At 65.2% G+C, this 57,671-nt stretch carries 40 protein-coding genes and 1 pseudogene (2 of these 41 running past the window's edge); 19 read left to right on the forward strand and 22 right to left on the reverse strand.

Going from position 1 to position 57,671, the window contains the following annotated elements; all coding sequences use genetic code 11:
• The 3 genes from CFB43_RS33820 to CFB43_RS33830 all read left to right on the forward strand — a co-directional run.
• Nucleotides 1-1,691, forward strand: partial view of an efflux RND transporter permease subunit gene (locus CFB43_RS33820; RefSeq protein WP_089498477.1) — the 3' portion only. 1,450 nt of this gene lie to the left of the window's left edge; the window shows 1,691 of its 3,141 coding nt (coding positions 1,451-3,141); its start codon lies off the left edge, out of view; the stop codon is at nt 1,689-1,691.
• 138 nt (nt 1,692-1,829) lie between these two features.
• Complete coding sequence (locus CFB43_RS33825; RefSeq protein ID WP_089498478.1) at nt 1,830-2,957, forward strand: porin; 1,128 nt, start codon at nt 1,830-1,832, stop codon at nt 2,955-2,957.
• A gap of 490 nt (nt 2,958-3,447) precedes the next feature.
• On the forward strand, nt 3,448-5,070 hold the full coding sequence (locus CFB43_RS33830) for a long-chain-fatty-acid--CoA ligase (RefSeq protein WP_089498479.1): 1,623 nt from the start codon (nt 3,448-3,450) through the stop codon (nt 5,068-5,070).
• Between the two features lie 229 nt (nt 5,071-5,299).
• On the opposite strand, the gene CFB43_RS33835 is transcribed toward CFB43_RS33830, so the two are convergent.
• The 3 genes from CFB43_RS33835 to CFB43_RS33845 form a co-directional block, all read right to left on the reverse strand.
• Complete coding sequence (locus CFB43_RS33835) at nt 5,300-6,484, reverse strand: acetyl-CoA C-acyltransferase (protein WP_089498480.1); 1,185 nt, start codon at nt 6,482-6,484, stop codon at nt 5,300-5,302.
• 54 nt (nt 6,485-6,538) lie between these two features.
• Nucleotides 6,539-8,362, reverse strand: a complete 1,824-nt coding sequence (locus CFB43_RS33840; RefSeq protein ID WP_089498481.1) for an acyl-CoA dehydrogenase — start codon at nt 8,360-8,362, stop codon at nt 6,539-6,541.
• Between the two features lie 542 nt (nt 8,363-8,904).
• Nucleotides 8,905-12,096, reverse strand: coding sequence for a bifunctional cytochrome P450/NADPH--P450 reductase (locus CFB43_RS33845; RefSeq protein ID WP_089498482.1), 3,192 nt, complete (start codon nt 12,094-12,096; stop codon nt 8,905-8,907).
• Nucleotides 12,097-12,259: 163 nt separating this feature from the next.
• Here CFB43_RS33845 and CFB43_RS33850 point away from each other — a divergent pair, with 163 nt between their 5' ends.
• Nucleotides 12,260-12,817, forward strand: coding sequence for a TetR/AcrR family transcriptional regulator (locus CFB43_RS33850; protein ID WP_256990178.1), 558 nt, complete (start codon nt 12,260-12,262; stop codon nt 12,815-12,817).
• 972 nt (nt 12,818-13,789) lie between these two features.
• Here the strand turns inward: CFB43_RS33850 and CFB43_RS33855 are convergent.
• Nucleotides 13,790-15,292: an efflux transporter outer membrane subunit gene (locus tag CFB43_RS33855; RefSeq protein ID WP_179254962.1), complete on the reverse strand. Its 1,503-nt coding sequence runs from the start codon at nt 15,290-15,292 to the stop codon at nt 13,790-13,792.
• 112 nt (nt 15,293-15,404) lie between these two features.
• Between CFB43_RS33855 and CFB43_RS33860 the strand changes: the two genes are divergently transcribed.
• From CFB43_RS33860 to CFB43_RS33870, 3 genes are read left to right on the forward strand one after another with little or no spacing between them, the layout of a single operon-like run.
• Nucleotides 15,405-16,001 (forward strand): TetR/AcrR family transcriptional regulator, encoded by a 597-nt coding sequence (locus tag CFB43_RS33860; protein WP_089499046.1) that lies wholly within the window; start codon nt 15,405-15,407, stop codon nt 15,999-16,001.
• Nucleotides 16,002-16,047: 46 nt separating this feature from the next.
• Nucleotides 16,048-17,256 carry an efflux RND transporter periplasmic adaptor subunit gene (locus CFB43_RS33865; protein ID WP_089498485.1) on the forward strand — a complete coding sequence of 403 codons (1,209 nt, stop codon included), beginning with the start codon at nt 16,048-16,050 and terminating at the stop codon, nt 17,254-17,256.
• Nucleotides 17,253-20,369 (forward strand): efflux RND transporter permease subunit, encoded by a 3,117-nt coding sequence (locus tag CFB43_RS33870; protein WP_089498486.1) that lies wholly within the window; start codon nt 17,253-17,255, stop codon nt 20,367-20,369. The genes CFB43_RS33865 and CFB43_RS33870 overlap by 4 nt, the downstream gene beginning before the upstream one ends.
• A 257-nt stretch (nt 20,370-20,626) precedes the next feature.
• On the opposite strand, the gene CFB43_RS33875 is transcribed toward CFB43_RS33870, so the two are convergent.
• Together CFB43_RS33875 and CFB43_RS38170 are read right to left on the reverse strand one after the other, a co-directional pair.
• Nucleotides 20,627-22,333 carry a DUF1302 domain-containing protein gene (locus tag CFB43_RS33875; protein ID WP_089498487.1) on the reverse strand — a complete coding sequence of 569 codons (1,707 nt, stop codon included), beginning with the start codon at nt 22,331-22,333 and terminating at the stop codon, nt 20,627-20,629.
• 17 nt (nt 22,334-22,350) lie between these two features.
• Nucleotides 22,351-22,623: a hypothetical protein gene (locus tag CFB43_RS38170; protein ID WP_144023160.1), complete on the reverse strand. Its 273-nt coding sequence runs from the start codon at nt 22,621-22,623 to the stop codon at nt 22,351-22,353.
• Between the two features lie 517 nt (nt 22,624-23,140).
• Between CFB43_RS38170 and CFB43_RS39240 the strand changes: the two genes are divergently transcribed.
• The 4 genes and pseudogenes from CFB43_RS39240 (at nt 23,141) to CFB43_RS33890 (ending at nt 26,459) form a co-directional block, all read left to right on the forward strand.
• Entirely contained in the window at nt 23,141-23,425 is a 285-nt protein-coding gene (locus CFB43_RS39240; protein WP_179254963.1) for a hypothetical protein, read from the forward strand.
• Nucleotides 23,426-23,529: 104 nt separating this feature from the next.
• Nucleotides 23,530-23,652 (forward strand): annotated as a pseudogene (locus CFB43_RS39260) (integrase core domain-containing protein); the annotation flags it as partial.
• A gap of 582 nt (nt 23,653-24,234) precedes the next feature.
• Nucleotides 24,235-24,954, forward strand: a complete 720-nt coding sequence (locus tag CFB43_RS33885) for a response regulator transcription factor (RefSeq protein ID WP_039353478.1) — start codon at nt 24,235-24,237, stop codon at nt 24,952-24,954.
• Complete coding sequence (locus CFB43_RS33890) at nt 24,954-26,459, forward strand: HAMP domain-containing sensor histidine kinase (protein WP_089498489.1); 1,506 nt, start codon at nt 24,954-24,956, stop codon at nt 26,457-26,459. The genes CFB43_RS33885 and CFB43_RS33890 overlap by 1 nt, the downstream gene beginning before the upstream one ends.
• Nucleotides 26,460-26,483: 24 nt before the next feature.
• Here the strand turns inward: CFB43_RS33890 and CFB43_RS33895 are convergent, their stop codons facing one another.
• On the reverse strand, nt 26,484-27,584 hold the full coding sequence (locus CFB43_RS33895; protein WP_089498490.1) for an AraC family transcriptional regulator: 1,101 nt from the start codon (nt 27,582-27,584) through the stop codon (nt 26,484-26,486).
• A gap of 368 nt (nt 27,585-27,952) precedes the next feature.
• Here CFB43_RS33895 and CFB43_RS33900 point away from each other — a divergent pair, with 368 nt between their 5' ends.
• Both CFB43_RS33900 and CFB43_RS33905 read left to right on the forward strand, forming a co-directional pair.
• Nucleotides 27,953-29,587: an AMP-binding protein gene (locus tag CFB43_RS33900; protein ID WP_089498491.1), complete on the forward strand. Its 1,635-nt coding sequence runs from the start codon at nt 27,953-27,955 to the stop codon at nt 29,585-29,587.
• Nucleotides 29,587-30,747 carry an AraC family transcriptional regulator gene (locus tag CFB43_RS33905; protein ID WP_089498492.1) on the forward strand — a complete coding sequence of 387 codons (1,161 nt, stop codon included), beginning with the start codon at nt 29,587-29,589 and terminating at the stop codon, nt 30,745-30,747. Before CFB43_RS33900 ends, CFB43_RS33905 begins: the two co-directional genes overlap by 1 nt.
• A 93-nt stretch (nt 30,748-30,840) precedes the next feature.
• Here CFB43_RS33905 and CFB43_RS33910 read toward each other — a convergent pair whose 3' ends face one another.
• The 12 genes from CFB43_RS33910 to CFB43_RS33965 all read right to left on the reverse strand — a co-directional run bounded on the left by CFB43_RS33910 (nt 30,841) and on the right by CFB43_RS33965 (nt 45,349).
• A complete protein-coding gene (locus CFB43_RS33910) occupies nt 30,841-31,500 on the reverse strand; it encodes a PqiC family protein (RefSeq protein ID WP_089498493.1) in 660 nt (219 codons plus the stop codon).
• Nucleotides 31,497-33,167, reverse strand: coding sequence for a PqiB family protein (locus CFB43_RS33915; protein WP_089498494.1), 1,671 nt, complete (start codon nt 33,165-33,167; stop codon nt 31,497-31,499). The genes CFB43_RS33910 and CFB43_RS33915 overlap by 4 nt, the downstream gene beginning before the upstream one ends.
• Nucleotides 33,164-33,811: a paraquat-inducible protein A gene (locus CFB43_RS33920; RefSeq protein ID WP_089498495.1), complete on the reverse strand. Its 648-nt coding sequence runs from the start codon at nt 33,809-33,811 to the stop codon at nt 33,164-33,166. The genes CFB43_RS33915 and CFB43_RS33920 overlap by 4 nt, the downstream gene beginning before the upstream one ends.
• Nucleotides 33,808-34,455 carry a paraquat-inducible protein A gene (locus CFB43_RS33925; protein WP_089498496.1) on the reverse strand — a complete coding sequence of 216 codons (648 nt, stop codon included), beginning with the start codon at nt 34,453-34,455 and terminating at the stop codon, nt 33,808-33,810. Before CFB43_RS33925 ends, CFB43_RS33920 begins: the two co-directional genes overlap by 4 nt.
• Before the next feature lie 124 nt (nt 34,456-34,579).
• On the reverse strand, nt 34,580-36,154 hold the full coding sequence (locus CFB43_RS33930; protein ID WP_089498497.1) for a Na+/H+ antiporter: 1,575 nt from the start codon (nt 36,152-36,154) through the stop codon (nt 34,580-34,582).
• A gap of 154 nt (nt 36,155-36,308) precedes the next feature.
• A complete protein-coding gene (locus CFB43_RS33935) occupies nt 36,309-36,821 on the reverse strand; it encodes a DUF3331 domain-containing protein (RefSeq protein WP_179254965.1) in 513 nt (170 codons plus the stop codon).
• Between the two features lie 123 nt (nt 36,822-36,944).
• The gene (locus CFB43_RS33940) at nt 36,945-37,151 is read right to left on the reverse strand and encodes a hypothetical protein (RefSeq protein WP_089498499.1); all 207 of its coding nucleotides are present in this window, start codon (nt 37,149-37,151) and stop codon (nt 36,945-36,947) included.
• 50 nt (nt 37,152-37,201) lie between these two features.
• A complete protein-coding gene (locus CFB43_RS33945; protein ID WP_089463835.1) occupies nt 37,202-37,891 on the reverse strand; it encodes a response regulator in 690 nt (229 codons plus the stop codon).
• Between the two features lie 112 nt (nt 37,892-38,003).
• Complete coding sequence (locus tag CFB43_RS33950) at nt 38,004-39,446, reverse strand: efflux transporter outer membrane subunit (RefSeq protein WP_089498500.1); 1,443 nt, start codon at nt 39,444-39,446, stop codon at nt 38,004-38,006.
• A 4-nt stretch (nt 39,447-39,450) separates the two neighbouring features.
• Nucleotides 39,451-42,594: a multidrug efflux RND transporter permease subunit gene (locus tag CFB43_RS33955; RefSeq protein WP_089498501.1), complete on the reverse strand. Its 3,144-nt coding sequence runs from the start codon at nt 42,592-42,594 to the stop codon at nt 39,451-39,453.
• A gap of 20 nt (nt 42,595-42,614) precedes the next feature.
• Entirely contained in the window at nt 42,615-43,772 is a 1,158-nt protein-coding gene (locus tag CFB43_RS33960) for an efflux RND transporter periplasmic adaptor subunit (protein WP_089498502.1), read from the reverse strand.
• A gap of 437 nt (nt 43,773-44,209) precedes the next feature.
• Nucleotides 44,210-45,349 carry an ATP-binding protein gene (locus CFB43_RS33965; RefSeq protein ID WP_089498503.1) on the reverse strand — a complete coding sequence of 380 codons (1,140 nt, stop codon included), beginning with the start codon at nt 45,347-45,349 and terminating at the stop codon, nt 44,210-44,212.
• A gap of 560 nt (nt 45,350-45,909) precedes the next feature.
• Here CFB43_RS33965 and CFB43_RS33970 point away from each other — a divergent pair.
• Complete coding sequence (locus CFB43_RS33970) at nt 45,910-46,824, forward strand: alpha/beta hydrolase family protein (protein ID WP_179254966.1); 915 nt, start codon at nt 45,910-45,912, stop codon at nt 46,822-46,824.
• 357 nt (nt 46,825-47,181) lie between these two features.
• Here CFB43_RS33970 and CFB43_RS38180 read toward each other — a convergent pair whose 3' ends face one another.
• Nucleotides 47,182-47,751: a hypothetical protein gene (locus tag CFB43_RS38180; protein WP_144023161.1), complete on the reverse strand. Its 570-nt coding sequence runs from the start codon at nt 47,749-47,751 to the stop codon at nt 47,182-47,184.
• Nucleotides 47,748-48,224 carry a hypothetical protein gene (locus CFB43_RS38185; RefSeq protein ID WP_144023162.1) on the reverse strand — a complete coding sequence of 159 codons (477 nt, stop codon included), beginning with the start codon at nt 48,222-48,224 and terminating at the stop codon, nt 47,748-47,750. The genes CFB43_RS38180 and CFB43_RS38185 overlap by 4 nt, the downstream gene beginning before the upstream one ends.
• A gap of 588 nt (nt 48,225-48,812) precedes the next feature.
• Here CFB43_RS38185 and CFB43_RS33985 point away from each other — a divergent pair.
• From CFB43_RS33985 to CFB43_RS34005, 5 genes are all read left to right on the forward strand, one after another.
• Entirely contained in the window at nt 48,813-50,603 is a 1,791-nt protein-coding gene (locus tag CFB43_RS33985) for an acyl-CoA dehydrogenase (RefSeq protein ID WP_089498507.1), read from the forward strand.
• Nucleotides 50,604-50,684: 81 nt separating this feature from the next.
• Nucleotides 50,685-52,313 (forward strand): electron transfer flavoprotein-ubiquinone oxidoreductase, encoded by a 1,629-nt coding sequence (locus CFB43_RS33990; RefSeq protein ID WP_373452577.1) that lies wholly within the window; start codon nt 50,685-50,687, stop codon nt 52,311-52,313.
• Between the two features lie 48 nt (nt 52,314-52,361).
• Nucleotides 52,362-53,555, forward strand: a complete 1,194-nt coding sequence (gene bktB, locus CFB43_RS33995) for a beta-ketothiolase BktB (RefSeq protein ID WP_089498509.1) — start codon at nt 52,362-52,364, stop codon at nt 53,553-53,555.
• Nucleotides 53,556-53,593: 38 nt separating this feature from the next.
• Complete coding sequence (locus tag CFB43_RS34000; protein WP_089498510.1) at nt 53,594-54,448, forward strand: 3-hydroxybutyryl-CoA dehydrogenase; 855 nt, start codon at nt 53,594-53,596, stop codon at nt 54,446-54,448.
• A 267-nt stretch (nt 54,449-54,715) separates the two neighbouring features.
• Nucleotides 54,716-56,653 carry a collagenase gene (locus CFB43_RS34005; RefSeq protein ID WP_089499047.1) on the forward strand — a complete coding sequence of 646 codons (1,938 nt, stop codon included), beginning with the start codon at nt 54,716-54,718 and terminating at the stop codon, nt 56,651-56,653.
• 137 nt (nt 56,654-56,790) lie between these two features.
• On the opposite strand, the gene CFB43_RS34010 is transcribed toward CFB43_RS34005, so the two are convergent.
• A protein-coding gene (locus CFB43_RS34010) for a LysR family transcriptional regulator (protein WP_089498511.1) crosses the window boundary here: on the reverse strand, nt 56,791-57,671 show its 3' portion. 31 nt of this gene lie beyond the right edge of the window; 881 of the gene's 912 nt are visible here — the last part of the coding sequence; the start codon falls outside the window, past its right edge; it ends in the stop codon at nt 56,791-56,793.

A 57,671-nucleotide genomic window follows, 5' to 3' on the forward strand; every position in this document is an offset into this window, starting at 1 on the left:
GTCTGACGGTGACGCCGCTGCTCTGCTATTTCTTCCTGAAATCCGGCCATCACGGCGGAGGCGATGCGCACGAGCACGATGCCGACGCGACGGTCAAGCAAAGCCGCTTCTACGGTGCCTATGCGCGCCTGATTCGCCGCGTCCTCGACCACAAGGGGCGGTTCCTGGTCGTGATGACTGCGTTGCTGGTCGGTGCGCTCGCGATCCTGGCCACGCGTCCGGCCGGGTTCCTGCCGGCTTCCGACCGGCCGCAGTTCCAGGTCGAAATCGAGCTGCAGCCCGGGAGCGATGCACGGCTCACGCGCGACGTGGTCCGCGACCTGAGCCGTTGGCTCGACGATCGCAAGCGCAATCCCGAGGTGACGACCAGCATCGGCTATGTCGCCGACGGCGGCCCGCGTGTCGTCCTGGTGCTCAATCCGCCGCTGCCTGCGTCGCATATCGGCTACGTCACGGTCAGCGTCGCGAAGCCGCAGGATCTCGACGCCGTGATCGCGCGAACCCAGGCGTGGATGACGCAACACCATCCCGAAGTGCGAACCGATGCGAAACGCTTCTCGCGCAGCGCCCACGACGCCGGCACGGTGGCGTATCGCGTGTCGGGTCCCGACGAAGCCGTGCTGCGCGAGATCGGCCGCAAGATCCAGGCGGCGTTGCATACCGAGCCGGGCATCGTGCAGATCCACGACGACTGGGGGCCGCGCGTGCCGCGTGTCGACGTCGAGATCGACCAGAACAAGGCACGGCGCCTGGGCGTCAGCAGCGAGGACATCACCACGGCGCTGGCCACGCGCTATACCGGCGTCAACGTGTCGGTGTTGCGCGACGGCGATACGCTGGTGCCGCTGGTCGTGCGCGGCGCGCAAGCCGAGCGCACGCGGCCCGAAGATCTCGCCAATACGCTGATCCATCCGGCGGCGGGCGGCGCGCCGGTTCCGCTGTCCGCGGTCGCGACGGTCACGTTGAATACCGAGCCGTCGACGATTCGACGCCGCGACCTGATGCGCACGCTCACCGTGAAGGGCCGCAATGCCCACGGCACCGCGCAGCAGGCGGTCGATCAGCTCGCGCCGACCATCGGCCGGATCGCGTTGCCGCCGGGGTACCGGATCGAGCTGGGCGCCGAAATCGAGGAGTCCGCCGAGGCCAACGTGGCGCTCAGCGAGTATCTGCCGCACGCGGTGGTCGCGATGCTGGTGCTGTTCATCTGGCAGTTCGGCTCGTTCCGCAAGCTGCTGCTGATCGTCGGGATCATTCCGTTCGCGATGATCGGCGTCGGGCCCGCGCTGATCATCGCCGGCGAACCGTTGGGCTTCATGGCGAACTTCGGCCTGCTGTCGCTGGCCGGGATCATCGTCAACAACGCGGTGCTGCTGCTGGAGCGTATCGAGGTCGAGCTGGCGGCCGGCAAATCGCGCCGCGAAGCGGTCGTCGCCGCGGCCGTGGCGCGCCTGCGGCCGATCGTGATGACCAAGCTGACCTGCATCGCCGGCTTGATTCCGCTGCTGCTGTTCGCCGGCACGCTATGGACCGGCATGGCCGTCACCATCATGGGTGGGCTGCTGCTCGGGACGCTGATCACGCTCGGCATGGTGCCGGTGCTGTACGAACTGCTGTTCAGCGACAGGCTGTCCGGCTGGAGCCGGAAGTTCTTCGGTTCCGGCGCCGTCGATGCGCCCGGGAAATGTTGAAACGGATCGCCTGACCCTATGGCGCCCGTCGATGCGGGCGCATTGGAACCCGGGGGTGACCAACAGGACAAGGTCCTCCCGATTTTTTATGAACGAGGTCGCGAGACCTGCCTCTTTTTTTTGAATGGAGCTTCACGAATGAACAAGACGCTGATCGCTGCAGCAGCTGCAGTATCGTTCTCCACCGTCGCACACGCGCAAAGCAGCGTCTCGCTGTACGGCGTGCTGGACGCGGGCCTGACCTATCAAAGCAACGTCCAGACCGCATCAGGCCAAGGCAAGTCGCGCTTCTCGATGGGCTCGGGCATTGACCAGAGCCGTTTCGGCCTGCGTGGCTCGGAAGATATCGGTGGCGGCCTGAAGGCAATCTTCACGCTGGAAAGCGGTTTCAACCTCGGTAACGGCAAGTTCGCGAACGGCAACGGCGGCATGTTCAACCGCCAGGCTTTCGTCGGCCTGGCGAGCCAGTACGGCACGGTCACGCTGGGCAAGCAATACGACGCGACGCAAGACTACCTGGCACCGCTGACGGCAACGGGCTCGTGGGGCGGCACGTACTTCGCGCACCCGCTGAACAATGACCGCCTGAGCACGAACGGCGACGTCGCGCTGAACAACACGATCAAGTACACGAGCGTGAACTATGCCGGTCTGCAGTTCGGCGGCACGTACTCGTTCTCGAACAGCACGAACTTTGCGAACAACCGCGCATACAGCGCCGGCGTGTCGTACCAGTTTGAAGGTCTGAAGCTGGGTGCGGCGTACTCGCAAGCGAACAACGCCGGTCTGTCCGCGACGGGCGCGGTGAACCCGTCGGTCGATTCGATCAATGGCACTGCATACGGAATCCAGGGCCGCAGCCGCACGTATGGCATCGCGGCAACGTATGCATTTGGCCCGGCACTGGTTGGCGCGGCATGGACGCAATCGCGCCTCGATAACCAGACGAACGGTGCCGGTACGCTGCGCGCCGACAACTACGAAGTCAACGCGAAGTACAACCTCACGGCGGCTCTCGGCCTGGGCGCAGCCTATACGTATACGAATGCGAAACTGAACGGTAACAGCACGCACTGGAATCAGTTCGGCGTGCAAGCCGACTACTTCCTGTCGAAGCGTACGGACGTCTACGCTCAGATGGTGTATCAGCGTGGTACGAAGGGTGCCGGTTTGGGTTCGTCGATCTACAACGGCGATATCAACGCGTTCCCGAGCTCGAAGGTCAGCCAGACTGCGGCAACGGTTGGCCTGCGTCACCGCTTCTAAGCGTCACGGCGGTCGTTCCGCATGGGCGGAACAAACGGGCACGATTCGCGTTTTAATGGACGCCTCGCGCAACCTCGACGAACTTCGACACCGACGATCCGTGTTTCGGTTCGAGTATGGCGTCGACAGATCCCGCGTCGCAGCCTCGTGCAACTACCAAGTTGCCGCAAGTTTCCCTGTATGGTCAAATGACCATATCATTTGACCAGTTTTGGTGTAGCCCCCTGATTCGGAAGTCGCGTCTCGGGGGGCAAGAATTTGCCTGCCAAGCAGGGTGCGATGAAGGCGAAACAAACGGATGGTGGCCGTCGCCCGTCAACTGTCTGCCGACAACGTGATCCACGGCGCCGCTGACTGTCGGCCGACCACGCAGCCCTATCGTTGCGACGAGGGATGTGTCTCGCGTGTTCGAGGCGTCCCGGCATATTCACGCGCGTGATGAGGAGATTGGCGTCGCGCAATTATTCAAACGGGACAGAGGAGATTGGGTATGGAAAAGATCTGGCTTGATGCCTATCCGCCGGGGGTTCCGGCAGACCTTGATTCAAGCGCGTATCGAAACATCACTGCGTTGATCGAACAAAGCTTCAGCAGGTTTCACGCGAAGCCGGCGTTTGCGTGCGATGGCAAGCAGATCACCTATGGTGAGCTCGACAGGATGTCCGGCGCACTGGCCGCGTGGCTGCAGTCACGCGGCCTCGAGCGGGGTGCGCGGGTCGCCATCATGATGCCGAATGTGTTGCAGTACCCGATCTCGATTTGTGCGGTGTTGCGCGCCGGCTACGTTGTCGTCAACGTCAACCCGCTCTATACGCCCCGCGAGCTGCAACACCAACTGAATGACAGCGGCGCGGAGGCGATCGTCATTCTCGACGGCTGCACGGCAACGCTGGATGCCATCCTTGCGCACACGCAGGTGAAGCATGCGCTGGTTGTCGCGCAGGGCAACGCTTCCGGCGCGGAACAGAAGCCGAGCCCGTATACGACATTTGACGACGCGATCGAGGAGGGACGTCGGGGCACATTCGTACCGGCTTCCCAGTCGCCGGACGATATCGCTTTTCTCCAATATACGGGCGGGACAACCGGGGTGTCGAAAGGCGCGACGCTGTTGCATCGGAACATCGTCGCGAATGTGTTGCAGTCGGACGTCTGGCTCAAACCGGCTCGCGATTTGCGCCCTGACGTGACGCAGCTCATCACGGTGGCTGCACTTCCGCTCTATCACATCTTTGCGCTCAATGTTTGCTGCCTGTTGACGATTCACATGGGTGCGCTTTCCATACTGGTGCCGAATCCGCGGGACATCGGCGGGATGATCGAGTCGCTCGCCGGATACAAGATCACGAATTTTCCGGGCGTCAACACGCTCTTCAACGCGATGCTCCATCATCCTGAATTCCCGCGCCTCGATTTCTCCAATCTGCTGCTGGCCAGCGGTGGCGGGATGGCCACGCAGGAAGCCGTCGCCAGGCGCTGGAAGGAGATGACCGGCGCGCCGATCATCGACGGATACGGGCTGTCCGAGACATCACCTTGCGTCGCGGTCAATCCCGTGACCGGGAGTGAGTTCAACGGCACCATCGGCCTGCCGTTGCCCTCCACGGAAGTGTCGATCCGGGACGACGACGGCAACGAAGTGCCGCCCGGCGCAGCCGGAGAGCTGTGCATTCGTGGCCCGCAGGTGATGGCGGGTTACTGGCAGCGGCCGGACGAGACCGCGAAGGTGATGACCGCGGACGGCTTCTTCAGATCGGGTGATATTGCGTCGATCTCGGAAGCGGGCTTCGTGCGAATCGTCGACCGCAAGAAGGACATGATTCTCGTATCCGGTTTCAACGTCTACCCGAACGAGATCGAAGAGGTCGTCGCCAACCACCCCGGCGTATACGAGGTCGCGGCGATCGGCGTGCCCGACGAGCATTCCGGAGAGGCCGTCAAGCTGTTCGTGGTCAGGAAGGATCCGGCGTTGACGTTCGAAGACCTGATGGCGTTCTGTAAAGGCCAGCTGACGGGTTACAAGCGCCCGAAAAGCATCGAGTTTCGCGACAGCCTGCCAAAGAGCAACGTCGGGAAGATCCTCCGGCGCGAGTTGCGGGTGTTGAACAATTGACGTGGTGACCGAGGTGATGCCGGGAGATTGAGTGGCCGGCATCACCCGTCTCCTAACCGGCACGTGAATGGCAGCGCGGAAAAAGTCCGGCGCGCGTCGGCGCCTGGTGCGAGGGCGCATCAGGCGCGCTGGCGACACAAGGTCCGCTCAAGCATCCGCGGAAACGTAGGCAAGGCCCGCAAGAGCGGGGCTGCCGCCCCATTCGTGCTGCGGGTAAAGGCGCGTTCCGTCAGACGACTTCGAACAAGCCGGCTGCCCCCATGCCGCCCCCCACGCACATCGATACGACGACGTAGCGCGCGCCGCGTCGTTTGCCTTCGATCAGTGCGTGTCCAACCAGGCGGGCGCCCGTCATCCCGTACGGATGGCCGATCGAAATGCTGCCGCCGTTGACGTTGTATCGGGCCGGATCGATTCCCAGCTTGTCGCGGCAGTACAGCACCTGGCAGGCAAATGCCTCGTTGAGCTCCCACAGTCCGATGTCGTCGACTGTCAGGCCATGAAGCTTCAGGAGCTTGGGGATCGCGTAGAGGGGGCCGATGCCCATCTCCTCGGGCGCATTGCCGACGACGGTCATGCCGCGATAGATGCCGAGGGGCGTTGCGCCGATCTGTTCGGCGGTCTTGCCGTTCATCAGCACGCAGGCGCTTGCACCGTCCGACAGCTGGCTGGCGTTCCCGGCGGTCACCACGCCACCGTCAATCACCGGTGCGAGCGCTGCGAGCGATTCGAGCGTCGTGCCGGGACGATTCCCCTCATCCTGCGAGAGCGTGACCTCCCTCCGCCACGTTTCGCCGGTCGCCTTGTCGACGACCAGCATCTGTGTCGTGATCGGGACGATTTCGTCCGAGAAGCGGCCTTCCTTTTGTGCGGCGGCAGTGCGCAGCTGGGAATCGAGCGCGTACTGATCCTGCACGTCCCGCGCGATCCCGTATTTGCGGGAAACGAACTCGGCGGTCTCGAGCATCGGCATGTAGGCGGCGGGCTGCACGGCCAGCACGTTGGGATCCTGGTCGGCGCGCGTCCACTCGAAGTAGCGCGTCTGTACCGCCGAGATGTTTTCCTGGCCGCCCGCGACCACCACCTGCATCCCGTCGCACATGATCTGTTTGGCGGCCGTGGCGATCGCCATCAGGCCCGATGCACATTGGCGGTCAAGCGTTTGCGCGCCGACCGAAGCAGGCAGCCCGGCCGCCAGCGCACCTTGTCGGGCGACATTGTTGCCGGCGGTACCCGCGTTGAGCACCGAACCGATGACGGCGTCCTCGATGCGATCCGGTTCGATCCCGGCGCGCAGCACGGCATGCCTGATTGCGTGACCGAGCAGGGTGGGCGAGTGCGTGAGGTTGAATGCGCCACGATAGGCCTTGCCGATCGGCGTGCGCGCGGTGGAAACGATGACGGCATCAATCATATGACATCCTCATGAATTAAACGAAAGCAACGAAATGGAGGCTGCGCGCACGGGTCAGAACCAATGCTCCGGCATCGTCAGGGGCGTGGTTTCCACGGGATTGAGCACCGCCAGCCACGCGGCCACCTTGGGCATTTCCCACCCGAAGAAGTAGTCGCACGCGGCGAGCTTGCCGCGATGGAAGTCGCTGCCGGTGGGGCCGCTCTCGAGCGTGTTGGCCACGATCGCCTGATCGAGCCAAAGCCAGCCGACGACGACATGGCCAAATGCTTCGAGGTAGGCCGCCGCATTCGCCAGCTGGAGCTCCGGGTCGTCGAGCCGGTGCAGCGCGTGGGTGACGAGTCGGATGCGCTCCCACGCGCATTCGAGCGTGTCGGCATGGCCATGGAGCGGACGGACCGACCGTGCCTTGAACACCGTCGCGGCGATTTTCCGGTCGAGCGCCTTCATCGCGGCGCCGCCGTTTGCACGTGTCTTTCGACCCAGCAGGTCGAGCGCCTGGATACCGAATGTGCCTTCGTGTATCGGGTTGAGCCGATTGTCGCGATAGAACTGTTCGACGTTGTATTCGCGCGTGTAACCGTAGCCGCCATGAACCTGAATGGCGAGATCGTTGGCGACGAGACCCCATTGGGACGACCAGCTCTTGACGACGGGCGTGAGCAGGTCAAGCAGGCCATGCGCGTCCTCGCGGTCGCGGGCGTCTTCCTGCGAATGGATATCGTCGCTCAGTCGAGCCGCATACAGGCACAACGCGAGTGCCCCCGACACATAGGCCTTTTGCGCGAGCAGCATGCGCCGGACATCGGCATGACGAATGATGGGGACCTGTCCCGACGCGGGCGATCGGTCTCCGCGTGTCCGGCCCTGCAGGCGCGTCTTCGCATAATCTAGCGAGTGAAGGTAGCCGGTATAGCCGATCGCGGCGGCGCCGAGGCCGACCGAGATACGCGCCTCGTTCATCATGTGGAACATGTAGGCCAGGCCTTTGCCGGGCTCGCCGACGATCTCGCCGATGGCGCCCGCTTCGCCTTCCGGGCGGTAGCGACCCTCACCAAAGTTCAGCAGGCAATTGACGGTGCCGCGGTACCCCATCTTGTGATTGATGCCGGCGAGTACGACATCGTTTCGCTCGCCGGGCAGCCCGTCGGCGTCGATCAACTTGCGCGGGACGGTGAAGAGCGATATCCCTTGAATGCCCGGAGGAAGCTGGCCGTTTTCGTCGGGAATCTTGGCCAGTACCAGGTGGACGATGTTCTCGGCAATCTCGTGATCGCCGCCGGAGATCCACATCTTGTTGCCGAACAGGCGGTAGCGGCCGTCCCGGCTCGGAACCGCGCGCGTGCGGATATCGGCAAGACTCGACCCGGCTTGCGGCTCCGACAGGCACATCGTGCCAAAACATCGCCCTTCCGCCATGGCCTTGACGTAGGGCTCGACCCGGTCGCGCTCGCCGTGGGCCATCAGCAAATTGGCGTTGGCGATCGTGAGAAAGGCGTAGCCCGCGGTTCCCGGATTGGCTGCCAGCAAATACGCCATGCCGGCCCGCTCCACGGTGCTCGGCAGGCTCATGCCGTTCCACTCGTTCGGGAACGACGCGCTGATCAGGCCGGCGGCCGCAAATGCGCGCAATGCGACCCCCACTTCCGGGTTGATGGTGACGCGTTCTCCGTCGAATGCGGGTTCGTTGCTGTCGTTCTTCTTGTTGTGCGGTTTGAAGAGATCCGTGGCAAGCGATTCGTACACATCCAGCACGGAGGTGTAGTCGAAGCGGTCCTGCCCGGCAAATCGTGGCCGATGGGTAAGCGATTCGACCTGCAGCCAGTCGAAAAGAATGAACTCCACGTCGCGGCGGGAGAGAGTGAGTTCGCTAGTCATGGCATCGGATGAGTGTGTATCTGGTGTCTTGGCGCGATTTCGAATCGCTTCAATAAATTCCGGAATGCGAAATTATGGGTTCGAAGCGATCGAGATGGGAGACGCTGGAGGACATCATGGGGTGATCGGCATCGTCCATCCCGCCACGACATCGGGGTGATCGATCACGCATATCCGGAGGCGGCATGCATGGAGCGATTCACGTGGTTTCCAGGGGGACGGCATATCCATACCAATGTTGATCAAATGACCAAGTCATGTGGCCGATGAAATTAGCATGGTGTTCATCGACGGTCGATCGTGGTTAACCCGTCGCTTTCCGAACCGTCCGTCATTGAAAGAGGTGCGGTCGATTCGACGCAGTCATGCGGTGTGTGATCAATCCCTGGTTCCGGTCGGAACTCGACCGGAACCAGGGTGAAGGACGCAAGGAAAACAGGGCACGGGCCGGGATCGAAGCACGTGTCGCATCCGTTCCGGAAAGCGGTGGCGGGGCAGCTCAGATGTCTGAAGCAACCGGACGTGGCAGGATCACGTCACCGTCATGCAAACACGTCGGCAACATATCTGCCATGCTCCCGCTCCATCGTGTCGATCCACGCGCTGGCGATTTCATCGTTCGCTCCCGTTGCCTCCTGATAAATGCGGGCAAGCGTGGCGCGTACGGCAGGCGCCATATTCTTTCCATCCCCGCAGACGAAGACGGTGGCGCCTTGCGCAAACAGTGCGGCGATCTTCTCGCGCTCCAGCCAGACTTTGTCCTGAACGAACCGGGCACCTTCCTCCGGTCGGTTCGAGTAAGCCGGCATCACTTCGACCACACCGCATCGAGCCCATTCGTCGAGTTCGTCGCGATAAAGAAAGTCGACGTCGGGGTCATCGATGCCGAAGAAGAGCAACGACTTGCCGACGTTTTCCCCCTGCTGCTTCTGTAGTGCACGCTCTTGCAGGAAGCCGCGGAATGGGGCGATACCGGAACCGGCACAGATCAGGATCATCGGAAGGCCGGTCTCGGCGGGCGGCCGAAAGTGTGCATTCGATGGCCTGACTGCAACGGACAGGCTGTCCCCGGTGTCGAGTCGCGCGAGAAACGACGACGCCACCCCTTCATGGCGACCATGGCCGGAGAGCGCCGGTGCATCGACCACGGCTACCGTCAGCGTGACATGGTCTGCTTTCCAAAGCGGGGAAGACGAGATCGAATACTGGCGTGCTTTCAGCGCGGGCAGCATATCGAGGAACTTTTCGAGCGACAGATCGACGGATCCGAAGCGTTCGAGCAGATCCATGACGGTGGTCCGTTTCCCCAGGATCTCGCCTTCGAAATCGTCGGCGCTCAGGCGCTCGAGCTCGACCTTCTCGGGAGGACAACGCGTGGCGGCGGCCAGGGTGGATACTTGTGATCGCGTAGCAGGAACGGCGAGTTCGACGTAGCTCGAGAACAGGTCACCGCAGCTGATTGGCTGGCCGAGCGGAAGGCGCGGATTACTTGACGTTCCTTCGATCACCACCTGCGTGTCCCAGCTCACGCGAAACCGGCGCAAGACGCGATCGACGTTGTTTTTCGAGTTGCGCGGCAGAACGGCCAGGTAATCTCCCGATTGATAAGTCATCGCTTCCGGCAGTTTCAGTTCGATATGCTTTTTGGAGCGGCTGCCGGCCACGCTGATATCGACCAGTTCCCTGTTGTCGACGATGGACGCATGCGCCATGTCACCGAAATTCAACAATTTTTCGCGGGTATTCTCGGCGAAACTGACTTTCAGTGCGGTATCGACATGTTGCACGGTCGAGATTTCCTTCCCGGCGCTGATGGCAAAGCGACTCCACATTTCGGTGTACCAACGGTCGAATTCACCAAAGAAGTCGCCGCCGGAATCGAGTTCGCCCCTGAAGTGCACTCTCGTGGCGCCGGCCTTCTCGAGCGCTTCATCGACTCGCTTGGGAATCGCCTGGTAGGTCCGTGCCCATTGCTTGTTGCCGCACCCGAGCACCGAAAAATGGACACCGTCCAGCGCGCCTTCGCCGAGTGCTTCGACATACGGGACGAATGATCTGGCGTTGTCCGGCGGTTGTCCTTCGTAGGAAGCGGTGACGATCACGATGGCAGGATATCCGTCGAGTTTTCCCGTGAAATCGTCGAGGGGCGCGCACGTCGCGTGAAATCCGTGACGACTCGCGTCCCCTGCAATGCGTCTTGCAAAGGATTCGGCGGAGCCCGTATTTCCCCCGAAGAGGACGAGCATGGTCGACACGTCTTCGCCGGAAGGAGCCGACTGAACCGGAGCGACACTCGGGCTTTGAGCGCTCGAGCGGGCGCGAACGGCCGTATCGGGCACTTTGAGCGCACCCCGGGCCCGCGGTTTCACGTTGATCCGTAAGCCGGTCGGCTTCAGCGTAAGCGTTTCGGCGACCTCCAGCTCGTAGTCCGGATCGGCGAACGAGAAATCGAATCGCTGAAGCAGCATGATCAGGACGAGATGCGCTTCCTGCATTGCAAAAGGGCGACCGATACAGGCACGGGCACCATTGCCGAAGGGCTTCCATGAATTGGGCGGGAGTTGCTCCGCATTCTCCGGGGCAAATCGCTCCGGGCGGAACGCCTCGACGTCCTCGCCCCAGACGCTCACATCCCGATGCAACATGGGCGTCAGGATCATGATGATGTCGTCGGGAGAAACGGCATATTTCCCGCCGAACGTGGTGTCGGCGAGCGGCGACACGGCGAATGCCGGCGCGGTCGGCCAGATTCGCAACGTCTCCATGAGGATGTGTTCGATGTAACGCAGTCGTGCGAGATGCTCGATCCGCGGCGTCTCGCTGCCCACCACCTCGTCGACCATGTCCCGTGCCTTTTGCAGGATGTCCGGGTTCTTGAGGAGGAAATAGGTGGCAAAGGACAGGAGCCCGCTGGTCGTTTCATGTCCGGCGATGAGAAAGGTAATCATCTGGAAGACGATGTTCTCGTCATCGAGTTTTTCTCCCGTCACCGGATCGACGCCGTTCAGCATTCGGTCGAGCAGGTCCATCGACTCTTCGTTGACGTGCGGGTTTTTCCGCCGGTCTTCGATCATTTTGGTCGCGAGCGATCGCATGACTTCGATGTCCGCGTCGAACTTTCGACTGCGATTGACCATCAGCTTCGACACCAGTTTGGGTCGCAACTCGCGCTTTCCGGCCTCGCTGAGGGTGTTGACCATGGCATCGACAAACGGGTGCTGATCTTCACGGTAGAAGCTGTTGAAACGACAATCGAACGCACACAGGGCAATCGTATCGAGCGTCAGTCGCGTCATGTGATCGGACACATCGACCGGCGTCTCCGGGCCGAATCGCTCCCAATGGAGAAACATTTGATCGGCAATGTCGACCATCTTGTCGAACATCGACCAGATACTGAGCGGGCCGAACGCCTGCATCAGCACACGATGCGCCTTGGCCCAGTTCGGTTCGTCACCGAATGCCGTAAATAACCCGTCGCCGATCGCCGGTCTGAGTTCGAGTAGCGACTGGTGCACGCACTTCTGAAATCGGCTTTCATCGCACACTTCATTCACGAGTGTTTGGCCGCTGACAACGTAGTAACCTTGGCCGAACACCTCGAACCAATAGACCGGCCCGTAAGTGCGCGCGAGATCCATCATCTTGGCAAGTGGAGACGGCCCGAGGACCTCCATCAGATGACCGATGACGGGTTTCAGGGGCGGCTGGGGGACGAGGGATGAGGATTTCATTTCAATAGCCTTTCAGAGGTATGTCGATGCATCACATCTCAATCTATTGAACGAATGTAAAATAGACAAAACCACGTGTCCAGAGCTTTTTATGCCACCTGATGTAAGCCCTAATACCGCCGATCCTCGCTTTCAACGGAGTTACGACGCGCTCGTTCGCGCGATGACCGAACTGCTCGACGACGCGCCGCTGAACACGCTCAGCATTGCTCAACTGGTGCAGCGCGCGGGCGTCGCGCGTCCCACGTTCTATCAGCACTTTCCCGACCTTCAATCGGCCGCCCAGCGGGCGGCGATGGTGAGGCTCGACCACGCGTTTGCATTCGTCGAGGAGCAAGGCAAGCTGATTAACCCGCCGAATACCACGTTCATCCGGTCAATGGAGGTGGAAACCGCGCTGATTCTCGAGCATCTGCATGCGCATCAGTCGTTCTATCTGACCGTATTCAACGACGCGGCAACATCGGCGTTTTTCGATGAACTGGTGACCTTCGTTTCCGGCCGGCTCCTTCCGCCCTATGAAGGCGTCCGGACGCAAGCAGAGCAGGATTGCCTGACGGTGCTAGGCGGGGGATTGGTCTGGACGGCGGTGCACTGGCTTCGCCAGGGCGCCATGCGCGAAACGCCGGAGGCCATGGCGAAGCGCATGGCCCGCACCGCGGCGACGATCCTCGACGCGTTCGGGCTGACGCTCGGGTTCGCTCAGGCGGATTCGGAGTAGCGAGAGAGGGCGCACGGGAGGCGGGCGGGTTGATCGACATGCGCCGCCCGTGTGCCGAAGCGACTCGGATCGAACGCGTTGCGCAGGAATGGCATCTTCGGTCGTGTCACCAACCGGCAGTTATTGGCCGATACCGATGATCGCGAGGCTCAGTTGGTGTGATCTTCGCTTTGAAAAGCAGTTTGCATTGCTTATTGTGCGTGCGTTAGCTGCGACGACTCATTGCACTGCTTCCACATGCTCCGCAAATGGAATGCGGTGGGGAATGCTGGCGCAGCGTGCCGAGGCGTCGGCGCGCTTCCGCCAGTGGTCACCGATTACCGCTTCATCGCCTCCGCCTTTTCGTGCCCACGTCGCGCTCACATCGGCTGATGAAATCGCCCGCGAGCGGCCGGATCGGGAAGCCATGCCCATATTGACTCGCGGCGCGGGCGCCGGCAAAAGCTGGATGAAATGTGACGTCCGTAGTGTTCCGTGGGGAGGGCGGCGGAATCCGTTGACGCTCCGACTGGCAAGGGCCTTCGAATGGGTGAGCGGTTGATGTTTGCCGAGCACCTGTTCGCGCCGAGATTTTCAGTGCTCGCCGGGTGGCACGGCGAATCCGGACTTTGGTTGGCCAATTGAATCGACTGGGACACGAGCGTTGTTTGACTATGGATGCGAATCACACCGAGCGTCTGATGTGCATTGATGGACGGAACCTTACCCCTGCGGCACGATCGTCCGTTCAGACTCAGGCTCCGCACAACGCGTGGCACCGGCTATCGGCGCTCCGGGGGGGGCACCGGTCTCTGCGACGCCGGGCTCGATGGCAACTTTAATTCTCGTCGGACAATCCCTTGATTCACAAGGGTCTCGCGTTTCTTGGTCGGCTGAGACCGGCGCAGTGACATTTTTCCTTCGCAAGCGGCGACGACTTTATTTTGGTCTACGCACGATGTGCCGCGTTCCGTGTTCATCGTCATGCGCCGCTCAGCCGTCGCGCTCGATCGCCGCGCCGCCGACAGCCTTGTGCAGCGCGACAACCGCGAGGCTTTGCTTCTCGATCGCCTCGACCGAGGCCAGGTCGGCCTCGCGGGTCGCCAAGCCTGCTTCAATGCGCTCGATCCGGCTTGCCATCCCGCGTTGCCAGAGCAGCGCGGCGTGAGCGTCCGTGCGCCGCGCGGCGTCGACGTGCAGTGCGAGGTCCGCCGCGCGGCGCCGCTCGGCCGCGAGCGCGTTCAGCGCGTTTTCGGTTTCCTCTATGCCTTCGAGCACGGCGTGCCGGTACGCGACGATCGCGGCAGCGAGTTCCGCTTCGCGTGCACGCACGGCCGCGCGGCGCGCGCCCCAGTCGAGCAGCGGGATCGTCACGGAGAGCGCGCCCGAGCCGACCGTGTTGCGTCCCGGCAGTGGCATGCCGACCAGATTGCCGCTGATGACGATGTTGCCGACCAGGTTCAGGCGCGGATAGAGTTCTGCGGTCGACACGCGCAGCTCGGCCGCCGCCTGCTCGACCGCACGCTCAGCGCGGCGGATGTCGGGCCGTGTGCGCAACAGGTTCGCCGGCACGGCCTGTAGCGCGATGGGCGGCACGGCGGGTTGTGCGCGTGCGGCGAGCCAGCGGTCGTCCGGTTCCGGCTCGCCGGTGAGCAGCGCAATGCGTTGCGCTGCTTGCTGCTCGACCTGATCCGATGCCGCGCGGCGGGTCGCGAGCTCGGCGGCGCTGGCGAGCGCGCGCTCGACGTCGAAATCGCTGGCGACGCCCGCCTTGCGTTTCTCGCGGGTCAGCACGATCCGTTCGCGCTGGTCGGCAACGCTCTGCGCGAGCAGCGCGCTGCGGCGCTGTGCACCGCGTAGCTCGATGTAACAGCGCACCAGCTCGGCGACAACCGTCATGCGCGCCTGCTGCCAGTCGGCCTGCGCGATACCCACACCCGCGCGCGCCGACGCGGCGGTGGCCGCGAGACGGCCGAACAGGTCGATTTCCCACGACGCATCGAAGCCCGCCTGGTAGTAGCCGCTGGCGCGGTCGGATGGCACGAACGGCGCGTCGTCGGACGGAAATGCCGTGCCGCCCGCTTCGCTGGCGTATTCGCGGGATCCGTCCGCGCCCGATATGCGCTGCTGCCGCTGCAGCTCGCCGCTCATACCGATCTGCGGCAAGCGCGACGCGTCCGCCTGCCGGGCGATCGCGCGCGCGGCCTGCAGGCGATAGCCGGCCTCGGCGAGCGTCAGGTTGCGTGACAGCACGGCGGCGACCAGCGCGTCGAGCGCCGGATCGCGGAACACGGCCCACCAGTCAGCGGGCGCAGGCGCGACCGTCGGCGCGGGCTCGCCGCGATTGCGCCAGTCGGCCGGCACAGGCTGATGCGCATCGGGCAACAGCGCCGGTTGGACGCAGCCGGAAAGCAGGCCCACACCAACCACCAGCGCGAGACCGCGCATCCACAGGCCGAGCAGCCGGCCTGGCTTCCTGTCATCCATGACGCTCATGTTCGCACTCATTCTCGGCAACGCGGCTTGACGCATCGACCCAGCCGCATAATAATAGATCGAGTAGTCAGTCTATTAAATATTCGAAGCAACGTCCAGTGCGGAGTGCATGGTGAGAAAGGTCGATCCGGAAAAAGTGGAAGCGAAGCGGCGTCAGATTCTGGACGCGGCGATCGAATGTTTTGCGCGCAACGGTTTCCATGGCACATCGACGGCGGCGATCTGCGCCGCCGCAGGCATGAGCCCCGGCAACCTGTTTCATTATTTCCCGACCAAGGCGGCGATCATCGAGGCGATCGCGCAGGAAGACCGGCAGGAGTCGGCCGAGCTGTTTGCGCGATGGGCGGGCGCTGACGACGTTGTTGCCGCGATCGAAGCACTGGCGCTCGAAAAGATGAAGGCAGCCAGCGAGCCAATCTATGCGCGCATCAGCATCGAGGTCGCGGCCGAGGCATCGCGCAATCCGGAGATTGCCGCGCTGTTCGCCGAAAACGAGGCGCATGAGAAGGGCTTGCTCGCCGCGTTGGTCAAGCGCGGCATCGCGCAGGGGCAGATCGACCCGACGCTGAAGCCGGATCTGGTCGCTACGTGGCTGATCGCGCTCGCGGAAGGCGCGGTCGGTCGGGTCGTGTTCGAGCCCGGCTTCAAGACAAAGACGCATGCACCGATGTACCTGCTGATCATCCGGAGAATGCTGCAGCCGCAATGACGCGCGCGGCCGTTCGCCGCGTGACTCCCTTCCTCTGAAGACTCCCATGATTCGGAAACAACCCGCGACGGGTGCCTTGTTGTGCTGGAAAGCCGTTGCGCGCGTGCGCTGCGGCCTCGTCACGTACATGCTGCTGATGGCGCTGGTGGGCGGCGCAGTGAGCCTGATGCCGTCGCTAGCGCATGGCGAGGTCGCGCCGCGACCCGCGCCGGCCATGCAGCGCGTTACGGTCGCGACCGCCGGGCCGGCTGTGTTCGCGCGCACGATCCGGCTGACGGGCACAGTCGTTGCGCGTGACGACATCGCGATCGGTACGCCGCTGCAGGATCAGCGCGTGACGGCCGTGCTCGTCGAGGAAGGCGATCGCGTGAAAGCCGGCCAGATCCTCGCGAGGCTCGACACCACGACGCTCGACGCGCGGGTGCGCGACGCACGCTCGGCCGTCGATCGCGCACGTGCCGCAGTCGCGCAGCAGCAGGCGCTCGATGCCGACGCGCAGGCCGTGTGGCGCCGCATCGAGCCGCTGGGCCGGTCCGGCGCGGTGAGCGACCAGCAGGTCGACCAGCAGCGCGCGCAGGTCGCGGCGGCAGCGGCAAACCTGCGCGGTGCGCGCGCGGACGAGGAACAGGCGCTCGCGCGGCTCGCCGAGGCGCGCGCGGAACGCGACAAGGCCATCGTCAGCGCGCCGACCGATGGCGTGATCGCAAGCCGCGCCGTGCGCGCCGGGGCGCTGGCCGGCGGCGAGCCGCTGTTCCGGCTGATCGCCCGCGGCGAACTTGAATTCGATGGTGACGTGGCCGAACGCGAGTTGGGCGCGATCCGCGCCGGGCAGCGCGCGACGATCGTGTTGCCGGACACGCCAGGCACCGTCGACGGCACCGTGCGTCTCATCGCACCGCGTATCGACCCGCAAACCCGGATGGGCAAGGTGCGCGTCGCACTGGGCGATGCGTCGCGTTTGCGGGCCGGCGGCTTTGCGCGCGCGGAGCTTGCGGCCGATCGTATCGAGGTGCCGGTGGCCGTGCCGCAACGCGCAGTCACGTTCGGCGCGCAGGATGCGGCATTCGTGTCGCAGGTCGACGCGGCGGGCCGCGTGACCCGCCGCGCGATCGTTGCGGGACGGCGCGACGGTGCATGGATCGAGGTGCGTAGTGGCCTCAAGGCGGGCGATCACGTCGTTGCAGTGGCGTCGGCGCTGGTGCGCGACGGCGACATCGTGCAGGCAGCCGGCAACGGCGTGGCGGGGGCGAAATGAGTCTCCGGCTGTCGTCGTGGGCGATCCGCCGCCCGATTCCGACCATCGTGCTGTTCGTCGTGCTCGCGGTGGCGGGCTGGATGGCGTTCCTCAAGCTGCCGATCAACGCTAATCCGCGCGTGGATTTTCCGATCGTCGCGGTGGCGATCGCGCAGGCGGGCACCGCGCCCGCCGATCTCGAACATGCGGTCACGCTGCCGGTCGAGCGTGCGGTGTCGGGGCTCGCGGGTGTGCGGCACATCACGTCGACGGTCGGCGACGGTCTGTCGGTCACGGCCGTCGAGTTTCAGCTCGGCGTCGATACGGCGCGCGCGTTCAACGACGTGCGCGAGGTCGTGGCGCAGAACCGCGCGAACCTGCCGCAGTCGATCGAGGAGCCGATCGTCACGCGGTTCGAAGTCGAAGGCGGCGCGATCCTCAACTATGCGCTGCGCGCGAAAGGACGCAGCGTCGTCGAGCAGTCGTGGTTCGTCGACGATACGCTCAGCCGCGAATTGCTGGCCGTACCGGGCGTGCAGCGCGTGCAGCGGCTCGGCGGCGTCGACCGCGAGATCCGCGTGCAGCTGCGCCCGGAGCGGCTCGAGGCGCTCGGCGTGACGACCGACCAGGTCAATGCGCAACTGGTGCGTACCAGTGTCGACGTGCCGGGCGGCCGCGCGGTACTGGCCGGCAGCGAGCAGTCGGTGCGCACGCTCGGCGGCGCGACGTCGGTCGACGCGCTCGCCGCAATGCCGATCGCGCTGTCCGACGGGCGCTGGGCCACGCTGTCCGACCTCGCGACGATCCGCGATGGCGCGAGCGACGCGCGCTCGCTCGCGCGGCTCGACGGCGCGGAAGTGGTCGGCTTCGCCGTGTATCGCGCGAAGGGCTCGAGCGATACGATAGTCGCGTCCGGCGTACAGGCGGCGCTCGAACGCCTGCGGCGCCAGCACCCAGACATCGAGATTCGCGAGGTGGCGTCGATGGTCGACTACACGCTCGCAAGCTACGACGCGACGATGGCGACGCTGATCGAAGGCGCGGTGCTCACGGTGCTGGTGGTGTTCTTCTTCCTGCGCAGCTGGCGCGCGACGCTGGTCGCGGCCGTCGCGCTGCCGCTGTCGATGCTGCCGACTTTCGCGGTGATGCTAGGGTTCGGCTACACGCTGAACAGCATCACGCTGCTGGCGCTGACGCTCGTGATCGGCATCCTGGTCGACGATGCGATCGTCGAGATCGAGAACATCGAGCGCCATCTGGATCTCGGCAAGCGGCCGTTTCAGGCCGCAATCGACGCGGCCGACGCGATCGGCTTCGCGGTGGTCGCGATCACCGCGACGATCGTCGCGGTATTCCTGCCGGTGAGCTTCATCGGCGGTATCGTCGGCCGGTATTTCACGCCGTTCGGCGTTACGGTGTCGGTCGCCGTGCTTGCGTCGCTGTTGGTCGCGCGGCTCGTCACTCCTTTGCTGGCCGCCTACCTGATGCAGCCGAAGCCCGCCGGCGCGCTGGGGCACGCATCGGCTGCCGGTGCGCCGCCCGGGCGCGTGCTCGGCCGCTACCTGGCGCTGCTGGACTGGGCGCTTCGGCACCGGCGCACATGCGTGTTCGCGGGCGCGGCGTTCTTCGCCGTGTCGCTCGCGATCGTGCCGCTGCTGCCGTCCGGCTTTCTGCCGACCAACGACGTCAGTCAGTCACGGATCGAGGTGACGCTGCCGCCGGGCACGCCGCTCGCGAAAACCGACGCGGTGCTGCAGCAGATCGCCGCGGAGGCGCGTCGCCGCCCCGAAGTGCTCGCCGCGTTCACGACGGCGGGCGGCGAAGATGCGTCGGGCACTACCGACGTGTCCACCGGCACGGTGATGCTGAGACTCCTGCCGGCGGGGCAGCGCGAACTCGGCCAGAAGGCGTTCGAGCAGTCGCTGCGCCCGGCGCTCGACAAGCTCGCGGACATCCGCTACGCGTTCCGCGCGGACGGCGCCGCGCGTGACGTGTCGATTATCCTCGTCGGTGCCGATCCGGCACGACTGTCGGCAGCCGCGTCGGCGCTGCAGCGCGACATGCGCAATGTGCCGGGCATCGCGAACGTGCAGGTCAACGAACCGCTGGCGCGCCCCGAGATCCAGGTGCGGCCGCGTTTCGACGAGGCGGCGCGCGCGGGCGTGACGACCCACGCGATCGGCACCGTCGCGCGCATCGCGACCGTCGGCGACATCAATGCGAATTCGGCACGCTTCAACCTGCGCGACCGGCAGGTGCCGGTGCGCGTCGCGTTGCCGGAGGCCGAGCGCGGCGACCTGAATACACTGCGGCAACTGCGCGTGGCGACCGACGGCGGAACGAGCGTACCGCTGCAGGCGGTCGCGGACGTCGATTTCGGCAGCGGGCCATCGCGGATCGAGCGTTTCGACCGCTTGCGGCGCGTGTCGGTGGATGCCGACCTGACGAACGGCATGACGCTAGGGACGGTGCTCGATGCGGTCGACGCGCTGCCGTCGATGCGCGCGCTGCCCGACGGCGTGCGCCGCGCTGAGTACGGCGACGCCGAGTACATGAGCGAGATGTTCTCCCGGTTCGGTGCGGCGATGACGTTCGGTATCCTGATGGTGCTCGCAGTGCTAACGCTGCTGTTCCGCGACTTCCTGCAGCCGCTGACGATCCTGACGGCGCTGCCGCTGTCGGTCGGCGGTGCGCTCGGCGCGCTGCTGCTGTATGGCGCCGCGATCGACCTGCCGGTAGTGATCGGCATGCTGATGCTGATGGGCATCGTCACGAAGAACTCGATCCTGATGGTCGACTTCGCGATCGAGAAGCGGCGCGAAGGCATGCCGCGCCACCAGGCGCTGCTGCAATCCGGCGCTGAGCGCGCGCGGCCGATCATCATGACGACGATCGCGATGGTGGCCGGCATGGTGCCGTCGGTGATCAGCACGGGTGCCGATGCGGGCTTTCGCGCGCCGATGGCCGTCGCGGTGATCGGCGGCCTGATTACGTCGACGCTGCTCAGTCTCGTGTTCGTGCCGGTCGCCTATACCTGCATGGACGACTTGCGGGCCTGGTTCGCCGTGCGGCTCGCGCGACTGACGTCGGTGACGGCGGATGATCGCGCGCAAGCTGACCGGCGTGGAGACTAGCGAAGCCCCCAGTTTCGAATAGGCTGCAGGGGAACATGGGCATGCGCGGCTCTGCCGCCGTCGCAGTTGCCGAATAGGTCCGACGCAGCGGAATCGATCCACGCCTGATCGAGGTGCGCTATTCGGCAACGTAGGTCTTGCCTCTCGCTCATACAGTCTGATGCCAGCTGTTCACGTAGACACGTAGCATCAGAGTGTCGCGATTTCTACACAAGAGTGTCGTTGCTCGATCGCTTACGTTGCGATTCGTATTGACCTCAGAAATTTCGAGATGCGACGATTGCCACGAAGTCTCGATCACGTAGCGGATTGACCAGCGGGTTGGTGGGACCCATGAAGCGGCTGTAGTTCAATCCGACCTGCCAGTTCGCCGGGTTCTGTATGAGGTTCACGTACAGGTTCATGGAGGTAACACCTCGCATGAACTGGGAGTTGATGGACGGCGTGTTACCGAACAGGCCATATCGGATGAATATCCCCGGATTGACCCGCCATCCAGAAATGAGTGTGCCGTCGTAAACCCAGTTGAAGTCGACGTCAATCCCGCCGGAGTATTTCGTTCCTTGTGCACTACCCGGTGAGTTGGGTGCGCCGCTCGAGGACAAGTCATTGAATTCATTTCCCCACGCGAGCCCGCCCGACGCGATAGGTGATCCACCATAGCTTTTGTGAAGCCCGGGATAACCAATGATCACCGTCTCGGTCGTCAGCGTAGCGGTTTGGGCACCGAGCAGCTTGAGGAACGCGCCGGAATTGCTTGGCTGGAACGAGTAGAGTGACGTCAGATGCCACTGGAATCGCTTCTCGTCGACCCAGCAGTTTCCACCTTGTGCGACGCATCCACTGGCCGGATTCAGGGGAACGGCATCTCGCGGACGGTACGAGAGCTCGGTGCCGATCGCCCAGTCGCCAACGGGGAAGTTGGCGCTGAGACCGATCATGTGACGGTCTTCCGGAAATCTGAAGACCGTCCCACCCGTCGAGCTCAGCGAGACTTGCTGGAACTTGTCGTGGTACGCGATCGTGTAGAAGCCGAGATTCAGGTCCGTTCCAGCGGGTTGGTAGCGAATGGAAAAGCCATACTGCCCGCCGTTTTTCGGATGGACGGTCGCAATGCCATACGTGTTGTTGCCGGGCCCTGTGATCTGATTGGACCAATAGCTGCCAACCGGGGGCAGATAATTCTGATTCCAGTTACTCTGGATGTAACCCTCGACGTTCACGCCGTGACCCACACCAGACGCGACACTCAGTATCGGTGCAGGAAGGACCGTTTCCTTGACTTGCGCGCCTGGTTGGGCAGCGCGATTCATGTCGATGGCATTTGTCGCATTGATCCCCCCGACTTCCCAGATGCTCTCGCCCCAGCTGACGACCTGATTACCCACACGGATGCGTGCAATCTGGTCGCCTACGTTGAACTGTTTGCTCACCCACAAGTCAAGCAACCGAGGTTTGAACCGGATGTTGCTCTCGGCGTCGGGCGGGAACCCGCCGCTGAGGCTGGGTGGGGGGGTATAGAAAAGGTTCTGTCCGCTGGTTGCGCCTGTCGTGCGGGTGCCGGAGTAATCGTATTGCCAGGTGCCTCGCGCCATGAACGCCAGCCCTTGGGAGGGCATCTTCAGGAGCAGCTCGTGGTTGCCCTTGAGATAGCTCGTGAACGGATCTCCCTTGCCGTAGTTGATGTTGCCTTGATCGGAGAGGCCACTCAACTGGCCGAGCTGACCGCCACCGGTCCTTGCGCCGGTGGCCTGGTTGTAGGTCGGCGATACGAGATTGGAACTTGGCGAGGCAGTTCGAATGCCGATGCCCGCCGATATCGTCGAATCGAAACTGCCTTCAACATTCCCGACCGTGAAAATGAACGCGTGCGCGCAGCTGGACCCGAGGGCGACCAGCGCCAAGATCGCCGTGCGTACGAAAGCCATGCTGGGCCGGCGCTTAAATGAGGACGTGATAGCCATCTGGTTGTCGGCTCCTGTCAACGCTCGCTCAATGCACGGAGATTACCTGCGAGCGTCCATGCGGGAATGCCGCTCGCGGTGCCGGCGACTTCGGTGCCCGACGGCGTATGAGCCGAATCCGTACCTTCCGCCAGCGCACCGGTCAAAGTCATCGAGACCGCGGAAGCAATGAGTGGCAATTTCGCTGTCGATCGGACGTGCGAAGCGGATTTCTTGAAAGCATGAGTCTTGACCACGGCTATCTCCTTGACCTTGACCTGGTAACGTGCGCCCGCCAAAAGGGTGCGCATAGACGAATGCAGATGAACGATCTGAAAGTTCAGTCTATTTATTAGCTATGCGAAATTATTAAGGGTGTGTTTTGCTTTATTTTCTTGAATCTGCTGACTCCAGGTCATCGTCATGACGTAGGAGTCCGCATTGCCGGGAACCCTGATGGCGTGCCGACAGTTTGCTAATGCATACAGCTATCGTGCGCTGGCCGGCCATGGTGATTACCTTTCGCGCACGAGGGGAAGTTGTCGTTCGGCGATGACGTCTATAAGCGACCGTGTCGAAGTTCAGTACTTTGCGAATTGCTCACCGCCTGGCTATCCGGGACAAAGTTTGACAAATGACTTGGTCAAATGACCATAAAATAGAAAGAAATCGGAAAGAGATTGGAAAATATTGTCATATCAATTCCGTGTCGATAAAGGTTAACCCTCTGTGGTATGAAGTCATCGTCTACAAGGCCGTTGACCTGCTCCCCGCGTTTAGTGCGGTGACGGTGGAGAGTCCGTTCCGGAGTGAGCGGTCTGAATCTTGATGACAGAACGCGCCGTGGGTGTTGTGCGGGCCTGCGGGCCGGGAGGGATGTCGCGCTCGCTGGTTCACGACGAATCACACCGCCGAATTGACGACGAAGCGCTGACTGGCTGGATGATGGCCATCGCCGCGCAGAAGCGCCGCTACGATAGAAGAAGCGGGAGGACCATACGATTGGTTTCTGGCGGGCCGGCCTTTGGTCGGCGGTTTCGATGCCTGAACGTGGTCGACGATTACACGTGCGAGTGTTTGGTCATCGAAGTCGATACTTCGCTACCGGGCTGACGAGTGCAGCAAGTGCTCGAGCGGCTCACGGTGATACGAGGCGTGCCCGGATCAATCACGGTCAAAAACAGGCCGGGGTTCGTTGGCAAGGTCTGGTGCACGCGCCTACGAAGCCGGTGGAGAATGCCTATGTCGAGAGCTTCAACGGGCGGTTCCGCGATGAATGCCTGAACGAGCACTGGTTCGTCTCAATGCGGCACGCCAAGCGGTTGATTCAGGAGTGGCGTAGCCGCGACGAAAGTGGCGAGAACCTGACTAGTCAGTGAGGTCATTTCACCAATCCGGATTGGTCTGTCTTGAACAAGAAGACAGCGTTTTCACGATACACGTGCAAAAATTCAGGAAGCTAGTTGAGCAAGCACGGGGCTGACCATGCAGTCAGCTGAAAAGGTGATACTGACGACGCGCGAGCTGGACAGGTTACAGGTCTTCGGCACATGCCGGACGGCAAGGCCAAACCATGGCGTGCGGCGGAACGACCGGGATTGACGCCACGGCAGACAGTACGGCTGATCATCGGGACGCGCGGGCTTGTATCGTCGCTTGGGACGTATCACGTCCGCTTTTTCGTGTTCGGACTGGAGTGAGTAGCGATTCATTTTTGGGGCCGGCCTTGGAGACCTTGCGGGCATTGGTTCACAGCGCCGGCACAATCCAAAGTTAAATGAAATGTGATCACTCCCCGCCGCGCCGCAAAATTTTGCACAATGGCGGCAGCGCGGCCGTTGCCGCGATTCCCCCCGGAGAACCCGGCCAGCCGGACCGGGCCCGAACCGATACCCGGCACCGACGTGCCGCCGCCCGCCGCCATGGACCAACCGAAACGCATCCTGATCGTCGAGGACGACGCCGATATCGCCGACGTTTTGAGCCTGCACCTGCGCGACGAGCGCTACGAGGTCGTGCACAGCGCGGACGGCGCCGAGGGGCTGCGCCTGCTCGAACAGGGCGGCTGGGATGCGCTGATCCTCGACCTGATGCTGCCGGGCGTCGACGGCCTCGAAATCTGCCGGCGCGCGCGTGCGATGACGCGCTACACGCCGATCATCATCACCAGTGCGCGTTCGAGCGAGGTGCATCGGATCCTCGGCCTCGAGCTCGGCGCCGACGACTATCTGGCCAAGCCGTTCTCGGTGCTCGAACTCGTCGCGCGCGTGAAGGCGCTGCTGCGGCGCGTCGATGCGCTGGCGCGCGATTCGCGGATCGACGCGGGCACGCTCGACGTCGCGGGGCTGGCGATCGACCCGATCGCGCGCGAGGCGAGCGTGGACGGCGCGCGCATCGACCTCACGCCGCGCGAATTCGACCTGCTGTATTTCTTCGCGCGGCACCCGGGCAAGGTGTTCTCGCGGATGGACCTGCTCAATGCCGTGTGGGGTTACCAGCACGAAGGCTACGAGCACACGGTCAACACCCACATCAACCGGCTGCGCGCGAAGATCGAGGCCGATCCGGCCGAACCCGTGCGGATCCTCACCGTGTGGGGCCGCGGCTACAAGCTCGCCGCGCCGGGCCAGCGGGACGCATGATGAAGCTCACCCTTACCCAGCGGCTGTCGCTCGTGTTCTCGGTGCTGTTGCTTGCGTGCTCGGGCGCGTCAGCGTGGTTGCAGATTCGCGCGAACGACATGCGCGAGCAGGAAGTCGTGCAGGGGCTGTCGCGCGACCTCGCCGCCAATATCGTCAACAGCGTGACCCACAGCGCGCCGCTGATGGACGCGAACGGGCTGCGCCCGGATGCGGTGCGCACGCTGTTCGGCCAGTTGATGGGCGTGAACCCGAGCGTCGAGGTCTATCTGCTCGACAACGCGGGGCGGATCAAGGGCGACGATGCGCCGCCCGGCCACGTGAAGCGCGACCGCGTCGATCTCGCGCCCGTGCAGCGCTTCATCGCGGGCGAGCCGCTGCCGATCCTCGGCGACGATCCGCGCAGCCCCGATGCGCGCAAGGTGTTCAGCGCCGCGCCGCTGCAGCTGGCGCGGCAGCCGCCGTCCGGCTACATCTACGTGGTGCTGCTCGGCGAGGCGCACGACCAGCTGGCCGCGCGTGTCGACGCAGGCAACGTGCTGCGCACGACGCTGTGGTCGATGGCGCTGGTCGCGCTGCTCGGCCTGCTCGCGGGTCTCACCGCGTTCAGCTTCATCACGCGTCCGCTGCGCCGGCTGACGGACGCGATGCGCCGCTTCGACGCGAACGGCACGCCCGACACGCAGCCGCCGGTGCCGCGCTCGCGGCCGGGCCGGCGCGGCGACGACATCGTCGTGCTCGAATCCGCGTTCGCGCAGATGGCCGACCGGATCGGCGACCAGTGGCGCGCGCTGACGCACCAGGACCAGCAGCGGCGCGAACTGATCACGAACATCTCGCACGACCTGCGCACGCCGCTCACGTCGCTGCACGGCTACCTGGAGACGCTGTCGCTGAAGTCGGACGCGCTCGCCGAGAACGAACGGCGGCGCTACCTGTCGATCGCGCTCGCGCAGAGCGCGAAGGTCGGCCGGCTCGCGCAGGCGCTGTTCGAGCTCGCGCGGCTCGAATCGGGCGGCGTGCAGGCCGAGCGCGAGCCGTTCTCGCTCGTCGATCTCGTGCAGGACGTGTTCCAGAAATTCGAGCTGACCGCGCAGGCGCGCGGCGTCGCGCTGCATGCGCGAATTCCGCCGCGGGTGCCGGTCGTGTCGGCCGATCTCGGGATGATCGAGCGCGTGCTGACCAACCTGCTCGACAACGCGCTGCGGCACACGCCCGCGCACGGCGAGGTCGAGGTCGCGCTCGAGCCGCGCGGCGACCGCGTGCTCGTGACCGTGGCCGATACCGGCGAAGGGATTCCGGCGGCGCGGCGCGAAGGGCTGTTCCAGCGGCCGCAGCGGCCGATGAGCGGCGGCGCGGTGACGAGCGGCGGGCTCGGGCTGCTGATCGTGCACCGGATGCTGGCGCTCAACGGCAGCCGTATCCGGCTGGTCGACCGGGCCGGGCGCGGGGCGGTGTTCGAGTTCGCGCTGGCGGTGGCCACCCCTGCGGCCGGCGACGGGCGCTGACCGTCTCCCACGCAATGCCAGCGTTCAACCGCCGCGCTTGCGCCGCACGTCGCTCGGCGTCATCCCTGTCCAGCGCTTGAACGCGTGGCGGAACCCCACCGCGTCGCTGAAGCCGAGCGTCGATGCGATGTCCTCGGTGCTGAGCGTGGTCGTGCTGAGATAGTCGATCGCGAGCGCCTTGCGCACGCTCGCCAGCAGTTCGCTGTACGACGTGCCTTCGGCTTCGAGCTTGCGGCGCAGCGTGCGCGACGTGATGCACAGGATCGCCGCGATCGCGTCGATGTCCGGAAACTGTCCGGGCGTGCGCGTGAGTTCCTGGTACACGCGCCGCGTGACGCCGGCCTGGCTGCGCAATTCGTCGAGCAGGCTCGCGCAATGCGACGACACCTGCGCGGCGGTGATCGGATTCGCGAGCTGCGGCGCGCGCGTGAGCCAGGCGGCCGGGTAGCTGAGCACATGATGCGGCTGGTCGAAGGCGATCGGGCATTCGAGCGCATCGGCCAGCCGCGCCGCGTGCGCCGGCTGCGGCTGCGCGAACTGCGCGCGCGCCGGCACGCACCACGCTCCCATCACGTCCTTGATGATCGTCACGTGCAGCGCGAACTGCATGTCGATCAGGAAACGGTACAGCGGCTCGTCGAGGTCGGGGAGCGCGACTTCGTGCCGGTCGGGAAACTGCCACGACACGATGTCGCCCTGTTCGACCCAGCGGATCGCGAGCATGCCGTTCGCGAGCCGGTGATACTTGACGGCGGATTCGAACGCGTGCGCGAGCGATTCCGAACACAGCATCGCGTAGCCGTACATCCCGTAGCTCGACGCGTGCAGCCGGTGGCCGACGCGCACGCCGAGATCGGTGCCGTCGTAGCGGCCGATCGCATTGCGCGCGGCCGTGAGGAACTGCAGCGGCGACGTGAGCGTGAACGGGTCCGCGACGGCGGCCGGCGTGAGGCCGGTACCGTCGAGCACCGCGGCCGGGTCGAGGCCGGCTTGCGTGGCCACGTCGAGCAGCACGGCCAGCTTGGCCGGCGTGAAGCGCTGCTGGCGCAACGCGTGGGTCGGCTCGACGTCCGGCAGGCGGGCTGCGCGGGCGGTCGTCGGGGTCAAGAGCGCACTGCGCGGCATGGGAGCATCCTGCGTCCGAATCGATATCGTTGACGGCACGCAATTCTGCTCGGGATCGGTCCCATGCGCCACAGGGTTCACCCTGATACGCGCGCCGGTGCGACCCGGTGCAGCGGGCGTCGGTGGCACCCCTGCCGCCGCAGCCGGCCTGGCGCGTGCCGGCCGGCCAGGTCGGCGGTGTCCGCCGACGTTACCTGGACAGGTGCGGCCCGTATGTCCGTTTCGATCATCTTTTCGGCCGCCCGAATCATTTTCAAAGTGCGCCGCGCGGGCGATAGTCGCCGATCAGGCGATGGTCCGCGCTTCTCCGGCGTGCAGGCCGTCGTGCGAACGGCGCGGCCGGCGCGCCGTCCCCCGTGGAGTGAGACATGACGAAGAGACACTGGACCGGGTCGTATGGCTCGATCCCCGCCGAGATCGATCCCGATCGCTTTCCTTCCGTAAGCGCGTTGCTGGACGACGCAATGCGCCGATTCGCCGGTCGCCCGGCGTTCCACTCGTATGGCCGCACGCTGACCTATGGCGACGTCGATCGCCTGTCGACCGCGCTGGCCGCCTATCTGCAGCAGGTCGTGGGCGTGCGCAAGGGCGATCGCGTGGCCGTGATGCTGCCGAACGTGCTCGCGTTTGCGGTCGCGTTCGTCGCGGTCGCGAAGATCGGTGCGATCCAGGTCAACGTGAACCCGCTCTACACGGCGCGCGAGCTCGAGCATCAGCTCAACGACGCGGGTGTCGAGGTCGCGCTGGTGTGTGGCGGGTCGATGGGCACGTTCGCCGAGGTGGTCGGCGGCACGCGCGTGCGTACCGTGCTGAGCGTCGGGCGTGGTGATCTCGGCGTCGTCGATGCGCCGGCCGGGACATGCGACGCGCTGCCGCCCGGTTCGATCCCGCTCGCGGATGCGATTGCCGCCGGCGAATCGCTCGCGCTCGAGCCGGTTGCGCTCGGCGGCGCGGACCTGCTGCTGCTGCAGTACACGGGCGGCACGACCGGCTTGTCGAAGGGCGCGGCGCTGTCGCACCGCAACCTCGTCGCGAACATCGAGCAGTTCGGGGCGATCGTGCCGGCCGCGCGCGTGCCGGGCGAGGAGGTCGTCGTCACGGCGATCCCGATGTATCACATCTTCGCGCTGACGGTGAACTTCCTGTCCTACTTCGCGATCGGCGCGCAGAACTGGCTGATCGCGAACCCGCGCGACATGGACGGCTTCATCGACGTGCTGAAGGCCGCGCGGCCGACGGTGTTCGTCGGCGTGAACACGCTGTACGCGGGGCTCGCCGGCCATCCGCGCCTGACGGAAGTCGACTGGTCGCGGCTGAAGCTGTCGGCCGGCGGCGGCGCGGCCGTGATCGACGTGATCTCGTCGCGCTGGAAGGCGGTGACGGGCAACTTCATCCGCGAGGGCTACGGGCTGTCGGAAACGTCGCCGGTCGTGTCGTTCAACCCGCAGTCGATCGACTCGTTCACGGGCACCACCGGCCTGCCGCTGCCGTCGACCGACGTGAAGCTGCTCGACGACCAGGACAACGAGGTGGCGATCGGCGGCGCGGGCGAGATCTGCGTGAAGGGGCCGCAGGTGATGGGCGGCTACTGGCGGAAACCGGACGCGAACGCGGCCGCGTTCACGGCCGACGGCTATTTCCGCACCGGCGACGTCGGCGTGTTCGACGAAGCCGGGTTCCTGCGGATCGTCGACCGCAAGAAGGACATGATCATCGTGTCGGGCTTCAACGTGTACCCGAACGAGGTGGAAGCGGTCGCGACCGCCGTGCCGGGCGTGGCCGAATGCGCGTGCATCGGCGTGCCGGACGCGCGCACGGGCGAGGCGGTGAAACTGTTCGTGGTGCTGGCGCAGGACGCCGACGTGACGGAGGAGCAACTCGTCGCGCATTGCCGCGAGAGCCTCGCGGCCTACAAGGTGCCGAAGCTGATTCGCTTCGTCGACCGGCTGCCGAAGTCGACCGTCGGCAAGATCCTGCGCCGGGAACTCAGCCGCACCGACTAATGGCGTCGGCGCGCCGCGCAGCGCCCGGCGCGCCGACGGCCCGGAAGGCTCCGCGCGGGCCGCTCAAGTACAATGCGAGCGGTTCGATCGACGGGGACGCGATGACCGGTTCAGATTCACTTTCCGCCCAGCCCGGGCCCGCACCCGGGCGGGCGCTGCCGTCGCCGAGCGCGACGGTGCCGATCTCGCTCGTCAACGGCTTCCTCGCGAGCGCGGCCGTGCAGCGCGACGTGGTCGAGCGCTACCTGGGCGGGGCCGGCATCCCGATCGAGCTGCTCGGCGAACCGCATGCGCGCGTGACGGAGGAACAGTTCTCGACGCTGTACCGCACGCTCGCGATCGAACTCGACGACGAGATGCCCGGCATCTTCTCGCGCCCGCTGCGCGGCGGCACGCTGAAGTACCTGTGCCTGAGCCTGCTCGACGCGCGCAACCTCGAAACGGCGCTGCATCGTTTCGGGCAATTCTTCCATATCCTGCTCGACGATTTCTTCGTCGAATCGAAGCGCGACGGCCTCGTCGCGCAAACGGTGCTGCGCCCGAACGACGCCATCGGCCCGATCGGCGCGCTCGGCCAGGAACTGATGCTCAAGCTCGTGCACGGCGTGTGCTCCTGGCTGATCGGGCAAAAGATTCCGCTGCTGCAGATCGAGTTCGCGTGCCCGCGGCCGCGCCATGCGGTCGAGCACCTGTACTTCTTCACCGGCGCCGTGCAGTTCGACTGCGAGCGCACGCTGATGCGCTTCAGCGCGGATTACCTCGACGCGCCGATCCGGCAGAGCAAGCGCAACTTGCGCAAGTTCCTCGCGCGCGCACCGGGAGACTGGATCTTCGAATCGTTCAGCGAACAACTCGTGTGCCATCGCGTGCGGCAGTACCTGTCGGAAGCGTTGCCCGCCCTGCCGGTGATCGACCAGGCGGCCGAGCACCTGCATTGCTCGGTGCGCACGCTGAGCCGCCACCTGGCCGCCGAAGGGACGACGTTCCAGGCGCTCAAGGACGAACTGCGGCGCGACATCGCGATCCAGCGGCTGACCGATACGCCCGACACGATCGCGGCGATCGGCGCCGACATCGGCTTCGACGATCCGAGCGCGTTCCATCGCGCGTTCCGGCACTGGACAGGGAGCACGCCGGGCACTTACCGGCGGCGCGCGTAGCACGTAGCGCGTCATGCATCGCTTCAAGGTAGCCGGTTCCCATAACCGGATACCTTCGCGCGCTCCCATGGACGGCTCCCCTGGGCGGGCGGTTTACGAATCGGCGGGACAGGCAGGGCGGCCGTTGCCGACGCTGCGCACCGTGCTCGCGATCCGCGTGGCGAACTGCTCGATCATGCGCTGTTGCACCCGCACCATGTCCGCGTAGCCGCCGGGTGCCGCCTCGTTGAGCCGCGTGCTGCACGAAATGCGCGTGCCCGGCGTGCCCGGCGTGCCCGGCGTGTCCTGCTGCACGCCGACGACCCAATCCGCTTCGAACTGGGCCATGCTGCCGGGCCACGCATCGAAGCGGCGCACCTGCGTGCGGATGCTCATGACGATCTGGTTCGACGGACGCGGCAGGCCGGTGACGTTGCGCGCGCCCAGCTGCTCGACGAGCGCCGACGAAAGCGCCGCGCGCAGCTCGTCGCCGAGCGGCGCGACCCAGCGTTCGTTGTCGAGTATCCGCGCGGCGCCGGTCCCGCTGCGCACGACCATCTGCTGCTGATCGAGCTGGGCGGGGATGCCGACCGGCAACACGTTGATCGCCAGCGGCGCGGCGGCGCGCGCGGTGGTCGACGTTGCCGTTGTCGTCGCGGACGTGGCCGGCGAGACCAGCGTGTAGTAATGCACCGGGTTCGACGCGCAGGCGGTCAGCGCGATGACGGCGCCGGCGCCCAGGGCGATCGTCCTGGCGCGAATCGGGAAGCTCATGGTTGTCGTGGCTCCTGCTGGACAGGCGAGGTGGAAGGGGCGACCGGCGCGATCGGCGCATGATCGGCGCCGGTGCCCCGGAGCAGCGCGTCGGGACGGCGGCCCAGCATGTCGGTGAGCGTGCGCAACGAGCGCGCTGTGCGCTGGACTTCGGTCAGCGTGTTCGTGAGGTTTTCCTGAAGCGGGCCGTCCTCGGCGATGCCCTGGCGCAACGCGCCGAACGTCTGGTTCGCCTGGTCGAGCGCGCGCGTCGTCGACGGCAGCACCTGGCCGTTGACCTGCCTGAGCGTCGCGTCCAGGTTCGTCAGGCTCGAATCGACATGCTTGCCGATCGACGCCAGCGGCAGCTTGTTGATCTTGTCGACGATGTCGGCGAGCTGCTCCGGCAGCTTGTCGAACGTACTCGGCACGGTGGGCAAGGTCAGCGGCGTGGCATTCGCATCGAACGGCACCTTCGGCGCGTTCTTCACGAAATCGAACGAAATGTAGAGCTGCTCCGTCAGCAGGTTGCCGGTACGCGCCTGCGCACGGAGCCCATGCTCGACCAGGCCCGCGAGAAACTGGGCCGCGCGCGGATTGCCGTTGCCTTCGGTCTTCTGCAGCTTCTCGATGACGGGGCCGAGCCGATACGGATAGACCTTGACCATGACGACGGACTGGAAGCGCCGGGTGCTACGGTCGAAGTCGAGCTGGGTCGACACCACCTTGCCCATGTTGACGCCGGAGAATTCCACCGGCGCCCCGACTGCGAGCCCGCGCAACGGCTGCGCGAAACGGAGTCGAATGAGTTGGGATGGGCCGTCCGGGGCCGCCATCGCGGACGTTTCGTTGTCGGCGAGCGTAAACAGGTGGTTTGCACGGGCCGCCGCCGCATCGCTGTCTTCCGGCGTCGCGAACGCGATGCCGCCGCCCACGATCGTCGCGACCGACTGGGTCTTCAGCTTCAGGCCGTTCGCGTCGAGCGACAGATCCATCCCGCTCGCGTTCCAGAAGCGCGTATCGGTCGTCACCAGCCGATCGTACGGCGCATCGATGAACACCTGCAGGTTCATGTCGCGGCGCTGCATGTCGAGCTTGTACGACGCGACGTGGCCGACCATCAGGTGGCGGTAATAGACCGGCGAGCCGATATCGAGCGAGCCGAGATCGGTGGCGCGCAGCGCGAAGCTCGTCCCCGGCATGCCGTTGATGACGGTGGGCGGCGTCTCGAGCCCGGTGTAGGCCTTGCGCGATTGCGTCGAGCCGCCCGTGTCCATGCCGATATAGGCGCCGGAGAACAGCGTATCGATGCCCGATACGCCGCTCATGCCGACGCGCGGGCGCACGACCCAGAAGCGCGTGTCGTCGCGAATGAGGTTGCGCGCATTCTTCACGAACGAGACCGTCGCGACGACGTGCGAACTGTCGTCGCTCAGCGAGATGGCGGTCACGGTGCCGATCACGACGTCCTTGTACTTGACGGGCGTCTTGCCGGCTTCGAGGCCTTGCGCGGTGTTGAACGTGATCGTGATTTCCGGTCCGACGGACAACCACGCGTGGATCACCATCGACAGGCCGATCAATGCCGCGACGAGCGGCACGAGCCAGACGAGCGACAGCCGCAGGCGGTTGCGCGTCACGGGCGGGTCGTGGGGTTCGAGGCCTTGCGGGCCGGATGGAGGATTCATGCTTCTTCGGCGTCCCAAATGAGGCGTGGGTCAAAACTCATCGCTGACAGCATCGTGAGAATGACGACCATGCCGAAAAACAAAATGCCGGCGCGCGGCTCGATCTCGGACAGCGGACCGAACTTCACCAGCGCACAGATGATCGCGACGACCAGCACGTCGAGCATCGACCAGTAGCCGACCAGCTCGACCGCGCGATACAGCACGGCCCGCTCGCGCATGGCCGACACGCTGCGCCGGCCCGTCGTGACGAGCAACATGCCGAGCGCGAGAAACTTCGTGCACGGCACGACGACGCTCGCGATGAAGATCACCGACGCGATGCCGTACGAGCCGGCTTTCCAGAACACCACGACGCCGCTGAGAATCGTCGATTCGCTATGGCTGCCGAGCAGCGTGGTGCGCATCACCGGCAACAGGTTGGCCGGGAGATAGAAGATCAGGCTGGCGATCAGCAGCGCCCACGCGCGCATGAGGCTGTCCGGGCGACGCGCGTGCAGCGCCGACCCGCAGCGCGGGCAGCGTGCCGCTTCGGCGCCACGCGCGTGCACATCCTGCGCGGCGCAGGCATGGGTCCGGCAGACGAGGCCGCACGCATGGCACCCGACCATGCCCATCTGACTGGCGCGCACGGGCAGGCTCACGAGCGGCCTCCGGCGGGTTCCACCGGCACGACCCAGTCCCACAGCTGGCGCGCATCGTGGCCCGCGATCAGCGGGATCAGCACCATCAGCACGGCCGTGGCCCACAAGCCCGCGCCGGGAATGATCTGCATGATGCTGGACAGCTTGATGATGGCGATCAGGATGCCGAGCAATCCGACCTCGATCATGCTCCACGGCCGCAGCGCGACGAGCAGCCGCATCAGCGGGCCAAACGCGGGCGCGCGATGCCCGGCGCGGGCAAACGCCAGCAACCAGATCAGCGTGGCGATCTGCAGGAACGGCACCACCACGATGGCGAGCGCCGTCGGAATCGCGATCGGCGCGGCGTAGCCTTTGGCCAGCGCGAGCGCGGATTGCCACAGCGTGGCTTCGCTGTGCAGCCCCTGCACGCTGATCCGCATGATCGGGCAGAGGTTGGCGATGGCAAACACCACGCCTGCCGCCATCGCCAGCGCGAGCCACCGGTCGATATCGAGCCAGCTCGAGCGAAACAGCACGGCCGAACAGCGCTCGCACCGCGCGACCTCGTGCGGCGCCAGCGCGCGGCGTCGGTAGACGCTGTCGCAATGCTCGCAGGCGATCAGGGCTGGAAACGTGTCCATGGGTTCGTGTTGCTCGCGCATGCGGTCTCGGTGATGGGCTTCGCAGTGTGCTTCGCGTCGATGGACGCTTTGGTGCGGTTTGATGGAGAAATGATGGAGGCGGAGCGGGCTTGAAGGCGTTGCGTCTCCATCGATGGCGATCGCCTCATGCCTTGGCGGAAATGGCGCGGAGTTCCTCGAGATCGAGGTCGCGCGTCAGTTCGTGCAGCGTGTGCTCGTCGATGTCGCCGGCGCGGTAGAGGCGCATGAGCTCGGCCCGTCCCGCCGCGATCAGTTCCAGCACGGTGTCCGAACGCGCCAGGAGGTGGGGCTTGTATTCGTCGGCGTGCCGCGCGTAGCGGGCCATGTCCTCGGCCTTGTGCCGGTGAATGTCCAGGAGCATCGGGTGAACGAGTTCGCCTGCCGCGTTGTAGGCCCGTTTTGCCATCAACTCGTACTGCACCTTGGCGATCACGGCCTGCGCCTCGCTCATGCTCAGGCGAGGCTGGTCGCTTTCCGGCGCCGCGAGCCCGGTCCAGCGGATCACGGCGCCGAGCGATTGCCCCTGCACCAGCACGGTGGCGAGGATGACGGCGATGGCGGTGACGAGGATGAAATCGCGCCCCGGAAAACTCTCCGGCAGGCTGGCGGCGAGCGCCAGGGTGATCACCCCGCGCATCCCGGCCCAGCTCAATACCGTGGCATCGGCCAGCCCGAGCGGATGGAAGCGGGTCACGCCCAGCTTGCGCAGCACGATGAGCGCGCCGTCCGACACATACACCCACGCAAACCGCGCGAGGATGACGGCCAGCACGACGATCAGCACCGGCACGCCCATCTCCGCGAGCATCGAGTCGAGCCCGTCGCCCCGCTGGATCAACTCATGCAGCGAGGATCCGATGATCAGGAACACGAACGCCTCGAGAATGAAGATCGTGACGGACCAGAAGCCGGTGCCGTACAGGCGTGCCGACGCGCCGAGCACGCGGTGCTGGAACCAGGCGCAGATGAGCCCCGTCGTCACCGTGGCGATCACCCCCGACACGTGGAAGCGCTCGGCCAGCAGATAGGAGCCCCACGCACACAGCGGGCCGGCGGCGATGATCAGGCTGTCTTCGTCGAGATGGCGCATCAGGATCACCCAGGCGCCTCCCACGAACGCGCCGACCAGTACGCCGCCCAGCGCCAGCAGGGCGAAGCTGCCGAGGGCTTCGGCCGGACTGAACAGGCCCGTCACGCCCGCGGCCACCGCGAAGCGGAACAGCACGAGGCCCGTTGCGTCGTTGAACAGGCTCTCGCCCTCCAGGAGGATCAGGAGGCGGCGCGGCAGTTTCACCTGCTGCAGCGCGGCGCGGGCCGACACCGCATCCGGCGGCGCGACCAGCGCGCCCAGGGCCGCGCAGGCCGCCCAGGGCAGGGCGGGCACGAGCCAGTGGGCGACGAGGGCCACCACGGTCGTGGTGAAGAGCACCGCCCCGATCGCCAACGCGCCGACGCCCAGCATGTGCCGGCGCAGATGGTCGAGCGAGATGCCCAGCGCGCTGTCCATCAGCAACGGCGGCAGGAAAATCACCAGCACCAGTTCCGGATCGATATGCACCTCGGGCAGGCCGGGCAGAAAGGCGATGAAACCGCCGCCGATGATCAGCGCGACGGCAGGGGGCAGCCCGAGCTTGTGCCCGACGTAGTGCAAGACAAGGATCGCCAGGAGCAGCGCGATCATCAATTCGAAAATAGCCATGGTGAGGGTTCTGTAGTCGGCGCTTCAGCGCTTCAGCGCTTCGGTGGTGAGTGGCCCATGAGCGCTTCGGCCGGATGGAAGGCGCACTGAGCGGCCCGGTTTCCAGGAGCCGGAGAGCGTCGGCGCCCGGCCGGGAGCGGGAAGGGCGTCACGTCTATGTCGTGATCCGCGCAAAGTCGATGCAGGCGATGTGAATCGCGAGAATCATCGCGGACGCGTTCGTCGGCCGGCCATTTCGCGCGCTTGGCCGAAATATCTCGTCGCCCGGGGTGATGGGCACCCCGCTCATCGCGCATATCCCTGCCCGTCTGGCGAATCCTTTGTGCCAGTTTTGATAGCCGTAATGTCCGCCCGTCGAATCCCGCCACGAAAGCACCACCGTGCTGGACGTCGGTCGATCCAGGATGTCGATCGTCGCGCTGCATCTCGATCGATCGCCCGAAGTCACCTTTCTGCGTGAATCGATCACGCCATCCTTGCGCTGCCGGTTGATGCGCGCGCCGTCGCTGCATGCGTTGAGCGAGTGCATCATGTGGCGCCAGCGTTCCTCCGGTTCGATTGCGTCGATCGGAATCGACGTTACGCGGCCGATCCGGGCATCGTCGCTGCTTTCCCGTTCGCGAGCATCGCCATCGATCGACGAAGAGACATTGCCCTGATTGCTCATTTCGACCCTCGCTGCGCGCATGCGGTTGATCAGATCTCTGGAAAAGGCGTTTTTCCGATAACGATTCGAAAACAACGGAACCGCAGCGTGGCACGCCGGCATGCAATGCGCGTCGGCCTGTTGCTACGAGCCCGTTCTGCGCGCCAGTCTGACGAGATCGACGATCGTCGCGACCAGCGCGGCCAGCAATACGGCTGCCAGCATCGGATAGCTCGGCGTCTCCCGGATCATCACCGCGATCGGGTTGCCGGTCGCCGGAGACGACACGGCCAGGATCAGGCCGTAGGCGACGAACCATCCGGTCGCGATCGTCAGCACGACAGCAACCATCAGGAGTCCGACGATCCGCGCCCCGCGCCGCCGCGATCCGTGACGCGCATTCACTGCGTGCTGCGCAGCCGGTAGCCGACCCCGCGCATCACCTCCGGCATCCCGGACGCGCCCGCGCATTCGAGCTTCTTGCGCAGCCGGCTGATGTGGCTGTCGACGGTGCGCTCCAGCGCATCGACGTCGGCGAGGCAGGCGTCGATCAGTTCGCTGCGCGTGAACACGCGGTTCGGCGAGCCGGCCAGGTGCGCGAGCAGCCGGAATTCGGTCAACGTCAGCGAGACGCCGGTTGCTCCGGTGTCGGTGCGAACCGTGGTCAGATAGCTTTGCGTGTCGATTTCAAGGTTGCCGACCTTGATGAAGCGCCCGGACGTGGCCGTTTCGAAACGACGCAGGATCGCGCGGATGCGCGCGACCACCTCGGCCGGATTGAACGGCTTCGTGATGTAGTCGTCCGCGCCGAAACGCAGCCCCTGCAAGCGATCGATCTCGCGGTCGAGCGCCGTGATGATGACGATCGGCGTGTCGCTGCGGCGGCGCAGTTCGACCAGGACTTCCCAGCCGTCCTTCTTCGGCATCCTGACGTCGAGCAGGATCAGGTCGGGCTTCAGGACGGGCTCCACGTCGAGCACGGCCTGGCCGTGATCGACGCGGTAGGTGCGAAAGCCGTCGTGGGCGAGGTACGCGTCGAGTATGTCGGCGATCTCCGGATCGTCTTCGGCAATGAGTATCAGAGGGTTCATCGGGTTCACTGGAAGTGAGCGTGTCCTTGGGCGGGCCGGCGGCGCGGCACGTGCGCCGCCGGACTTCACCGTGCTTTCGGTCGTCGCGGACGGCTGGGCGACGGCCCATTGCTCAGTTTTTTGCCACGCTGTTGGCGGGGGGCACGTCGGTGTCGGTCAGCCCGCCACCGAGCGCCTTGTAGAGCGCGACCGCGTTGCCCAGTTCGGCGTTGCGCAGATCCAGCAACGTCTGGCGCGCGGCATACAGCTGGCGCTGCGAGTCGAGCAGTTCCAGCCGATCCTCGATGCCGGCGCGATAGCGCAGGTTCACGAGATCGGTACGGCGCTCGGCGCTCTTGACGACCTTGGTCTGCGCGTCGATCTGGCGGCTGAAGGTCTCGCGCCCGGCGAGGCCGTCGGCCACTTCGCGGAACGCGGTCTGGATCGAGCGTTCATACTCGACGACCGCGCTGGACTTGCGCACTTCCGCGAGATTCAGCTCGGAACGCAGCCGGCCGCCCTGGAAGATCGGCAGCGTGACCTGCGGCGCGAAACTCCACACGCGCTGGCCGCCGTCGAACAGGCTGCCCAGCCCCGGGCTGAGGAAGCCGATCGACGACGTCAGCGACAGGCGCGGGAAGAATGCCGCGCGCGCCGCGCCGATGTCGGCGTTGGCGGCGACGAGATTCTGCTCGGCCTGCTGGATGTCCGGCCGGCGGTACAGCAGTTCCGACGGCAGTCCGGCCGGCAGCTTGGTCATCACCGGCTGGCGTTCCAGCGACAGCGGATCGGGCAGGTTCTTCGGCAGGTCGGTGCCGACCAGCAGCCGCAGCGCGTTGCCCGCCTGCTCGACGGCGCGCGAACGCGCCTCGAGATCGGCGCTGGCGCTCGCGACCTGGCCTTCGGCCTGTGCGATGTCGACGCCGCTCGCCTGGTCGGCGAGCTTCAGGCGGCGCGCGAGGTCGAGCGACTGGCGCCAGTCGTTCAGCGTGCGTTCCGACAGCGCGCGCTGCTCTTGCGCGAGGCGCTCGGCGAAATACGCGTTGGCCACGGAGCCGACGAGCGCGATCTGCACCGCCCGGCGGCCGTGATCGGTCGCGAGGTAGCGCGCGAACGCGGCATCCGACAGCGACTTCACGCGGCCGAACAGGTCGATCTCGAACGCGCTGAGACCGATGTTCACGCCGTACTGGTTCTGCGTGTTCTCGAGCAGCGGCGGGTTCGATTGCGAGTCGGCGGCCGTGCGCTGACGCGTGAAGCTTGCGCCGGCGCCGATCGACGGCAGGCGCGCGGAACGCTGGATGCCGTACTGCGCTTCGGCAGCCTGGACGTTCAGCGCGGCCAGGCGCAGGTCGCGGTTGTTCTCGAGCGCCAGCTCGATCAGGCGCTGCAGGCGACGGTCGCCGAACATCGAGCGCCAGCCGAGATCGGCCGCGTTCGCGTGCTGGTCGGCCGCGACAGCGGTCGTATAGGCGGTCGGCACCGGCATTTCGGGCTTGACCAGCTTCGGCGCCATCGAGCACGCCGACAGCGCGAGCGCGGCGCAAACCGCTGCGGAAAGAATGAGTAGTCGCATGGCATCAACCTTCATGTTCGTGGGTCACGGCGGCGGGCTTCTTGCCGGATGCGCGCCAGGCCGAGATGCGTTCCTGGATGCTCATCACGAACACGTAGAAAACCGGAACGAAGAAAATGGCCAGCACGGTGGCGGTCACCATGCCGCCGAACACGCCGGTGCCGATCGCGTGCTGCGTCTCGGCGCTGGCGCCGGTCGCGATCATCAGCGGGACGACGCCGAGGCCGAACGCGAGCGAGGTCATCAGGATCGGGCGCAGACGCAGCTTGGACGCCTGCACGGCCGACTCGATCAGCCCCATGCCTTCCTCGCGCAACTGCTTCGCGACTTCCACGATCAGGATCGCGTTCTTCGCCGACAGTCCGATCACGGTGATCATCCCGACCTTGAAGAACACGTCGTTCGGCATCCCGCGCAACATCACCGCGGCGAGCGCGCCGATCAGGCCGAGCGGCACCACCAGCATCACCGACAGCGGAATCGCCCAGCTCTCGTAGAGCGCCGCGAGCACCAGGAACACGACGACCATCGACAGCGCCATCAGCATCGGCGCCTGCGAAGCCGACTCACGCTCCTGCAGCGACTGGCCGGTCCACGCGACCGTGAAGCCCGGCGGCAACTGCGCGGCCAGATGCTCCATCTCGGCCATCGCCGCGCCGCTGGAGTAGCCGGGGGCCGAGCCGCCCGAGATCCGTGCGGACGGGTAACCCTGGAAGCGCACCAGTTGCAGCGGGGTTTCCGACCAGACCGGACGCACCACTTCGGACAGCGGCACCATGCCGCCGGTCGCGTTGCGCACGTAGAGCTTCATCACGTTCTCGATCTGCATGCGGGCCGGCGCATCCGCCTGGATGATCACCTGCTGCATGCGGCCCGCGTTCGGGAAGTCGTTCACGTAGGTCGAACCCATCGCGGCCGACAGCGTGTCGCTGATGGTCGTGAACGACACGCCGAGCGCTTCGGCCTTGTCGCGGTCGATGTCCAGCTTCACGCTCGTGCCGGCCGGCAGGCTGTCCGGATAGACGCCGGTCACCACCTTGCTTTGCGCGGCCAGTTCGAGCAGCTTGGCTTCAGCCGCCTTGAGTGCCGCGTAGCCCTGGTTCGCGCGATCCTGCAGGCGCATCGTGAAGCCCGAGCTGGTGCCCAGCCCGTCGATCGCCGGCGGCAACAGGCTCATGACCGTGCCTTCCGTCACGCCGCCCATCGCGGCCTGCGCGCGCATCGCTTCGTCCATCGCGTTTGCCCCGTCGCGCTTGTCCCAGTCCTTGAGCACCGCGTAGTTCAGCGCCGCGTTGGAGCCGAGGCCCGAGAAGCCGTAGCCGATGATGGAGATGCTCGACTCGATGCCCGGACGCGACGCGAGATGCTTCTCGAGGGTCTTGACCACGTCGCCCGTGCGCTCGACGGTCGAATCCGACGGGAGCAGGAAGCCGGTCATGAAGTAGCCCTGGTCTTCCTCGGGCAGGAACGACGACGGCAGCATGCGGAAGCCGAACACCAGCGCGGTGGAGATCGCGACGAACAGCAGCATCACGCGGCCCGTGCGGCCGACCAGCTTGCCGACGCGCGTTTCGTACCAGCTCGTCATGCGGTCGAAGCGGCGGTTGAACCAGCCGAAGAAGCCGCGCTTCTCGTGGTGGCCATGCTCGACCGGCTTGAGCATCGTCGCGCACAGGGCCGGCGTCAGCGTCAGCGCGAGCAGGGCCGAGAACATGATCGACACGGCCATCGACATCGTGAACTGCTGGTAAATCACGCCGACCGAACCGCTCGACATCGCCATCGGCAGGAACACGGCCGTCAGCACCAGCGTGATGCCGATGATCGCGCCGGTGATTTCCTTCATGGCCTTGATCGTCGCGTCCTTCGGCGACAGGCCTTCTTCCACCATCAGGCGTTCGACGTTCTCCACGACGACGATCGCATCGTCGACGATGATGCCGATCGCGAGCACCATGCCGAACATCGTCAGCACGTTGATCGAGAAGCCCGTCATCAGCATGACCGTGAAGGTGCCGAGCATCGCCACCGGCGCGACGATCGCCGGGATCAGCGTGTAGCGCACGTTCTGCAGGAACAGGTACATCACCAGGAACACGAGCACCATCGCTTCGATCAGCGTGTGAATCACCTTCTCGATCGAGATCTTCACGAACGGCGCGGTATCGAACGGGATCGAGTAGGTCATGCCGGACGGCATCGTCTTGGCGATCATGTCCAGTTGCTCGCGCACGGCCTCGGCGGTCTTCACCGCGTTGGCGCCCGGCGCCAGCTGCACGCCGGCGAAGGTCGCGGGTTTGCCGTTCTCGCTGTTGACGAAGGTGAACGACTGCGGGCCGAGCTCGACCCGCGCGACGTCGCCGAGCACGACCTTCGAGCCGTTCGCGTTCGCGCGCAGCACGATCTTCGCGAACTGCTCGGGCGACGTGAGCTGGCCTTGCGCGGTGAGCGGTACCGTGACGCGCTGGCCCGGCAGCGCGGGCGCCGCACCGAGGCTGCCCGGGGCGATCTGCACGTTCTGCTGGGCGACGGCCGTCGTCAGGTCGTTCATCGACAGGCCGTAGGTGATCAGCTTCTGCGGATCGACCCAGATGCGCATCGCCTGTTCGGAGCCGAACAGCTGCACCTTGCCGACGCCTTCGACACGGCGCAGGTCCTCGACGACGTTGCGCGCCATGTAGTCGGCCAGCGCGTTTTCGTCATAGCGGCCGCTGTCCGACTTCAGGCCGACGAACAACAGGAAGCCGGTGGAGGCGGACTCGACGATCACGCCGTTTTGCCGCACGACGGGCGGCAGGCGCGGCTCGACCGACTTGAGCTTGTTCTGCACCTCGACCTGCGCCATCGCCGAATCGGTGCCGGGCTTGAAGGTCGCGGTGATCTTCGCCTGGCCGGACGTATCCGACGCCGATTCGAAGTACAGCAGGTTGCGGACGCCGGACAGCTCGCGCTCGATGAGGCTCAGCACGCTGTCGGTCATCGTCTGCGGCGTGGCGCCCGGGTAGGTGGCGGTAATGGTGACGGTCGGCGGCGCGACCGACGGATAGCGCGCAACCGGCAGTTCGGGGATGGCGATCAGGCCCAGCAGGATGATGAAGAGGGCGATCACCCACGCGAAGACCGGGCGCCGGATGAAGAATTGGGACATGACTGGATGCTCCCCGTGACTCAGTGCGACGAAGCGGTCTTGACCGCTTCAGGCGCCTTCCAGGCGGTCGCCGTCACGGGCGCACCGTCGCTCAGGCGCTCCATGCCTTCGACGACGACCTTCTGGCCCGCCTGCAGACCCGACTTGATCCGATAGCTGCGGTTCGTCAGCTCGCCCACTTCGATGGCCTTCAGGTGTGCCTGGCTCTTTGCGTCGAGCACCCAGACCTGCGGCTTGCCGCCCGCGCGGACGATCGCCTGTTGCGGCACGGTCAGTGCATTCTCGAAGTGCCCACGCGGGATGCGGGCACGCACGTACATGCCCGGCAGCAGCTCGCGCTTCGGGTTGTCGACCAGCACGCGCAGCAGCACGTCGCCGGTGCCCGGGTCGACGTTGACGCCCGAGAACAGCATGCGGCCCTTCACGTCGTAGCGCGAGTCGTCGTCGCGCAGCACGTCGACCGGCAGCCCGTTGCCCGCGGTGTCCGGCTGGGCCGCGAGCGCGCCGCGCAGCGCTTCGAGCGACGCGGCCGGCTGGCGCACGTCCACATAGACCTGGTCGATCTGCTGGATGCGTGCCATCGGCTGGCTGTCGCTGCTCGCGACGAGCGCACCCTCGGTCACGAGGGCCTGGTCGATGCGGCCCGTGATCGGCGCTTCGACGGTCGCGAACTTCAGGTCGAGCTGGCGGCGGGCGAGCGTCGCGCGCGCCTGCGCGACGTCGGCGGCAGCCTGGTCGCGTTGCGACACCGAGTCGTCGTACACCTGGCGGCTGATCGCGTCGGCCTCGACCAGCGGCTTCAGACGGGTGGTCTGCACCTTGGCCCGCGCGAGCGCGGCTTCCGCGCGTTGCAGGGCCGCCGCGGCCGTGTCCATGTCGGCCTTGAACGGCGCCGGGTTGATCTGGAACAGCGGCTGGCCGGCACGGACTTCCGTGCCCTGCTCGAACAGCCGCCGCTGCACGATGCCGCTGACCTGCGGCCGGATCTCGGCGATCCGGACAGCCGCGACGCGGCCCGGCAGGTCTTCGGTCAGGTCGAGGGGGGCGCCTGCCAGCGTCATCGCCGCAACCGGGGTGGCCGGCGCGGCGGCCTGCTGTTCGGTGGGCCCGCAGCCCGCCAGCATCGCCGCCACCAGTGCGCACACGGCGCCGTAGCAGGCTCGTTTCTGATTTTTCATGTGGACTCCATGGGACGCAGGCACCCAGTGGCCCGCATTTTCGGATCGAAGTGTGCGTGCGCCCGATGGAGTTTTTTGTGCGGAAAGATGGAGGTTCGATGGAGGGCGTGAAGGATTCGCGGAAGGGCGATTCGCAGGCGGGGCGGGCCGGAAGATGATGGGCGCCGGGGCGGCTTGGCGCTATCCGGATGCGGGGTGGGCGGCGCGCGAGTCCCGGAATGACGCAATCGTCTGATGAAATGCCGGTGGCTGTGTGTGCCATCGGCATGCCCCGGCCGGCGCCCGGGGGATGCCATTGCGAGGTTCGCGTCGGTGGAGGCGGCGCGGGATGGATCAGGGCCGGCGCACCTCCCGTTCCGCTGCTGCGGCGGCCGGGGGCGCGAGGCGGCGAGGCGGCGGCCCGGCGCACAAGGCGCGTCGACCGCTCGCCGGGAGGTTTACCGCGGGTCGGTGTCGACGGTGCGCTGCGTGGTGGACGGCAGGTCCTTCCGGCTCGATGCCGCCGCGCGTACCGATGCAGGGCGGTCGGGCCAGCGCAACGCGAACGACGTGCCGCCGCGCGCGGTTGGGCGACACGATGCTTCGCCGTCGTGCGCCTGCGCAATGGCCGCCACCACGGCGAGCCCCAGGCCGCTGCCGCCCTTCTGGTCGGAATGCGTATCGTCCACGCGCCGGAAGGCATCGAAGATCCGGGCTGCGCAATCGGCGGGGATGCCCGGACCTTCGTCTTCGACCACCAGCTGGCACGTACCGTTTTCGACCCGCGTGTGAATGCGGATCGCACCGGGCACCGCGTAGCGCCGTGCATTCTCCAGCAGCGCGAGCAGCGCCTGGCGCATCCGGAACGCGTCGCAGCGCACGGGCCGCGTATCGAGATCGAGCACCATGTATTGACCGGCCGCGGCCAGCGAATCCTCGAACATCTCGACGACCGCCTTGACGTGCATCGCCAGGTCGGTCTCCTGGATACTGACGCTCAGGTGCCCGCTTTCGGCGAGGCTGATCACGCGCAGATCCTCGATCAGGCGCGTCAATCCTTCCGCCTGGGTCAACAGGCTTCGGAACAGCGCCTCGCCCGGCTGGAAGACGCCTTCGGCCAGCCCCTGCAACCGCCCGCGCAGGACCGTGACCGGCGTCCGCAGTTCGTGCGCGATCGCGGCATTCCAGAATGCCTGCTCGTCCGTCATGCGCTGCAGCTGGGCGGCGAGCGCATTGAAGTCGTCCGCGATCAGCGCGGCTTCGTGAATCGATCGATCGCCGGCGACGGCGCGCGCGGTCAGGTCGCCCCTGGCGACGCGACGAATGCTGTCCGCGACCGAGTTGAGCGGCACGAGGATCCGATGCGCGAGCCGGGCCGACACGACAATGGCGAGTATCAGGCCGATCAGCAGCGTGATACCCAGGCATATCCACTCGGGGTTGGACGGAATCCAGCTTGCCTGGTGGCAAAACTCGCTCCAGTGCCGGAGCATCACGTAGTAAAAAACATAGGTCATCAGCACGACGATCAGCATGATGCCGAGCGCCAGCTCCGCCATCGACACCGCAATCTTGCGGCCCAGCCCACCGAGTTTCATTTCGTGCTCCCAAGCGTGGTGTTGCGTCGATTCACGACGGGACAGTCGTGCGGTTGGATGGCCGTGGCGTCAAGGGAGGGGTGTGATCGAGGCGGGCGAGCGGTATGCCTCGGTGCGTCGAGGTTTCCCGCGGCAGGTGTGTCGGAGGTGCGATGTGGCTCGAGACCGGAAAAGGCCGGGCTTGCATCGACGGGATCGTTCCCGGCCGACAGGGACAGCGGCCGGACAGCGCGATGTGTGCGGGACGGTATGCGTTCTTCAATCATGGTGTCCGCTTGGGATTCTGCTATTCACTTCATCGAATCGCAATATTACCGCACGTAATTGGCCATCGGATGACACGATGATTCGGTGTACGTTGGAACGCGCGCGGCGAGATCGTCGTTTTTCCGCTGCCGTTGGGGGTGGGTAAGTTCGGCTTGAAGTTGCAGCGCCGGTCTATCCGCCCGTAAATGGAGTCGCGGCAGCGTGCACCTTCGCCACCCGGATACACTGACGCCTTCGCCGTATCCGTCGCGGCAGCGTGGGCCGTCGGCTGCGGATTCGTGGAGAGATCACCCATGAGCATCGTCGTTCGTCGAAACCGGATCGCCAGCCGATTAGGCCGGGTGCTCATCTCGGGCGCGTTGATCGCTTCCGTCGTCGGCTGTGCCGCGACGGCGGTCGACGACACGTCCATCGCGCCGGATCTGCATGAAACCGTCGTCAAGGTCCCGGTCGACGAGGGGGCGAGCACGCGGGACATCGTCGCCACCACCTACATGCCGGATGGCCCCGGACCCTTTCCGCTGATCGTGCTGAGCCACGGCAGCCCGCCCGATCCGCGCGACCGGCCGAAGGTGCGCCGCTATCGCGCATTGCCGCAGATCCGGACGTTCGTGAAGCTCGGCTTCGCGGTCATCGTGCCGATCCGCCGCGGGTACGGGGCGACGGGCGGGGTCGATGAAGAGGATGCCGGTTCGTGCCGGCATCCGGATTACCTTGCTGCGGGGCAGCAGGCCGCGCGCGATGTGCTCGCGGCCGTGCGGTATGCGCAGACGTTGCCGCAGGTGGATCGAAACCGTGTCGTGCTGGTCGGGCAATCGGCGGGTGGTTTTGCTTCGCTGGCGGCGGCGAGCTACGCGCCGCAGGGGGTGGTCGCGGTGGTGAACTTCTCGGGTGGGCGTGGCGGGAACCCGACGACTCATCCCGGCATGCCGTGCGATCCGAAGCAGATGGCCGACACGATCGGGCATTTCGCGAGCACGACACGGGTGCCGGTGCTGTGGCATTACGTGCAGAACGACAAGTATTTCGCGCCTGAAGTCGTGGCGACCTGGTTTGCCGCGTTTCAGGGGGCGGGTGGGCGCGGGCAGATGGTTGTTGAACCGCCGTTTGGCAAGAACGGGCACGGGATGTTTGCGGTCACGGAGGCGATACCCATTTGGTTGCCGCACTTTGAGGCGTTTGTGGGGCCGTTGGTTGTGGTGAAGTAGGGGGCTGATTCGGGGGCGGTCGAATCGGGTCGCAGGGAGCGGGCACTTGCCTGTTGTGATCGTCGGCCGCAGGTCGAACGGTGGAGCGCGCTTGCGGGTCGTGGTTGCTGGCAGATTCGCATGGTCAAGTGGACCTTTCCCGCGTGATGAGGACACTAACGTTCCCGTGCGTCTGCGAGCGGTACTTCAATGACCGGTAGTGCCTGTCCTTTGCTTGAAAGGGCCCCGGTCAGAAAGATGAGCCGAGGCCCGCGCTACAGGGTGTTGCAGCGGCCGTTGCCGGCCCGAAACAGGCATCCCCCGCGCCAGACCGAATGACCCAAGCTCACTCGTCGACGGCCGACTGCATCGCCACGTTCAAGAACATCGCCGAATGATTTCGAGGTCCTCAACACGCTCGACGGAGTAGTGTCCGTCGCGGCTGTCAATGTGATACACATCGACCTTCATCGGCGTTCCAAAACGGACTGCTACCTCATAATTTTCCCCGGATTTGGGGGTGAAGCGAAAGGCGCTGTCGTATTGGTCTCGTCCCGGAAGGGCAACGCGCAGCGTCAGCAAGTGATCGGCTTGCATCCTGAGTTCGAAGTAACTTTGGTCGATATATTTATCGGCGATCGGCATTCCCAGCCTCGGCTGTTGTCGATGCGTCGAAAAGAGAATGATCGTGTGATCGTCTTTGAAACGAATACCCGCCACGCCAATGGGTTCGCCGCCCAGCGGATCGCTCGGCACGTAGCAACCCGGCAACGGAGGGGGTTGATAGAGGTAGAACGTACCTTCGCCGATTTCACGGAAGCGAACGTTTGCAGTCGGCACGCCTGGCGGTGGCATGTAGTTTGTTGTTACACACCCTGTCACCGACAAGGAGAATGCAAACATCGCCAATCGAGTCACGAGTTTCGCCGCCGATGCTTTAACTTTCATTGGTGCGCAACCTCGTGTTTTACCTCTACCGTGCCGCTATAAGCATTGGGGATCGCCCACCGTTTGCCGGTTTGTGCCGTGAGAATCATCCGATCGGATTCTGACGAAGCCGAGTAGAGGATGAAGAATCGTGCGCCGGAAGGGACGATGAAGTAGGCTTGTCTGTAGTGGCCCTTCACGAAGGTCGATCCGTCGGTGCTCTCGAATGACTCGACGTTGCTGACAACGCGCTTGTCGGCATCGAGGAACATGACATACGGCTTCAGCACCGTTGCCAGCGGCAACCACGAACTCGAAAACCATGTGCGGACGCGCAAAGTGGTTGCCGTGGACTGTTGATCCAGGGAGAAGGGAGCATAGACGCCAAGGCCGTCTGGAAATCGAGCCACCGGAGAAGTGCTCGCGTCGAAGTCAATCGTCTTTGCATCGTTCAGTGCAAGTGGTTGATAAGACATCTCTGCGTAGCTCTTCACGCCGATCCGTGATTCAGCCAAAGGCGTAGCCACAAGTTGCCGGGTTGCACATCCACTAAGCGCCGCACAAATTAGCCCGATTCCAATCCAGAATTGCCGTTTCACGTCGTTCCCGAAACTCGATTTCCCAATAGATCCCTGATTACGGCAATCGGAGGCGATTCTTTAGTTCAAACGCGTGGATGAGCAATGTCCACCGCAAACAGGCCGGAACTCGGTGTCCGATGGCCGACGCAGACCGGACGTCTCACTATCTCGGCGTACGTGTCGCCTTGGGCGGCAAGCGACCGCCATTGCGGCAATCCAGCCGCGGCTGCCACTCGGATAGCCCCGGCCGGGTATGTCGATTGCTCGCCGATACATCGGAAGAATAAAACCCACCCCCGCCCAAACCCCCACCCAGCCAGCCTTCCCCCGCCCGACCCCCCAATCCCGTGGCCGATTTTGTCACCACATGGGCCGGATATGACAATAAGAATCGCCCGGCCTAGGATTACGATGCCTCACGTCGTCGCCCGGGCCTGAGCCGTTTTTCCCGCCTCTCGCCCGAGAGCGCCCCTCATAAAACGTCTGATTGGAACATCGACCATGAGCTATCACGCCCCCGTCAAGGACATGCTGTTCGTGCTGAAGGAACTGGCCGGCATCGACGCCGTTGCGCAGTTGCCGGGCTTCGAGGATGCCGGTTACGACACGGCGCAGGCCGTGCTCGACGAATCCGCGAAGTTCTGCGGCGAGGTGCTGGCCCCGCTGAACGTCGAAGGCGACCGCAACCCGAGCAGCTGGAAAGACGGCGTCGTGACCGCAACGCCGGGCTTCGGCGAAGCATTCCGCCAGTTCGTCGAAGGCGGCTGGCAGGGGCTGCAGCACCCGTCCGAATACGACGGCCAGGGGCTGCCGAAGCTGATCGCGACGCCGTGCATCGAGATGCTGAACGCATCGAACCTGTCGTTCGCGCTCTGTCCGCTCCTGACCGACGGCGCGATCGAAGCGCTGCTGACGGCCGGCACCGACGAGCAGAAGCAACGCTACGTGCCGAAGCTGATCTCGGGCGAATGGACCGGCACGATGAACCTGACCGAGCCGCAGGCCGGCTCCGACCTCGCACTGGTGCGCTCGCGCGCCGAGCCGCAGGGCGACGGCACGTACAAGGTGTTCGGCACGAAGATCTTCATCACGTGGGGCGAGCACGACATGGCGGACAACATCGTCCACCTGGTGCTGGCGCGCACGCCGAACGCGCCGGAAGGCGTGAAGGGCATCTCGCTGTTCATCGTGCCGAAGTTCATGGTCAACGACGACGGCTCGCTCGGCGCACGCAACGACGTGCACTGCGTGTCGATCGAGCACAAGCTCGGGATCAAGGCGAGCCCGACGGCGGTGCTGCAGTACGGCGACCACGGCGGCGCGATCGGCTACCTGGTCGGCGAGGAAAACCGCGGCCTCGAATACATGTTCATCATGATGAACGCGGCGCGCTTCGGCGTCGGGATGCAGGGGATCGGCGTGGCCGATCGTGCGTACCAGAAGGCCGCGGAATTCGCGAAGGAACGCGTGCAGAGCCGCCCGGTGGACGGTTCGGCCAAGCAGTCGGTGACGATCATCCATCACCCGGACGTGCGCCGCATGCTCGGCACGATGCGCGCGCTGACCGAAGGCGCACGGGCGCTGGCCTACGTGGCCGCCGCGCACAGCGACATTGCCCACCGCCATTCGGACGAGGCGACGCGGTCGCGTCATCAGGCAATCTACGAGTATCTGGTGCCGGTGGTGAAGGGCTGGAGCACGGAGATGGTGAACGACGTGGCGAGCCTGGGCGTGCAGGTGCACGGCGGGATGGGCTTCATCGAGGAGACGGGTGCAGCGCAGTATTACCGCGATGCCCGTATCCTGGCGATCTACGAAGGCACGACGGCGATCCAGGCGAACGACCTGGTGGGCCGCAAGACGATGCGCGACGGCGGCGCCGTGGCGAAGGCGCTGATCGCGGAGATCGGCGACACGGTGGCGGCGCTGGGCAAGCTGGACGGCGCGGCGGCTGCGTCGGTGAAGGCGCAGCTGGAGAAGGGCGCGAAGGCGCTGTCGTCGGTGGTCGATTACGTGGTGGCGAACGTGAAGCAGGATCCGAACGCGGTGTTCGCGGGCAGCGTGCCGTACCTGAAGCTGGCGGGCGTGGTGCTGTGCGGGTGGCAGATGGGCCGCGCGCTGGTGGCGGCGCACGCGAACCGCGCGAGCGACCCGGCGTTCTTCGATGCGAAGATCGCGGTCGCGCAATGCTATGCGGAGCACGTGCTGGTGCAGGCAGGCGCATTCGAAGCGTCGATCGTCGGCACGAAGGGCAACGAGGGCGTGCTCGCGTTGACGGAAGATCAGTTCTGACCGGCTGACGGTCGGGACGCAGGAGGAGACAGGATTTTGACCACACAGGACTTGCTCGCGCAGTACGGCCCGCGCGAATCGATGGAATACGACGTCGTAATCGTCGGCGGCGGCCCCGCCGGGCTGTCGGCGGCGATCCGGCTCAAGCAGCTGGCCGCCGAGAAAGGCACCGAGATCGGCGTGTGCGTGCTCGAGAAGGGTTCCGAGATCGGCGCGCACATCCTGTCGGGCGCGGTGATGGACCCGCGCGCGATCAACGAGCTGTTCCCCGACTGGAAGGAGCGCGGTGCACCGCTCGACGTCGAGGTGACGGAAGACCGCTTCCTGTTCCTGTCCGAGAAGAGCGCGGTCACCACGCCGAACTGGGCGCTGCCCGCGAACTTCCAGAACCACGGCAACTACGTGATTTCACTGGGCAACGTCACGCGCTGGCTTGGACAGCAGGCCGAGGCGCTGGGCGTCGAGATCTTTCCGGGCTTCCCGGCCGCGGAGATTCTCTACAACGACGACGGCTCGGTCAAAGGCGTCGCCACCGGCAACATGGGCGTGGGCAAGGACGGCGAGCCGACCGAGAACTTCCAGCTCGGCATGGAACTGCATGCGAAGTACACGCTGTTCGCCGAAGGCTGCCGCGGCCATCTGGGCCGCCAGCTGATCTCGAAGTTCAAGCTCGACGCAAACGCGGATCCGCAGGCCTACGGGATCGGCATCAAGGAACTGTGGGAAATCGACCCGGCCAAGCACAAGCCGGGCCTCGTGATCCACACGGCCGGCTGGCCGCTGAAGTCGGATACCTACGGCGGCTCGTTCCTGTATCACATGGACAACAACCAGGTCGTGGTCGGCTTCGTGGTCGGCCTCGGCTACACGAACCCGTACCTGTCGCCGTTCGAGGAATTCCAGCGCTACAAGACGCACCCGTCGATCCGTGCGTTCCTGGAAGGCGGCAAGCGCGTGTCGTACGGCGCGCGCGCGATCACGGCCGGCGGACTGCTGTCGCTGCCGAAGACGGTGTTCCCGGGCGGCGCGCTGATCGGCGACGACGCGGGCTTCCTGAACGCATCGCGGATCAAGGGCAGCCACGCGGCGATCAAGACCGGCATGCTGGCCGCCGACGCCGCATTCGACGCGGTGCAGGCCGGCCGCCAGTCGGACGAGCTCAACGCGTACCCGGACGCCTTCAAGCAGTCGTGGCTGTACACGGAGCTGTACCGCGCGCGCAACTTCAAGCAGTGGATGGCGAAGGGGCTGTACCTCGGCACGCTGATGGTCGGGCTCGAGCAGAAGGTGATGGGCGGCAACGTGCCGTGGACGCTGCATCACAAGCATGCGGACCACGAGATGCTGAAGCCGGCGTCGCAATGCCAGCCGATCGAGTATCCGAAGCCGGACGGCAAGCTGACGTTCGATCGCCTCTCGTCGGTGTTCATCTCGAACACGAACCACGAGGAGAACCAGCCGGCGCACCTGACGCTGAAGGATGCGAACGTGCCGGTGAACGTGAACCTGCGCACCTACGCGGGGCCGGAGGGGCGTTTCTGCCCGGCGGCCGTGTATGAGTTCGTGAAGAACGACGACGGCAGCGATCGACTGGTGATCAACGCGCAGAACTGCGTTCACTGCAAGACCTGCGACATCAAGGACCCGACGCAGAACATCGTGTGGGTCACGCCGGAAGGCGGTGGCGGGCCGAATTACCCGAACATGTAACGCAACGCATCCCCGCGCCTGCGGGCGCGAACGAACCGGAGTGAGACGATGAGCAATGCAGCGAAAGAAGTCGTGGTGGTGAGCGGTGTCCGTACCGCGATCGGTGATTTCGGCGGCAGCCTGAAGGATTTCTCGCCGACCGACCTCGGTGCGAAGGTGGTCGCCGAAGTGCTGTCGCGTGCGAACGTGCCGGGCGACGCAGTCGGGCATGTCGTGTTCGGCCACGTCGTGAACACCGAGCCGAAGGACATGTATCTCGCGCGTGTCGCGGCGATCAACGGCGGCGTGGCGCAGCATACGCCCGCGCTGACCGTGAACCGCCTGTGCGGGTCGGGCCTGCAGGCGATCGTGTCGGCCGCGCAGACGATCATGCTCGGCGACGCCGACATCGCGATCGGCGGCGGCTCGGAAAGCATGAGCCGCGCTCCGTACACCGTGCCGGCCGCGCGCTTCGGCCAGCGCATGGGTGACGGCAAGCTTGTCGACATGATGCTCGGCGCGCTGCACGACCCGTTCCAGACGATCCACATGGGCGTGACGGCCGAGAACGTCGCGGCGAAGTACGGCATCTCGCGCGACGCGCAGGATGCGCTGGCGCTTGAATCGCATCGTCGCGCGGCGCGTGCGATCGCGGAAGGGCGCTTCAAGGATCAGATCCTGCCGATCTCGATCCGCACGAAGAAGGGTGAGGTTGCGTTCGACACCGACGAGCACGTGCGCCTCGAAGCCAGCGCGGATGATTTCACGAAGCTGAAGCCGGTGTTCCAGAAGGAGAACGGCACCGTCACGGCCGGCAACGCGTCGGGCATCAACGATGCGGCCGCGGCCGTGCTGATGATGAGCGCGGACGCCGCGCGCGCGCAAGGCGTGAAGCCGCTCGCCCGCCTCGTCGCGTATGCGCACGCGGGTGTCGATCCGGCATACATGGGCATCGGCCCGGTGCCGGCCACGCAGAAGGCGCTCGAACGCGCGGGCCTGAAGATCAGCGATCTCGACGTGATCGAGGCGAACGAGGCATTCGCGGCCCAGGCCTGCGCGGTCACGCAGGAGCTCGGCCTCGATCCGGCGAAGGTCAACCCGAACGGCTCGGGCATCTCGCTCGGCCACCCGATCGGTGCGACCGGCGCGCTGATCACGGTCAAGGCGCTGTACGAACTGAAGCGCATCGGCGGGCGTTACGCGCTCGTGACGATGTGTATCGGCGGCGGCCAGGGGATTGCTGCGATCTTCGAGAACATCTGATAATCGAACGCTCAGCACCCGAACACACAGGAAATTTCATGGCCATCGAAATCGTCGGCGTCGTGGGCGCCGGAACCATGGGCAACGGCATTGCGCAGACCGCCGCCGTTGCGGGTCTCAACGTCGTGATGATCGACGTCAGCGACGCGGCGCTCGAGAAGGGCATCGCGACGCTGAAGGGCAGCCTCGAGCGGCTCGTGTCGAAGGACAAGCTCGACGCCGCCACGCGCGATGCGGCGCTCGCGCGCATCACGACGTCGACCGACTACGCGAAGCTCGCAGCGGCCGATATCGTGATCGAAGCCGCGACCGAGAACGTCGAGCTGAAGGGCCGCATCCTGAAGCAGATCGAGTCCGTCGCGCGGCCGGAAGCGATCATCGCGACCAACACGTCGTCGATCTCGATCACCGCGCTCGCGGCGCCGCTCGCCGATCCGGCGCGCTTCGTCGGCATGCACTTCTTCAACCCGGTGCCGCTGATGCCGCTCGTCGAGATCATCCGCGGGCTGCAGACGAGCGACGCGACCGCGCAGGCGGTGCGCGAGCTGACCGAGCGTTTCGACAAGTCGCCGATCGGCGTGCGCAATTCGCCGGGCTTCGTCGTGAACCGGATTCTCGTGCCGATGATCAACGAGGCGTTCTTCGTGCTGGCGGAAGGCATCGCGTCGGCCGAGGAAATCGACGCGGGGATGAAGCTCGGCGCGAACCACCCGATCGGGCCGCTCGCGCTGGCCGACCTCGTCGGCCTCGACGTGTGCCTCGCGGTGATGGACGTGTTCGTGAAGGACTTCGGCGATCCGAAGTATCGTGCATGCCCGCTGCTGCGCGAGATGGTGACGGCCGGCAGGCTCGGGCGGAAGACGGGGCGTGGGGTGTACGACTACAGCAAGTAAGCAGAGGGCTGGAAAGACCTCAACGCGGGTGGCGAGTCGTGCCGGATGGTGTCGTTTATCCGGTGCGGTTCGCCATCCGCGTTTTTCATTGATGGAAGTGGCTCACCGAATCCTGTCCGCCGGTTGAATCATTTCGAAAATCGATTTTAATCGTTAAATAGTTAAACCAATTAACGTTGATATTTTCCATATCGATTAAATTGACGTTTCAATGTGTAATGTTATATCTTGGTTGCCCAAAAACAACCGAGAGAAAATAAAGTGGCAATAAACGAGGGGTTTCAAAAAAAATGCCGCTGGTCGGCCATCGTCGCATGGTCGGTATTCGCCGGACTGGCCGGCACCGCATCGGCCAATACCGAGCCGGCGCAGCAGACGCAACCCAGGCAGGCGCGCATGCCTCGCGTGCCGCAGAATCTGCCGGTGTCGCCCGAGCAGGCGCAGTACAACCTGCCGCTCAGCGAACAGGATCGCGCGGCGCTGACCCGGCCCTCGCCGCTCAAGCAACCGGCCACGCGCAGCAAGCGCAGCACGTCGGGCGCCGATTGCCGCGACATGTCGGCGATGACCCAGTATCGCGGCGCGGCACTCGCCGATTACATCGCGAATCTTCCCGATTACGAATGCCATTACGGCCTGTTCTCGGTCGATAAAGCGCAGGCCACGCAGATCTTCAATGCCGAGAACGTGCACGCTGTCGCGGGTCGTTTCGTGCAGGAAATCTATCAATACGACGCGAGCAATTTGATCCTGGTCAATTTGCTGATTTATCTGCGTGCCGCTTATTACCAATATGATGTATCGGGCATCGCGAACCCGATTCCGAATCTCGCTGTGTCGCTGCGCCCGTATATCAAGCAAGGCCTGGAGGGCGATGCGCTCTATCGCGACAATTCGCGTGCGCCGAGCACCGCGAACGAGCTGATGAAGCTCATCACGAACATGCGGGACGAAGCGTACTACCTGCCGACGCTGAAGAACCGCATCGCGTCCTACACCGTGAGCGCGGCGAATCCGCAGGCAGCGGCGCCGCTGCTGCAGCGCAGTGCGGCGGGCGGCTTCACCGGCTTGCTCACGGTGTTCTTCTACGCGCACCAGCGCAGCGGTGCGCAACCGATGCTCGACAGCGATGCGACGCTCCCGGAGACGCTCAACCGCTTCGTCACCGCGAACCGCGCGAGCCTGTCGAACACGAGCGCCGCCTATCAGCTGGCCGACGCGGCGCGCGAAACGTTTCGCTTCCTCCGTTATCCGACACAGAAGCCGCGCGTGAAGAAAATGATCCAGGACCTGCTGGCGTCGACGAGCATGACGGGCGCGGACAGCGACCTCTGGCTCGCGGCGGCGGAAGCGGTCGACTACGGCGATCCGGGCAGCTGCGCGGACTACGGCACCTGCGACTACAAGAAGCGGCTGACCGACGCGGTGCTCTCGCATCGCTACGCATGCAATGCGGGCGTGCGCATTCTCGCGCAGGACATGACGATGCCGCAGCTGCAGTCGGTCTGCACGGCGGTCGCGCGGCAGGACGACTACTTCCACCGGATGATGAAGACCGGGCGCAAGCCGGTCGCGGGCGATCGCAACGACACGATCGAACTCGTCATTTTCGATGACTACGCGAACTATCGAAAATACGCGTCGGTGATCTACGGCATCAGCACCGACAACGGCGGCATGTATCTCGAGGGCGATCCGTCCGCGCCGGGCAATCAGGCGCGCTTCATCGCGCACGAGGCATCGTGGCTGCGGCCCGAGTTCAAGGTGTGGAATCTCGAGCACGAGTTCACGCACTATCTCGACGGCCGCTACGACATGGCGGGCGACTTCTCGGTGAGCACCGCGAAGCCGACCGTGTGGTGGATAGAAGGCGTCGCCGAGTATCTGTCGAGAAAGAACGACAACCCGGAGTCGATCGACGCGGTGCGCACGGGCGCGTACCGGTTCTCGGACGTGCTCGGCACGCGTTACACGTCGAGCGACTACGTCACGCGCGCGTACCGGTGGGGCTACATGGCGACGCGCTTCATGTTCGAGCGCCATCGCGCGGACGTCGACACGATCGTGTCACGCTTCCGGGTGGGCGATTACGACGGGTACGCAAACCATGTCGCTTACATCGGCAATCGCTACGACACCGAGTTCGCCGACTGGGCGCGCAGCGCGACGACGGCGGGCGAGCCGCCGGTGCCGGCGAAGCGCTGACCGGCATGGGCCGGCGCCGCGTGATCGGACGCCGGCCTCCGATCGCCACACCCGCTCTGCCCGGGTGCTCGGCGCCGGCCTGCACGAACGGTTGCGCTGCTCCGATGTCGATCACGCGCCGTCGGCATCGCACGCGTCTACCGCGCGCCTTTCTTCCACGACCGAAACAAATCCAGCAGCGCGCGGCACGGCGTTGACGTTGCGCCCCCGCGTCGCCATACCGCACCGACATCCATCGTCGGGACGGTCACACTCAGGTTGCGCCGGCTGATCCGGTTTCCTTCCAGGGACCACGGACGATAGACGAGATCCGACAGGATCGTGACGCCTTGTCCGAGCGCCACGAGGCTCCTGACGGCCTCGATCGATTTGCTCTGCATCCGGACGTTCGGCGTGATGCCGTAGCTTCCCCAGTACTTGCCGACGGTGCGCAGGTGCTCGTCCATGTCCAGGAGCAGGTAGTTTTCGCGCGCGACGTCCTCCAGCGTGACCCGATGCGCGTCCTGCAGCGGATGATCCGGATGGGTCCACAGCCGGCGCGGCGAGCGAAGCATCGTCTCGTATTTCAGGTCGCGAATCTCCGCCGTGTTCGACACCAGGAGCAGTGCGATATCGAGGCGGTCGTCGACGAGCATGTCCTCGATCGCTTCGCGCTCGCTTTCGACGAGGCTGACGCTCAGGTTACCGAACCGTTGGGAAATGACCGACATCAGCGACGGCATCAGATAAGCCGAGATGGTTTCGGTCACGCCGATACGAACATGCCCCGAGATCTGCTCGGGCTCTTCCTGCGCCGCCACCACGGCACGATCGATCGACAGGGTCGCGTGTTGCACGTGACGCAGGAATCGCTCGCCTGCCGGTGTCAGCCGCACGCCTCTCGAATGACGCTGAAGCAGCGTGACGCCCACCCTCTCCTCCAGATTCTTCAGTGCGATGGTCATCGACGACTGGGACACCGAGCACAGGTTGGCCGACTGCGAGATCTGGCCCGTGTCGGCCACGGAGACGAAATACT

The organism is Burkholderia sp. AU15512 (assembly GCF_002223325.1).
Classification (GTDB): Bacteria; Pseudomonadota; Gammaproteobacteria; order Burkholderiales; family Burkholderiaceae; genus Burkholderia.

Coding starts and splice junctions, on each gene's coding strand:
- CFB43_RS33935 (WP_179254965.1), bottom strand. CDS start 36,821: ATGAGCAATCAGGGCAATGTCTCTTCGTCGATCGATGGCGATGCTCGC.
- CFB43_RS33895 (WP_089498490.1), bottom strand. CDS start 27,584: ATGCCGCGCAGTGCGCTCTTGACCCCGACGACCGCCCGCGCAGCCCGC.
- CFB43_RS33865 (WP_089498485.1), top strand. CDS start 16,048: ATGATTCGGAAACAACCCGCGACGGGTGCCTTGTTGTGCTGGAAAGCC.
- CFB43_RS33900 (WP_089498491.1), top strand. CDS start 27,953: ATGACGAAGAGACACTGGACCGGGTCGTATGGCTCGATCCCCGCCGAG.
- CFB43_RS33955 (WP_089498501.1), bottom strand. CDS start 42,594: ATGTCCCAATTCTTCATCCGGCGCCCGGTCTTCGCGTGGGTGATCGCC.
- CFB43_RS33915 (WP_089498494.1), bottom strand. CDS start 33,167: ATGAATCCTCCATCCGGCCCGCAAGGCCTCGAACCCCACGACCCGCCC.
- CFB43_RS33855 (WP_179254962.1), bottom strand. CDS start 15,292: ATGAGCGTCATGGATGACAGGAAGCCAGGCCGGCTGCTCGGCCTGTGG.
- CFB43_RS33830 (WP_089498479.1), top strand. CDS start 3,448: ATGGAAAAGATCTGGCTTGATGCCTATCCGCCGGGGGTTCCGGCAGAC.
- CFB43_RS33925 (WP_089498496.1), bottom strand. CDS start 34,455: ATGCGCGAGCAACACGAACCCATGGACACGTTTCCAGCCCTGATCGCC.
- CFB43_RS33850 (WP_256990178.1), top strand. CDS start 12,260: ATGACCGAACTGCTCGACGACGCGCCGCTGAACACGCTCAGCATTGCT.
- CFB43_RS33840 (WP_089498481.1), bottom strand. CDS start 8,362: ATGACTAGCGAACTCACTCTCTCCCGCCGCGACGTGGAGTTCATTCTT.
- CFB43_RS33965 (WP_089498503.1), bottom strand. CDS start 45,349: ATGAAACTCGGTGGGCTGGGCCGCAAGATTGCGGTGTCGATGGCGGAG.
- CFB43_RS33845 (WP_089498482.1), bottom strand. CDS start 12,096: ATGAAATCCTCATCCCTCGTCCCCCAGCCGCCCCTGAAACCCGTCATC.
- CFB43_RS39240 (WP_179254963.1), top strand. CDS start 23,141: ATGACAGAACGCGCCGTGGGTGTTGTGCGGGCCTGCGGGCCGGGAGGG.
- CFB43_RS33985 (WP_089498507.1), top strand. CDS start 48,813: ATGAGCTATCACGCCCCCGTCAAGGACATGCTGTTCGTGCTGAAGGAA.
- CFB43_RS33875 (WP_089498487.1), bottom strand. CDS start 22,333: ATGGCTATCACGTCCTCATTTAAGCGCCGGCCCAGCATGGCTTTCGTA.
- CFB43_RS33950 (WP_089498500.1), bottom strand. CDS start 39,446: ATGCGACTACTCATTCTTTCCGCAGCGGTTTGCGCCGCGCTCGCGCTG.
- CFB43_RS33945 (WP_089463835.1), bottom strand. CDS start 37,891: ATGAACCCTCTGATACTCATTGCCGAAGACGATCCGGAGATCGCCGAC.
- CFB43_RS33930 (WP_089498497.1), bottom strand. CDS start 36,154: ATGGCTATTTTCGAATTGATGATCGCGCTGCTCCTGGCGATCCTTGTC.
- CFB43_RS33990 (WP_373452577.1), top strand. CDS start 50,685: ATGGAATACGACGTCGTAATCGTCGGCGGCGGCCCCGCCGGGCTGTCG.
- CFB43_RS33940 (WP_089498499.1), bottom strand. CDS start 37,151: ATGGTTGCTGTCGTGCTGACGATCGCGACCGGATGGTTCGTCGCCTAC.
- CFB43_RS38170 (WP_144023160.1), bottom strand. CDS start 22,623: ATGCGCACCCTTTTGGCGGGCGCACGTTACCAGGTCAAGGTCAAGGAG.
- CFB43_RS33910 (WP_089498493.1), bottom strand. CDS start 31,500: ATGAGCTTCCCGATTCGCGCCAGGACGATCGCCCTGGGCGCCGGCGCC.
- CFB43_RS33905 (WP_089498492.1), top strand. CDS start 29,587: ATGGCGTCGGCGCGCCGCGCAGCGCCCGGCGCGCCGACGGCCCGGAAG.
- CFB43_RS33870 (WP_089498486.1), top strand. CDS start 17,253: ATGAGTCTCCGGCTGTCGTCGTGGGCGATCCGCCGCCCGATTCCGACC.
- CFB43_RS33890 (WP_089498489.1), top strand. CDS start 24,954: ATGAAGCTCACCCTTACCCAGCGGCTGTCGCTCGTGTTCTCGGTGCTG.
- CFB43_RS34000 (WP_089498510.1), top strand. CDS start 53,594: ATGGCCATCGAAATCGTCGGCGTCGTGGGCGCCGGAACCATGGGCAAC.
- CFB43_RS33885 (WP_039353478.1), top strand. CDS start 24,235: ATGGACCAACCGAAACGCATCCTGATCGTCGAGGACGACGCCGATATC.
- CFB43_RS33825 (WP_089498478.1), top strand. CDS start 1,830: ATGAACAAGACGCTGATCGCTGCAGCAGCTGCAGTATCGTTCTCCACC.
- CFB43_RS33970 (WP_179254966.1), top strand. CDS start 45,910: ATGAGCATCGTCGTTCGTCGAAACCGGATCGCCAGCCGATTAGGCCGG.
- CFB43_RS38180 (WP_144023161.1), bottom strand. CDS start 47,751: ATGAAAGTTAAAGCATCGGCGGCGAAACTCGTGACTCGATTGGCGATG.
- bktB (WP_089498509.1), top strand. CDS start 52,362: ATGAGCAATGCAGCGAAAGAAGTCGTGGTGGTGAGCGGTGTCCGTACC.
- CFB43_RS33960 (WP_089498502.1), bottom strand. CDS start 43,772: ATGAAAAATCAGAAACGAGCCTGCTACGGCGCCGTGTGCGCACTGGTG.
- CFB43_RS33835 (WP_089498480.1), bottom strand. CDS start 6,484: ATGATTGATGCCGTCATCGTTTCCACCGCGCGCACGCCGATCGGCAAG.